Origin of the sequence: Paractinoplanes atraurantiacus (assembly GCF_900215205.1) — a bacterium.
Lineage (GTDB): Bacteria > Actinomycetota > Actinomycetes > Mycobacteriales > Micromonosporaceae > Actinoplanes > Actinoplanes atraurantiacus.
Window position 1 is genome coordinate 113,562 of sequence record NZ_OBDY01000026.1, and the last position, 43,602, is coordinate 157,163.

The following is a 43,602-nucleotide window of genomic DNA, read 5'->3' on the forward strand; positions in this document are numbered from 1 at the left end:
GGAGCCCGGGTACGACGCGGCCGCGCCGAACGGCTACCAGGTGCGGCGACTGCTGACCGACCACTTCCTGGTCTGCACCCGCGCCCCGTTCCCGGATCCGGAGCAGGGCAAGGACTACCTGCGTACCGTCAAGCTCTATCCGCTGGCCGAGGCCGGCGATCCGCCGCCGAACGACTTCACCGATACCTCCGGCCGGCAGTTGATCGCCAACCCGTGCGAGGTCGACGGCACCTTCGGCGTCTGGGAGGCCCTGAAGCGGGCGCTCGACCTCGATCCGCTCCTGTACGACCTCGACACCCGCTCCGAGATCAACACCGAGCAGTTCAAGCCGGTGCTCACCTCGCTGCGCGACGACCTGACCCCGAACGAGAACGGCGACATCGTCCTCGATTTCGGACCTTCACGCCCGGCACAAGCCGGCGTGCCGTGGTTGCGGACCGATCCCGGCGCTCAGTGGTTCGCCTACTTCCGCGTCTACGGCCCGGCCGAGGCGGCCTTCGACGGCTCCTGGAAGCCCTCCGACTTCCACAAGACGGACTGACCGCCGTAACACCCGGGCAATCAATCCTATAAAACCGGTAGGTATTATAGGTTTCATGCTTCCGATCACCGAGCGCCCCGGCCTGCGGCACGAGGCCGAGACCTTCCGGCTCCAGCTCGAGAACAGCGCGATCCGCAGCCGGATGGTCGCCCGCGGCGACCACGTGCCCGACATCCCGCTGGTCGAGGCCGACCTCGGCCCGATCCACCTCGACCGGCTGCGGCACACCGGCCCGGTCGTGCTGGTCTTCTTCCGGCACGCGAGCTCACCGGCGTGCGACGCCGCCCTGCGGCTCTACCAGTACACGCTGGCCCCGGCGCTCTCCACGCTGGACGCGCATCTGGTCGCGGTCAGCCCGCAGGCCCCGGACCGGCTGGAGGCGCTCAAGCGGCGCCACGACCTGAGCTACCTGGTCGCGTCGGATCCGCGGCACACGCTCATCGACGCCCTGAACATCGGCTTCGCCAGCTGGGAGGCCGAGCCGGTGCTGGGCACGGGCCGCTCGGTGCTGCCGTTCGCCACGGTCGTGGTCGCCGACCGCACCGGCCGCGTCCACCTGGCCGACGTCCGCGCCGACTGGACCTCGATCACCGCACCGGGAACCATCATCCGAGCGGTCCGGTCCCTCTGAACAGTGCCGCCAGGGCCGCGTCCGAGGCGGCCAGGGCATCCCGGTCGAAGGTGCTGCCGGCGGCGACGAGCTCGGCCGCGCCCGTACGGTCGAAAAGCTCCGCGAGCCGGCTTTCGACCTGCTGAGGCGTACCGGCGACGGCCGCCGCGACGGCCTGTTCGAGATACTGCTGCTGACGCGGGGTGCGGTCGGCGGTCTTGGCGACGGCCACCGGTTCCAGGGGTGGGAACACTCCGGTGGTACGGCTCCGGGCCATCGCCCACGCCTCCGGAAGAAGCAGATCGGCGGCTTCGGCGGCGGTGTCCGCGACCAGCACGTCAAGGCTGATCGCCACCCACGGCCGTTCCTGCCGAGCCGAAGGCCGGAACTCGCGCCGGTAGCGGTCCAGCGCCTCCAGCCCGTCACCGCGCAGAATCGGGCCACCCACGATCACCGGCAGCCCGAGCGCCGCCGCGATCTCCAGCCCGCTGCCGGTGGCCAGCACGTACATCGGCACCACACCGGCCGGCCGCGGGTGCAGCCCGATCTCCGAGGTCCCGTCCAGAAACCCGCGCAGCTCCCCCAGGTCGGCGGCGAAGTCCCGCTCGACCTGCCGCAGTGCGCGGCGCACAGGAGCGGTGAACCCCGGCGACCGCCCCAGCCCCAGATCAACGCGCCCCGGCGCAAAGGCCGACAACGTGGCGAACTGCTCGGCCACCACAAGCGGCTGGTGATGAGGCAACATGACCCCAGCCGACCCGACCCGGATCCGGCCCGTCACACCGGCCACGGTGGCCAGCACGACGGCCGGCGCCGACCCCGCGATCCCCGGCACCCCATGATGCTCGGCAACCCAGAACCGCCCGTACCCCAGCCGCTCAGCCCGCACCGCCCGCGCAACAGTCCCACGAAGCGCTTCCGCCTCGGTTTCCCCAGCGCGCGTACGGGACCGGTCGAGGAGCGAAACCTGAAGCCGCGAGTCGATCACCAAAGTTGCAGCGCGCGAGGGCGAGAGCTTGTTCCCCAGGTACTTTGCCCGGCGTGGAGGAGTCCGCGATCGATGTCGTGCGCGGAGGGCCTCGACGAGATTCGGGCCGACCTGCGGCAGACGGCCGGGGTGAGCACACGCAAGCTGCGGCGGGAGTTGGCGGCGTTCGAGGCGGTGCTGGCCGATCCGCCCGCGGAGCCGGGGGCGCTCGCGCGGATGGTCGCATGGGAGGGTAACTGGGTGCTCGACGACCCGTCGGACGCCGCGGCCGCCCGCTTCCTGGGTGAGCTGGCGCAGATGTTGCGCGAGGTCCTGGACGAGGCCGGCTAAGGGAGGTCGATCTCGACGGGGAAAGGCGCGGTCACCTTCACGACGCCGGTGAAAACCTCGCCGTCGCGGTAGCGGCCGGTGGCGGGGTCGAGAACGTAGGTGTAGACGAGAGGTGCGCCGGTGGCGGCCTGCTCGACGCGCCAGTAGAACTGGATGCCGGCCTTCGCGTACTGGTCGGCCTTGACGATCCGGTCTGTCGTCTCCGAGCCCGGCGAGACCACCTCGGCCACCAGAAGCACATGCTCAGGACGGGTCGGAGTGACGTCGATGGTGTCTGCCCGGTACACCGTCACATCCGGGCGCCGGTTATTCAGCGGCACGTCATGGAGCCGGACGTCGAAGTCCGTGTCAGCGTTCCAGTCCGGTCCCGCAGCAACATCCAAGGCGTTCGCCAGGAGCCGGGCCAGGCGGTTGTGCCGCTTGGAGGCGCTCGGACTCACGAGAACCATCCCATCCACGATCTCGATGCCCGCACATTGCTCTTCTGTCCAGGTCGCGTACTGCTCGGCCGTGACTTGCTCGTGCATCCAGGCTGGCGCGACCATCTCGACAGTCATACACACCTCCGGAACGCGGTCGAACACCAGCTTCAAAATACCGTGGCGCGGCGATCAAACAGGCTGCCCCGCACCTGCGGGTTGCCGGGCGCGGCGGAACGGTAGTTCCGAGATGATGACGGCGAGGACGATGAGGGCGCCGCCGGCCAGGGAAGTCATGGTCAGTCGCTCGTCCGCCAACCGGCCGATCAGGACGGCGCAGACCGGCTCGCCGGCGTAAATGACCGTTGCTCTCGTGGGTGGGACGGAGCGCTGGGCCCAGTTCATCGTGACCTGGACGACGGCGCTGGCCAGCTCGAGGCCGCCGACGATCGCGGCCACGGTCCACGACGGCGCGGGGAGGGGGCCGCCTGCCCGCGGCCGTACGGCGAAGCAGAGAACAGCGCACACCGCCAACTGCACACCGTGGCCCGGCGGGCGTCCACCGTGCCGGCCAGCGTGACCACCTCGCCCACGCCCAGACGGATGCGCCGACACCCCGGGCCCACTGAACGGCCTCTTGATCACGGGCATCGCGTATGAACAATTCCTTCAGACCCTCTGCATACCGTCCTCGGTGCATCATTCCCGGTAATTCAGGAGGATCTGTGAACCCGTTCACCAGGCGCGCGACAACCGCGGCGGCCGGATTTGCCATGGCCGTAACCGGATCGCTCTTCGCGGTCGCCTCGCCCGCCTCGGCGGCCTATGCCTGCCCGGCGCAGCAGGTCTGCTTCTACGAGAACTACAACCGAGAGGGCTCGCCGGCCACGCTGGCCGGCCTGGCCCAGGGTGGCGGCGGCGTGCGGGTCTTCTCGGACCACAAGTTCCACAACGGCGTGAACCTGAACGACAAGGCGTCGTCAGTCCACAACAACACGAACCAGTGGATCCGGGTCTACGAGAACACCAACTACTCCGGGCGGGGGCAGTACGTCGAGCCCGGCGCGTGGAGCAACTTCACCGGCGGCGACGTCCGCAACGACAAGGCCTCCTCGGCCCAGTTCGTGGAGGAGCCCTGCTTCCCGGGTCAGTGGTGCTGAGGTTCTAGCACTAACTGAGGTTGGTTATAGGGTTGGGGTGTGACGACTCCGGAAGACCTGCGTGACCTCGACGCCGTGGCCAGCCTGGCCGATCCGGTGCGGCGGCGGGCGTACGAAACGGTCGCCGCGGCCGGCGGCGGGGCGGTCGGGCGGGACGAGGTCGCCCAGGCGCTCGGAGCGGGGCGCACCCTGGCCGCGTTCCACCTGGACAAGCTGGTGGCGGCCGGGCTTCTCGAGGTCTCGTACGCCCGGCGCTCGGGCCGCACCGGTCCCGGCGCCGGGCGTCCCGCGAAGCTGTATCGGCTCGCCGAGGGCGAGCACGCGGTCAGTGTGCCGCCGCGGGCCTATCGCGCCGCCGCCGAGTTGCTCGCCGAGGCCTTGGAGCAGAGCGGGGCCGAGGAGGCCTTGTACGAGGTCGCGCGGCGGCACGGGTCCGGCGGGCCGGCCCGCTCCGATGTCAGCGAGCTGCTGACCGAGCACGGCTACGCGCCGGCGGCGGAGGGCCCGGAGCGCATCGTTCTGCGCAACTGCCCGTTCCATCGGCTGGCCGAGCAGTTCCCGCCGCTGATCTGCGGGATGAACCTGGCAATGGTCGACGGCCTGCTGACCGGGTCGGGGCTGGAGGGCGAGTGGGCGGCCCGGATGGACGCCGCCCCCGGCCGGTGCTGCGTGACCATCTCTAAAAAGTAATCCCGTTGACTTTAGACTCACTGCCTGATGAGGTAGGGGCATGGACGCCTTTCACCTGGCCCAGATCAACTCCGCCCGGCTTCGCGCCCCACTGACCGACCCTTCGATGGCCGAGTTCGTCGAGGGCCTCACCCTGATGAACCAGCTCGCCGACCGCTCACCCGGCTTCGTGTGGCGCCTCGAGGGCGAGAACGGCGACGGCACCATCGCCCGGCCCGACGACCCGAGCCGCATCTACACGCTTTCGGTCTGGGAAACCCCGGAGCATTTGCGGGCGTACGCCTATCAGTCCGAACACCTCGACTATCTGCGCCGCCGCCGAGAGTGGTTCCATCCCAACGGCACCGAGGCCGCCCTGGTCCTGTGGTGGATCCCGGCCGGCACGATCCCGACCATGCGCCAGGGCATCTCCCGGCTGGGCCGGCTGCGGGCCGGCGGCCCCACCCCGGACGCGTTCACCTTCCGTCAGATGTTCCCCGCGCCGGAGCCCGCGGCGCGGTGAGCACCATGCGGATCGCGCTCTCCAGCACGTCCGCGTTGACCGGCTTCTCCAGGTAGGGCGCCTGAGGCTGCACCAGGCCCATGGCCAGCGCGATGTTGCGCGGCACGCCCGTCGCGAAGATCACCTTGATGTGCGGATGGGCGGCGGTGACCCGGCGGGCCAGGTTGCCGTTGAGATCGCCGGGCAGGGACAGGTCGGCCACCAGCACGTCGATGTCGCCGTGCTCCTGACACAGCGCGACGGCCGTGTCCCCTTCGCCGGCGGCCAGCACACGGAAGCCACGGGCTTGCAGCATGTGCGCCATCGCGGCAAGCACATCCGGATCGTCGTCGACGACCAGAACTCCCGGTTTGTACCCCGACATACCTTCACGCTAGCCGGAGAGCGCCCACCGGCGTACGGAAAAGGCCCCGCCGGGCGACGCCGCCCGGACCGTCAGCAGATCACGTCGAGAAGGAGCAGCCGAGATCCGTCCGACCGTCGCCACCCACTGGGCACACAGCCCACCTCCCCGCCGGCCGGCGGCTCCCGCGGCGAACGTCCGCAGACGCGGCCCGACCCTCCGCAACCAGGCCTCACGGCCAGCAGCACCCGAATACCATTCGAGCAGCCGCTCACCGGCCCGCGCCCATCCCCTCGGCGCCGGCCGGCGCGAGCTCACCGCACTTCTCCCACCGCCGCCCCCGGTCGCCCCGAAGCTCACGACTGGTGACGCGGGTCCGTGTCCGGCCGAGCGCGCTCGGCCGGCACCAACTCCGCCATCGCCGGGCCAAAACCCTCTGAGCGGTGATGGAGCTGAGGTAATCGAGGATGTTCGACTGCCAAGGGCCGGGTCACCCACCGGGGCGACCCGGCCTCACCGGTCGAACTCGCCGGCGCGGACGCCGTCGAGGAAGTCCTTCCAGCCAGCGGTTCCGAAGTGGAGCGTCTCCTGCTGAGGATCTTTCGAGTCTCGCAGGTACACCTGGTCGGCGGTGGTCGCGACGAGAACGCAGTTGTCGCCGCCGCTTCGTGTGCTCTTATGCCACGACAACGCGGCGTGAGTCTCGTCGGACATCTGCACTCCATCCGGTCAGGCTATGCCGGCGGGCGCCAGGCCCCGCTCAACAAGCCTTACGCCAAGGCGCCTGCCGCTGACTATAAGTGACATAGACGCCCAGCACTACCCAGGCGTCGCTCGGCGGCCTGGCCTGACCCACTTCTGGCACTTCGTCGCCCCCGGGGCGCCTCCTTCTCGCGGTATGCCCGACGTGTCGTCCTCAACTGGTCAAATAGTGATCCCGAACCCGCCTTCGCGGTAGATGCTCAACACCGCGTTGATCGCGTCCGCCGCTTTGTGGGGCGGGGTAGCCGCTCTTTCCATATCCTGGAAATGCCGGAGATATGGTTCTGTTCGTTCGGGATTTTCATAATAAAGTAGGCTTCCCTCAGCGTTTTCGAGGTAAAGCAGATTGTCGTCCGAGGGCTCGTCGAACTCGAGCACCGCGAACTGCCCTCCCATCGCTCGGTACGCGCCCGATCTGAAGGGCATGAACTGCACCGTCACGTTCGGGTGCTTGATGACGTCGAGCATGTCCTCCATTTGGCGGATCATCACCGAGGCGTGAGTGGCCCCGTGGCCCGACTCAGCGCGCGTTATGCGCGAGCAACTGGAATTCCTTGTCGCGAGGTCGGCGATGCCAAACGTGACCTTGCAAGTTCTGCGCGGTGGGAGCTTTCACGCTGCTCTCCTTCTCCGACGGACCCGTTGAAGACCTTGCCCATGTCGAGACCCCGCTGGGCTTGATCTGGCACAAGGATGATGGCGCGGCTCGCTGCAAAGCGCTTTTGCGGATCTCAGCGAGATCGCAGCTGCGGAAGCCGCCACAACAATCGCCCGACGACTCATAGGCATGACGAACCTCTCCGCTCCGGCCACGGCCTGGTCTAGTCTGGTCTGCCGCCATTAGGGCTGTCGGCCGGCTGGAGACGCTCGATCGCTTCCCGCTGCTGCATTTAGGCGTCAACGCAGTGACTGTCCTGGAGCTGGACCATGGGCGCGGCTACGAAACTGGCTGTGCTGTGAACGAAAGCGCGTCGTGGAGGGACCAACAAAGCAAGAGAGTCCCTCACGAAGAAGGAGCGCGCTATGCATCGTCAACTTCATCGGCTCGGGTGGGCCCTGCTGTTCGGGCTCGTCATCGGTCTGGTCAACGCCGTTCCCGGGGCGGCGGCGCCGTCGGCTGTTCGCTGCGAAGGGGCCGTCGTGCGCAGTGTCGACGTCGCTCGGCCGGGGGCGCTGCCTCGCCTCTGCGTGGCTGTGGGTGGGGTCGTGCGGCTGGTGAACATCGGGCCGGGATCGCTCTCCGCGCAGCCGGCGGGGGCGGTCGACTGCTTCTATGCGGGCGGCACCTACCAGTGCCGGCTGATCCGGGCCGGCACTGTGCGCTTCGTTCTGGCGCCCGAAGGGCGGCAGCTGACCGTCACGGTGCCGGCGGCCGTGCCGGGGCAGCCCTCGACGGCTTGTGCGCCGGCCGGGTCGGTGGTCGACCTCGACACCAACGACGAGCTGGGGTGGTGGGCGCCCTGCCTGCGACTCGGCGCGACCCTGCGGATCGTCAACCTGGGGCCCGGCCTGCTCGCCCGGGCGCCGGCCGATGCGGTGAGCTGCTACTACGAGGCCGGGATTCACACGTGCCAGTTCCGGCTGGCGGCCAGTGTCACGTTCACGGCCACCCGCGACACGGCCACCCGCACGGTGACGGCGGTGGCCGTTCGGTAGAGCGGCGGGTGTCTATGGTCGAACCATGACCGGCCCGCGGCAGCTGGGCGCCTACCGCGTCGAGAGGTTGCTCGGTGCCGGGTCGTTCGCGACCGTCTGGCTCGGCTACGACCCGGCACTGGACGCCCATGTCGCCATCAAGGTGCTGGCCGACAACTGGAGCCACGACCTGCGCGTCCGGGAACGCTTCGAGCAGGAGGCGCGGATGCTGTGGCGGCTGGCCGACGACCGGGTGGTCCGGGTGCACGCGGTGGGCGTGCTTCCGGACGGCCGCCCGTACTCGGTCATGGATTTCGCCGAAGGCGGCAGCCTGCGTGACCGTCTCGCCCGGGGTGACCTGCCGCCGGGCGAGGCCCTCCGGGTGCTGCGGGAGATCGCGGAGGGCGTGGCGGTGTTGCACCGCCACCGGATCGTGCACCGCGATCTGACGCCGGGCAACATCCTGTTCCGGGGCGACCGGGTCCTGATCGCCGACCTCGGCCTGGCCAAGGCGCTCGCGGCGGCCTCGGGGCTGACCGCCCGGGCCGGGACCCCCGGTTACATGGCGCCCGAGCAGGAGAGCCCGTCGGCCGTCGTGGACACCACGGCCGACGTGTACGCCCTGGGGCAGCTCGGACGGCGGCTGCGGGTGCCGGCCCGGCTGGCGCCGGTGCTGCGGCGGGCGACGGCGCGGGATCCGGGCCGTCGCTATCGGGACGCCGCGGCTTTCGGAGCGGCGATTGACCAGGTTGTACGAACCAGAGCCGCACCCGGTCCGATCCGGCGCGCGGGATGTCTGGCGGCGGCGGGCGCGGTGCTGGTGGCCGTGCCGTCGGCCGGGGTGCTTCCCGAAGGGCCACGGACCGCCGCCGACCGCACGGGACAGGTCACGGTCACCCTGCCGGAGGGGTGGCGCGGTCTGGGGTCGGGGTGGGCCGGCCGCTTCGACGCCGAAGGACGCCCGGCGCCCGCGCTCGTGGTCTCCCCCGATCCTGAGGCCTGGCCCACGGATCCGGCCATGCCGGGCGCGTTCGTCGGCCTGACCCGGGGCATGGCGGCGGTCACCGCGCCCGATTTCGTCGCCGGCCGCCCGCACGCGCGCTGCACGCCGTCACCGCCGCGCCGCAGCCGGCAGGGCGGCATCGACTGGGTGGTGGCCCGATTCACCTGCGCCACCGGAAAGCACGTGATCATCGAGGCGGCGGGGCCGGCCGCCGGCACTTTGGTGTACGTGCAACTCGCGCCCCCGGCCGGGGCCGCCGACCGCGACGTCGACGCGTTCCTCGCCGGGGTGAGAGTCACCGGATCACGACGGTGACGTCGTGGGCGTCGTCCGCCTGCGGGATCGTCACCACGACCGTGCCGGTGCGCACGAAGCGGATCTCGACGATGCCCGCCTCGTAGTTCTGGTCGACCAGGTCCGGCGAGTCCGTGGTGACCTCGCCGGGCCCGATGTCCTCGATGCGCAGCACCGCTCCGACGGAGAGGCACAGCGCCGGCACGAGGGCGAGCTCGTCGGTGGTCAGGTCGATGGTGTGAACGACCGCGCCCTCGCAGGAGGACGAGGACAGCGGAGGTGTCGTCGCCGGCCGAGGGCTCGGGGTTCGGGTGGTCCGCGGCACGGGCGGCGGCTGGGAGCTGGCGCGCCGGGGCGACGCCGAGGACGAAGTGACCGCCGATGCCGGACTCGGTGGTGTGCTTCGCGGCCCGGCGCTCGCGGAAGGAGAGACGGCGACGACTGCGGTCCGGGTGGGAGCCGCGGCTTCGACCGGCAGCGGCGACACCGCCGGCTCAGCCGAACACCCGGCCACGGCCACAGCCAGCGAAACCAGGCACCCGGCCACGACCACGACCGGCGAAGCCAAGCGCCCCACCTCAGCCACCGAAGCCAGACGCACCGCCACAGCCAGCGAAGCCCGACTCCTCGCCACGGCCGGCCATGACGGGCGGCTCATCTCGGCTCGTGCTCCGCGGCCAGCTGGTGCCGCAGCGCCGTCCGGGCCTGGTGGATGCGGGATTTCACCGTGCCCTCCGGCACGTCGGTCAGCACCGCTATGTGCTGATAGCTCACCTCGCACACGTCTCGCAGGACGACCGCCTCGGCGAGCTCCGGCCGCAGCGTTCGCAGCGCCTCCAGCAGGTCGATCCGGGTGCCGGCGACCACGCTGGTCCGGCGCGGGTCGGGGCGCTCGGGCAGCGGCGCCCCGCCCGACTCGGCCAGGAAACGGCCGCGCAGGCTCTGATACGTCGACCGGGCCTGGTTCGCCGTCAGCCGGTAGAGCCACGTGCGGAACGACGAGCGGCCCTCGAACCGGCCGATCGACCGGCTCAGCGCCAGCATCGTGTCCTGGCACGCGTCCTCGGCGTCGTCGCGGTGCGGAAGGAAGCGGGCGCAGACGCGCAGCACATCGGGCCGCACCAGGAAGAGCAGCCGGTCGAGGGCCGCGGCGTCACCGGCGGCCGCCGCCCGGGCCAGCTCCTCGACCTCGGCGGATCCACTGTCCACAGCATCACCGTACGACGCCCGCGCTACCGACGACCCTGGCCAGGAAAGCGCTTGCCCGCATCGATGGATATTGATTTGATGACGGCATGTCACTTGACCGGAGAACGCTGTTGCGGGCCGCTCTCGGCGGGGCCGTCGCCTCCGCGTACCAGATGAGCCCGGCCGAGGCCACCGGCCGGCGGCGGACCGTCTTCGTCGCCGGGGACTCGACCGCCGCCACCTATGCCACGGCCGACGTGCCGCGGGCCGGATGGGGACAGGCGCTTCACGTGTTCCTGCGGCCGGAGATGACGGTGGAGAACGCGGCACTTTCGGGGGCGAGCTCGAAGAGCTTCGCCGACCTGGGACGGCTCGACCGGATCCTGGCCGCGATCGGGCCGGGTGACGTGCTGCTGGTCTCGTTCGCGCACAACGACGAGAAGACCGAGGACCCCGCCCGCTACACCGAGCCGTGGACGACCTTTCAGGACTACCTACGGCTCTATCTGGACGGCGCCCGCGCCCGCAAGGCGCGCCCGATCCTGGTGACGCCGGTGGAGCGGCGGCGGTTCCGGGCCGACGGGACGCCGTACCTGTCGCACGGCGAGTATCCGGACTCGATGCGGGCTCTGGCCGAGGCCACCCGCACGCCGCTCATCGATCTGACCGCGTCCTCGTTCGCGCTGTGGAGCGCGCTCGGGCCGGAGGCGACCAAGGACCACTTCCTGTGGCTCGACCCGGGCGAAGAGCCGAACTACCCGGACGGCGCCGCCGACAACACGCATTTCCAGGCGCACGGGGCGATCGAGGTGGCCCGGCTGGTGGCCGCCGGCGTCCCTGGGCGCGACCGGTGCGCCCTGCGCGACCCCGACATCCCGGACGACGTGCTCACCTGGCCGCCCACCCGGCCGGCCGAGAGCTGAGGCGCTCCCGGCCGGCGGATCGGAACGTCAGGCGCGGGTCCACTTCTGGTTGGCGGTGCCGCCGCAGTCCCACAGCTGGAGCTGGGCGCCGTTGTTCGGGTTGACGTCCTTGATGTCGACGCACCGGTTGGCCGAGACGTTCACCAGGTCGCCCGCGGCCGACAGGGTGAACCGCTGCACCGGGTTGCCGTTGCAGGTGACCAGCTGGATCGGCGTGCCGTTGGCCAGGGCGCCGCCGGCCGGGTCCATGCACTTGCCCATCGCGCGCATGGTGCCGTCGCTGTTGGCCGTCCACTGCTGGGCGGCTGAGCCGTTGCAGTCCCACATCTGCAGGCGGGCCCCGTCGGCCGGGTTGGCGTTGGGGATGTCGACGCAGCGGCCGTTCAGGTTCGACTTGAGCGCCTTGCCGCCGCCGCTCGGCGGCGGGGTGGTGGTCGAGGTGCTGACGTGCACGTAGTCGATCAGCATCTTGCTCTCGTTGGGCAGGCCGGCCGGGTTGCCCTGGCCGAAGTTACCGCCGATGGCGAGGTTGAGGATGATGAAGAACGGGTGGTCGAACACCCAGTTCACGTTGCCCTTGGCCGCGCGCAGCGAGTCGGGGGTGGCCCGGAAGTACTCCTGGCCGTCGACCGTCCACACGATCAGGTTCGGGGACCAGTCCACCGCGTACGTGTGGAAGGCCTGATACCAGGGCGAGCCGGCGACCAGGGTGCCGCCGAACGAGCTGCCGCCGGAGTAGCCGGGGCCGTGGAGCGTGCCGAACAGCCGGTTGGGGTCCCGGCCGACGACCTCCATGATGTCGATCTCGCCGTCGGTCGGCCAGTTGCCGCCACCGAGCATCCAGAAGGCGGGCCAGAGGCCGGAGCCGTTGGGGACCTGGATGCGGGCCTCGACGTGCCCGTACTGCTGGGTGAACTTGCCGGCGGTCTGGATGCGGCCGGAGGTGAACTGGCAGGTGCCGTTCCAGCAGTCGTTGTGCCCGCCGCTGCCCTTGCGGGCCGTGATGACCAGGTGGCCCTGGCCGTCCATGGCGACGTTGCTGGTGCCGCTGGTGTAGTACTGCAGCTCCTGGTTGCCCCAGCCGTTGCCGCCCACGTCGAAGTTCCACTTCGAGGAGTCGACGCCGGTGCCGGCCGCGCCGTTGAAGTCCTCGTTCCAGACCACGGCCGCCTCGGCCGTGTCGCTGCGGGAGCCGACGGCCAGGCCGCCGCTCAGGGCCACCACGACGGCGGCCGCCGCGATGAAAAACCGTGACTTGCGCATAGGGGATTCCTCGGGGGAGAGGGGGTTAATGTGTAACAGTCTTAAAAATTGCCCCCGAGCAGTCAAGCGGACAGCGAGGTTCCGGGACTTCCGGGCACGATGGTTGTCAACCTGCGCTGTGTCCACCCGACCCAGAAGTCACCGAGGTCGTTGGCCAGCCAGTGCGGCGCCGCGCTCACCGGATCCCACAGGAAAACCCCTGAGTTCCCGTCCCGGGGTACGCAGATGCGAGCCCCCGTGCCGTCGTCACCGATCGCGACGAGTTCCCGCCGGGCCGGCAGCGCGTCCTGCCATTCCCGTTCGTTGCGGGAGATCAGATCGGCCAGTGGCCACAGGAAGAACCGCTGCCCGTCCTGCTCGAGGAAGCCGTCGCTGACCTCGTACAACTTGCGCAGTTCGAGGGTGAGGCTCTCGCACGCGTCCAGCTGTTCGGCGGGCACACCCGGCTGGGCCAGATAGGCGTCGGTCGCGCGAACCAGATCGCGCCAATCAACGAGGACCATTCCGGGATGATTCCACTCAGGAAGCCCCGTTCCGGCGATCTTAAGGTCACAAACCAGTCTCAAACCGGTCATTTCGTACGTCGTCAGGCGGCGCCGCCCAGATAGCCGGTCCAACCGCCCCGAGGAGCCCGGCCGACCGGCAGGGCGCGCAGCCGCTGGAGGACGGCGTCGTTCTGCGCCTCCAGCCAGGCCACGAGCTGGCGGAAGGACACGAAGCGGACGTTCGGGTGCTGGGCCATGGCGCGGGCGGCCTCGGTGACGGCGTCCATGTAGATGCCGCGGTTCCAGTTCTCGAAGTGGTTGCCGATGATCAGCGGCGCCCGGTTGCCGTCGTAGGCCCGCCGGAACCCGGCCAGGTAGGCGTCGCGGGCCTGCGCCTTCCAGGCCGCGTGCCGCGCCGGGTCGCCGTGCGGGGTCCGCGACTGGTTGAACATGATGTTGTAGTCCATCGAGATGACCTCGAAGCTGTGCCCCGGGAACGGGATGCCCTGCATGGGCAGCTGCCAGAGGCCGTTCTTCCACTGCTTGGGCCAGACCTGGGTGCCCGTGCCGGAGCTGTCGTACTTCCACTTCTGGACCCGCGAGGCCTTGAGCAGGTTCTTCTGCCCTTCCAGACAGGGCGTACGGCCACCGGTCAGCTCTTTGCCGTAGTCGAACGGCAGCGGCGGGATGTCGGTGAACCCCGTGTTGGTGCGCCAACTCCGTACGAAGGAAAGGGCTTGATCTATCTCGCTGTCCCAGTCGGACGGCGACCACCGTTCGACGCCGCCGGGACCGCAGAAGTGACCGTTGAAATGGGTGCCGATCTCGTTGCCGGCGAGCCACGCCGGGCCGAGCTGGCCGATCGTCCCGTGCACCGACTTGTCGGAGAACCAGCCCAGGGCGGAAGCGCCGGCCGGATGCCGCGGCGGGCGGTAGAGCATGCGCTTGGACTTCGGCAGCGTGTAGAGGCCGGTCAGGAAGAAGGTCATGTTGCCGTTGAGCTCGCGCGCGAGCTCCCGGAACCGGGTGAACAGATCGGCCCGTCCGGAGCCGTCCCAGGAGAACACGACGAACTGCGGCGGCTCCTCACCGGGCCCGAGCGCCCGGGCGACCGGCTGATGCGGCTGCGGCCCGGTGTCGCTGGTGCTGCCGTCCCCGATCAGCCGGACCCGGGGCGGCGTCGATGAGGTCGCCGGCCGCGCCGACGGGACCGCGGATGCCGACGCCGAGGCGGCCGGGGCCGAGTGCCGGGCCGGACCGCAGCCGGCCAATGTTCCGGCCGCCGCTGCCGCGAGCAGCACTCCTCTTCTGCTGACCATCAGTGTTTCTCCGTTGCGAGTGATCTTCGGTATCGATCACGCTAGGCAAACGGCGACGGTCTCGAATCCCCGGAAAGTGCCACCCATCTCAGAGCCGGCGGAGCAGCCCGACCAGCAACACGGCGCAGCCGGCGAGGCAGAGGACGGTCCGGGCGTGGTTGGCCGGGTTCCACTGGTCCAGAAACCGCGACCAGGCAATCGTCTCCGCGTTCAGGCGGTTGTTGAGCGGCACGTTGACCACGACCGTGACGCCGAGCGCGCCGACGAAGGTCAGGACGGAGCCGGTCAGCAGCCACCCGGAGCCGGCCTGAGACCAGGTGCCCAGCGCCCGCACGGCCACCAGCACACACAGCACCGCCGTGCCGAAGAGCGCAATCATGAGAGGCGGCCGCTGCGCGGTCACATTGAGCGACCGCATGGCGGCCGCCCCCGCCTGGTCCGGAAGCCGTCGCAGCCCGCTCATCACGAACCCCGAGAACGCGAAGAACACACCGGCCATGAGCCCGCTACCGACAACAGCGCCCGCACCGACAACATCCCAGAAGCGATTCATACCTCCATGCCACCGCACCCCGGCGCCACATTCCATGCCGCAGCCGCTCCACCCCATAAGCGAGAGTCCAGACACGGCCTGACGCCTCTGCTCTTCGCCCGGCACGGACAACCCACCGACAACGCCGCCGGTGTCTTCGGCAACCGCGCGCCGGGTGCGGGGCTCAGCGAGATCGGCGCAGCCGTGATGTCCAGCGGCGTTGGTCGAGGAAGTGCGACCACCGTTAACGCCGCGCTCACCTACGCCACAAACGACGCCTCGGACCGGCCCCGATCACCGATCAACTCGGCCTGGCCGCAAGCCGATCCGCCGCTACGAACACCAAAGACCAGGCGACCTGCCGCACGTCGATGTCAAGAAACTCGGCAACGTGCCCGACGGCGGCGGTTGGCGCTACCTCGGCCGCCAGCAAGGCAGAAAGAACCGGGCCGCCACCACCTGGGCACGGCGGCCTTCGCCGGGACCCTCCGCGGTGCCGAGGCGGCGGCGGTCGACAGCAGCACCGCTCGTCGCGCCGTCAAGACCGCCGTAGTGCTCGCGGAAGCCGTCGGCGCGCCGTGCAGGTGGGTGGTAGAGGCGGATCTCGCCGCGCGGATGGACGAAGGCGAGGCTGGCAAGCCGTAATCCTCGGAACGTTGGCGCGGACGGACGGTGGTCGCGGTGGGCCCACGGCGGGATCACGATCGAGGGGAAAGGACACGATCCGATACCAACCCCGGATATTGATCTTCGTAAGTGGTTAGGGTCTCGCCAACGGTGACCAGCCCGTCACCGCGTTTGCCCGTACCCACAGGACGAGGTGAATACGATGCGTGCATCGGGGATGCAGGCTTTCAGGCTTCGGACGGTCATCGCCGCCGGGGTCGTCGCGGCGCTGGCGATCGGCGGGGCCGGCTGCGCGAAAAGCGACCGTGACAGCGGTGGCGACGAGGACAAGGCCGCGACCGGCGGCACGTTCATCTTCGCGGGGGCCGGTGATCCGAAGAACTTCGATCCGATCTTCAACGACGACGGTGAGTCGTTCCGGCCGATCCGGCAGATCTACGACACGCTCGTCACCCATAAGCCGGGCACCGCGGAGCTGACCGGTGGTCTGGCCGAGAGCTGGTCCAACGACCCCACCGGCAAGGTGTGGACCTTCAAGCTGCGCCAGGGCGTCAAGTTCCACGACGGCTCCGCTCTGGACGCCGCCGCCGTCTGCGCGAACTTCGACCGCTGGTTCAACATGAAGGGCGAGGCCGCCCAGTCCCAGATGATCTACTACGCCGACGTGTTCGGCGGGTTCGCCGGCAGCCCGGACGCCGTCTACGACAACTGCAAGGCGCAGGACGCCGGCACCGCGGTCGTGACGATGAAGAAGTACAAGGGCGCCTTCCCGGGTGCGTTCGCGCTGACCGCCTTCTCGATCGCCAGCCCGACCGCCATGAAGCAGTACGACGCCGACAAGGTGACCCAGAACGGCGACTCGTTCGCCTACAGCGCCTTCGCCAACGAGCATCCGACCGGCACCGGCGCGTTCACCTACGGCGGCTGGAACAAGGCGACCGGCGAGATCACGCTGAACAAGAACCCCGACTACTGGGGCGAGAAGGCCAAGGTCGACAAGATGATCATCAAGGTCATCAAGGACGAGAACACCCGTAAGCAGGAGCTGCGGGCGGGCACCGTCCAGGCGATCGACTTCCCGGCGCCGGCCGACCGCAAGGCGCTGGCCGACGAGGGCTACAAGGTGCTCAACCGGCCCGCCTTCAACATCCTCTACCTGGGCATCAACCAGAAGAACCCCAAGCTGAGAGATTTGCGCGTACGCCAGGCGATCGCCTACGCCCTGAACCGCGCCCAGCTGGTGCAGACGAAGGGACCGGGCGGTTCCACGGTGGCCGACGAGTTCCTGCCGAGCACGGTCATGGGCTACGCCCCGGACGTGCAGAAGTACGACTACAACCTGGACAAGGCCAAGCAGCTGCTGTCCGAGGCCGGCGCGACCGGGCTGACGCTGAACTTCTACTACCCCACTGAGGTCTCCCGCCCGTACATGCCGAACCCGCAGGAGATCTTCACCGTCCTCGCCAATGACCTGCAAGCCGCCGGGATCAAGATCAACGGCGTGCCCCGGCCGTGGAACGGCGGTTTCAAGGACGACGTGCAGCAGTTCGGCAAGCAGGACCTGCACATTCTCGGCTGGACCGGCGACTACAACGACCCGGGCAACTTCGTCGGCACGTTCTTCGGCCGGGAGAAGGAAGAGTTCGGCGACGGCGCGATGACCGACATGTTCACGGCCATCGGCAAGGCCGACGCGACCGTCGAGCCGAACGCCAAGAAGGCGGCCTGGGAGCAGGTCAACCGCGACATCGCCAGCAAGTGGCTGCCGGCCGTCCCGATCTGGCACGGCCCGCCCGCCCTGGTCACCACGAAGAACGTCGAAGGCCTGGTGCCGAGCCCGCTCACCGCGGAACAGTTCAACACCGTCTCGATCACCAAGTAGGCCGCGCGGCCCGGGCCGGAGACGGCCCGGGCCGACCGACGCTAATCGGAGAACGATGCTCAGAGTCGTCTCGCGCCGCCTGATCCAACTGTTCATCACCCTGCTCGCCCTGATGACCTTGATCTTCTTCTGGCTGCGCAGCCTTCCCGGCGGGCCGGTCGACGCCCTGCTGGGCGAGCGGGCCACCCCCGAGACCCGGGCGCGGCTGATCAAGGCCCTCGGCTACGACGAGCCGATCTGGGTTCAGTACGGCCACTTCCTCAAAAACGTGGTGACCGGCAACTTCGGCAACTCCATCCGCACCGGCGAGCCGGTGATGGACGTGATCAGCCGCTCGTTCCCGGCCACGGTCGAGTTGGCCGTCGCGGCCATCATCATCGCGATCGGCCTGGGCGTCCCGCTGGGCTATCTCGCGGCCCGCCATCGGGGGCGGGCGCTCGACAACGCCACCATCATCCTCACCCTGGTCGGCATCTCGATCCCGATCTTCTTCCTGGGCTACCTGCTCAAGGATTGGCTGACCCAGAGCGTGCACCTCTTCCCGCCGTCCGGCCGGATCTCCACCGGCATGGACAACACCGACGTGACCGGCTTGTTCGTTCTGGACGGGCTGCTGACCCGGGAGTTCGACGCCTCGGCGGACGCGCTATGGCATCTGGTGCTGCCCGCCCTCACGCTGGCCACGATCCCGCTGGCCATCATCATCCGGATCACGAGAGCGAGCGTGTTGGACGTCCTGGACGCGGACTACATCCGTACGGCCGAAGCCAAAGGTCTCAGAAATCCGACCGTCCGCAAGCGTCATGTGCTGCGCAACGCGATGCTGCCGGTGGTCACCATCATCGGTTTGCAGACGGGCGCGCTGCTGGCCGGCGCCGTGCTGACCGAGAAGGTCTACAACTGGGGCGGGCTGGGCACGCTGATCACCGACTCGATCAGCGGGAGCCGCGACTACCCCGTGCTGCAAGCCCTGATCCTGCTCGCCGCGGTCGTGTTCATCGTGGTCAACCTGCTGGTCGACCTGTCCTACGCGATCATCGACCCGAGGGTGCGTGTGCGATGAGCCAGCTGGCCGAGCACAAACGCCGGCGGATCGACGAGCTGACCGCTCGGACGGCCGAGGGCGGTGGGGTCAGCCTGTTCCGCGACGCCGGCCGCCGGCTGCTGCGCAACCCGACCGCGATCGTCGGCGCCACGATCATCCTGCTGTTCCTGGTCATCGCGATCTTCGCGCCGCTGGTGGCGCCGCACGACCCGGTGCAGCGGTTCCCCGAGCTGACCAAGGACCTGACCGTCGACAACATTCCGGGCCCGACCGCCGGGCACCCGTTCGGCAGCGACCCTCTCGGCCGCGACTTCATGTCCCGGATGATCTACGGCGCCCGGCAGACGATGTTCGTGGGCGTGCTGGCCACGTTGATCGGCCTGCTGTTCGGTGTGCTGTTCGGCGCCGTCGCGGGGGCCGCCGGCGGCTGGATCGACGTGGTGATCATGCGGTTCACCGACGTCATGCTGGCCCTGCCCAGCCTGCTGCTGGCGATCACCCTGGTCGCCCTCGCCCGCCAGTCCACGCAGTGGACGGTGATCGTCGCGGTGGCGATCGTGAACGTGCCCATCTTCGCCCGGCTGTTACGCGGGTCGATGCTGGCCCAGCGGGAAAGCGATCATGTGCTGGCCGCCCGCGCCCTGGGCGTGAAGCGGCGCGACATCGTCACCCGGCACATGCTGCCGAACTCGCTCACCGCGGTCATCGTGCAGGCCACGCTCACGTTCGCGGTGGCCATCCTGGACGCGGCCGCGCTGTCGTTCCTCGGCCTCGGCGACCCGGACATCAACCGGGCCGAGTGGGGACTGATGCTGGGCGTGGACGGTGTCCGCTATTTCGAGGTACGCCCCGAGCTCGCCTACTTCCCGGCCCTGGCCATCATCCTCGTGGCCCTCGGCTTCACGCTGCTCGGCGAGGGCATGCGCGAGGCGCTCGACCCGAAGAACCGGCGGTGATCGGCATGCCCCTGCTCGACGTGCGCGACCTCTCGGTGGTCTTCCAGCGCGACAACAAGCCGTTCACCGCGGTGGACGGCGTCAGCTTCACGGTCGAGCCGGGCCAGGCGGTCGGCCTGGTCGGCGAGTCCGGCTGCGGCAAGTCGGTGACCAGCCTGGCCATCATGGGTCTGCTCCCCCGGCGTGGCAACAAGGTCACCGGCGAGGTGCTGTTCGACGACACCGATCTGCTCAAGCTGCGCCCGCAGGAGCTGCGGGACCGGCGCGGCCGCGACATCGGCATGATCTTCCAGGACCCGCTGTCCTCGCTCAACCCGGTGATCCCTCTCGGACTCCAGGTGGCCGAGGTGCTCGAACGTCACCAGGGCAAGAAGCGGCAGGAGGCGCTGCGGGAGGCCCGGAAGCTGCTCGACGCGGTCGGCATCCCCGACCCGACGCGGCGGCTCAAGGAGTTCCCGCACCAGCTCTCCGGCGGCATGCGGCAGCGGGCGCTGATCGCCATCGCGCTCGCCTGCAAGCCGCGCCTGCTGATCGCCGACGAGCCGACCACGGCCCTCGACGTGACCATCCAGGCGCAGATCCTCACCCTGCTCAAGGAGTTGGTCGAGGGTTCCGGCACGGCCCTGATCATGATCACCCACGACCTGGGCGTGGTGGCCGGGCTCTGCGACACGGTCAACGTGCTGTACGCGGGCAAGGTGGTCGAGCGGGCGGCCCGGCACGACCTCTTCGGGGCGCCGCGACACCCGTACACCCATGGTCTTCTGCAGTCCGTTCCTCGCCTCGACGTCGAGCGCGGCGGGCGGCTGCACCAGATCAGGGGCTCGGTGAACGACAACATCCCCTGGTCGGAGGGCTGCGCGTTCGCACCGCGCTGCGACCGGGTGATCGACGCCTGCATCGGCGAGACGGTGCCGCTCGAGCCGGCCTTCCGCGGCGGCGCGCTGCGCTGCACGAACCCCGTACCGCAGGAGGTGCCGGCGTGAGCTCCCTGGTCGAGATCGACGACCTCAAGGTCCACTTTCCGATCAAAAGCGGACTGCTGCTCAACCGTACGGTCGGATACGTCTACGCCGTCGACGGCGTCTCCCTGACGATCGAGCGGGGCGAGACGTACGGCCTGGTCGGCGAGTCCGGCTGCGGCAAGTCGACGCTGGGCCGCGGCCTGCTCCGCCTCGTCGAGCCGACGAACGGGAAAATCACCTTCGACGGTACGGATGTCCGCGCGCTCGAGGGCGAGCAGATGCGCCGGTTCCGCCGGCGCATGCAGATGGTCTTCCAGGACCCGATGTCCAGCCTCGACCCGCGCCAGTCGGTGGAGTCGCTGCTCGTCGAGGGCCTCAAGGCGCACGGTCTGGCCAAGGACAAGGCCGCCATGCGGACGAGGCTGAGGTCCACCCTCGACTCCGTCGGGCTGCCGGCGTCGGCCCTGAACAAATATCCGCACGAGTTCTCCGGCGGCCAGCGCCAGCGCATCGGCATCGCCCGCGCCCTGGTGCTGGGCCCCGAGCTCATCGTGGCCGACGAGCCGGTGTCCGCCCTCGACGTGTCGATCCAGGCCCAGGTGGTCAACCTGCTCGGCGACCTGCAGGAGTCGCTCGGCCTGACCTACCTGGTCATCGCCCACGACCTGGCCGTGGTCCGGCACATCTCCGACACGATCGGCGTGATGTACCTGGGCTCGCTGGTCGAGGAGGCGGACGGCGACCAGTTGTACGGCCGCCCGCTCCACCCGTACACCCGGGCCCTGCTCTCGGCCGTGCCCATCCCCGACCCGTACGTGGAGGATCAGCGCGAGCGCATCCTGCTGGCCGGCGACCTCCCGTCCCCGGCCAACCCGCCGAGCGGATGCCGTTTCCGCACCCGCTGCCCGTGGTCACAGACCCGCTGCGCCGCGGAACGCCCGGACCTGCGCGTCTTCGACGACTCGGGCCAGCGCGTGGCCTGCCACTTCGCCGAGGAGATCCTGGCCGGCACCCTGAAGCCCCACGAGGTCCGAGCCGAGATCGTCCGCCCGGGCGCCGACGCTGCCCCCGGCGTGGGCCCCGAGCTGATCCCGACCCGCACCGACGTGCCGGCGCCGTAGCCAGGCTCCGCTGCTGGTCCTGCCCCTGTCCGGGGAGGCCGCCCAGTACAACTGGACCCACTGGCTCCCGTATCGCCACGCTTGACCATGACGCACTGTGCAGGCATGGTGGCGCAAGGCAGCCGCAGCGTGGCAGAATCAGGCATGTCAATATAAGATCCACTGTCTTGCCGCATGCCGCTGGCTCGGCCGGCGACCTGACCTGCGCAGTCGACCCTTACGCCGCCGAACTCAACGTCGTGGTCGAAGGCCGTGGCGAGGTCGCATGGCAACCTCCGTGGGCGGGGAGATGCAGTGACGGAAGCGGTCTGGGACAACGTCGTATGGCGCAAGAGCACACGTAGTACCGGCAACAACGCATGTGTCGAAGTGGCATTCCTTGGCGACAGGGTCGCAGTCCGCGACTCGAAAACCCCGGACAGTCCCGTGCTGATCTTCTCTGCGGCCGAATGGCGCTCCTTCATTGAGTGGATCACCAAGGATAGCGAAGGTGTCGCGTGACGCTTCCCCTCAGCTCATCTCTGCGATGATCGAACCGAGGAAGTCGGCTGTTGCCGACCGCCCCAAAGCGAGTTCCTCCATCCGGTAGAACTCCTCCTTATACTCGGCGATGACGTTCTCGTCCTCGCGAGGCGAGACGCTCGCGGCCCGGTTGTCAAGGAACAGCAACTCGTCGTCCTCCGGGTCAGCGAACTCCAGCATCGTGAAGCCGAGCCGCATGCCGAAGTGGAAGCCTTGGGTGAACGGCATGATCTGTATGCTGATCCCGGGACGCTCGTTCAATTCCTGAAGTCGCTTCAGTTGGCGAGCCATGATCTTGCCGTCTCGGGGCTTCGCGCCCACCCATCTGCGGACGACGGCCTCGTCCAGGATGAAGAACATCTCCGGTGGGCTGTCGCGTTCTAAGATTGCCTGCCGCAGCATCCGCGCTTCAACTTGGCGCTCGATGTCGCGGTCAGTGGTCTCGGTAGATGCGTACGCCTCGTTAACGGCGCGGGCGTACTCCTCCGTTTGGAGAAGCCCGGGAACGACGAGGGGCTCGCTCTGACGTAGTAGCGAGGCGGATTCCTCGTAGCTCAGGTAGGCCCTGAACTCTCGGCCGAGCACGTCTCGGTATTGACTCCAGCCTTGCTGTCGGCTAGCTCGCGCCATGTCTGTGAGGGACTTGACCAGTTCGGGATCACTTACTTGGTAGTGGTCGAGCAGGGCTCGCAGGTCTGTTTGCTGAACGCCGACCTGTCCGTTTTCTATCCTCAGCAGCTTCGAAGGTGACCAGCCGAGATCATCAGCGACCTCTCGCTGGGTCAGACCCCTTTCTGATCGCGCCCGGCGAAGCTCGATCCTCAAGCGACGTCGCTGCACAGTGGGATCGAGATACTGCTCCATAGTCGGCGATCTCCTGGGTTTGGGTGCTGATCATTCGGCTGACCGCGCGGCGGAAGCCGTGACCAGCGTGGCGGGTTGCAGGTAGGTAGTAGCACATAGTGGATATCAAAGCGCTCGTAGCACATGTTTGACGCAAGCCATACCGGTACGACAGGGAGTAATATTGCTACTAGCTACCTGTCACTAGCAAGTGGGCGTATCCCGACTGCGACCACCCATCGGAGACTACCCGTCTTTCGGTATGGGCACCCGCAACTCGGGCCGTCGTGTCCGTGTCTTACCCGCTCATGGGGCGAGTTTCGAGGTGTCCAGCTTCGAAGAACCGGAGTCAGCGTGCGTAGGACGCCACCACCGAACCGAGAGACGGCGGCTCAGGGAGACCAGTCCTTATCCGCCACATCGGGATCTCCGCGTGTAGCTTCCGGCCGCCGTTACTGGTTCGCGCCGTGGCGCAAAAGGGGCATTCCAACTTCCGCGATTTACGTTCAAGACGCAGGGTTACCGCTCGGCAGCGCGAGCGAGCGGAAACCTGAGGCCCCGGTTTGCTCACTTGTCGGCGACCGGGCGGCGAAGCCGCCTTCCTGGCCTCCATTGCTGGCACTGCCGCCCGTGGCGGGCCCGTCGCCCTCACCGGACCGCGGCCCGGCGTGGCTCCTCGCCTTGTTGGACTTCGTCGAGCGGGCAGCGGGTCGTGCCACGTCGCTGCGCGAACACGTAACGATCGTCCTCGTCTACACGGCATCGTTCTTGTTGATCGCAGGTGTTGTAGTGACCGGAGCTGTGGTGGTCCTCATCAAAATGATGTCGATAGGGTCGTGGCCGGGAATGACGACGATCGCCGTTGTCATTGCCGCCTCCGGCGGCACAGTCTTCGCCCGACGCACGATGAAGGACGCTGCAGCTCCTCGATCGAACGCGACAGCAGGAGTGTCAAGGAGCGACTCAGATGCCGCTGGCCCATCTCCTGATGACGTCAGCGGGAGCTGAGCCGGCGGGTAACGAGCCGGGTCACCGCAGGCTGGCTCGCCCAGCTCCCGATACACGTGGTAACCATCGCTCCAACGCTGATGAACGCGATCAGGAAGACGCGAGCCTCTTCGGCGAAGAGTCTCTGTGCCAAGAACGCGAAAGACATAAGAGAAGTGGCCGCGAGGATCGAGGAGGTCATCAGACCCGCCAGCAGGACCGCAAAGTGCTGCAGGGACTCGCCTGACTTACGGCCTGGGTGCCGCCGTGACACGCGAAGCGGCTTGGGCGCCGCCGAGCTCGAAGAGGCAGGCGCTCCCATGGGTCCTGCCAGGCCGACGCGCGAGAGCGGCGCTGCCCTATCTTTCACCACTGCACCACCCCCTCCGCACCGTTGATTTAACTAGCGTTGGCGCTGAACAGCCATGCGTTGCCCTCTGTTTCCCTCCATCGTGCCGAATGCCGCCACGGCAGCTTGCTTCAGATCACCTGATCAGCTTCACCGATGCGGAGATCGGCCGGCACGAAGGGGCCAGCGGCCCAGCTTCGGCGGGTGATCACCTTGGCTCCCTGGCCGACCCAGCGCTCGCGCCACTCCTTCTCGGTCTCGAGCACGTCCCGGCCCCGCGGCCGGATCGGGTCGCGTCGGCCGCCGTCCCCGCCGTTGTTGCCCCACGTGCGCGCCTCACCGGACGTCCACATTGACCAGCCTGAGTCGGTTAACCTGTCTCAGCGCCTCCGATCGCTGAGGGGACTCACATGACAGCCGCCCTTCTACCCCGCCCGGCCCCTGGCCCGCGCGTTGCCGTGCTCGGGCGCCGGGCGATCGCCGTCGCGGTCATCGCCGCCGTGCTGGGCGGGCTCAGCGGTCTGGCCCTCGGGTCCTGGCTGGCCTGGCGCGCCGTGCCCTCGAAGACGCCCGGCGAGGCCACGGCGATCAGCCTGGCCCGCACGGTTCTGCCCGGCCCGTTCGAGGAACGGGTGGAGTACTACGGTCGCAGCACGTTCTGGAACCCGTACAGCAAGAACACCCTGTTCGGCGGCACCGGCGTCCGCGCCGGCCGGGCCGGCGTGACCGGCACGGTGCCGCCGGACACCGACGTCGCGGCCGCCGTGCAGCAACAGATGCGCGCGCACGGCTGGCACGATGTCAGCGTCACGGGGTCGGCGGCGACCGCCGAGGTGACCGGCACCCGGGACGGACATCTCGCCGCCGTGCAGATCCCCTCGGGCGCCTACGACCCTCCGGGCCTGCGACTCGAGCTGATGTGGGCCGAGCCGCCCGGCCACGTCCGCGACACCGTCATCGGCGGCCTGGCCGGCGCCCTGTCGGGCGCGCTGCTCGGGTTGTTCACCGCGAAGCGGATACGCCGCTACGGGCCGCGCCGGCAGCGGGCGTACTCGTGGCTCTGCGTGGCCACGCTGCTGTTGCTGGCCCCGGCCGGCCTGGGCAACATCCCGACCTCGACCGGCTCCCTGCTCGCCAACACCCACCGCAACGGCACAGGCCCGTCGGTCTATTGGGGCGGCTTCGTCATTTGGGGTGCCGAGCCCCTGGCCCTGCTGTCCGTGATCCCGATCCTGGCCATCCTCGCCCTCTGCTTCTGGCCCCGGGGTCAGGCGGTCAGGTAGAAGCAGCGGTCCGGGTGGACCGGCGCCACCTCGAATCCGAGGGAGCGATGCAGGTGGTAGCCGTCCTGCGTGGGGAAGACGACGGCTTGGACGGCGCCCTGGGCGGCCGCGGCCGCGAGCCTGACCCGGGTGAGCGCGGTCCCGATCCCGCGGCGGCGCCAGCCTGCGGCGACGCAACACTGGACCAGCAGCACCGCGTCGTCGAAGTGGAATGACGTGGCGGCCCCGACCGCGGCGCCCTGGTGGTGGGCGGTCCAGTGCCGGCCGAGGCGGGCCGCGATCTGCACGCGCCGGTCGAGTTCGCCGGCCTCGTCCCACCAGCCGTCCTCGGCGTACACCCGCTGGTTCCGGCGAAGCTCGTCGAGGTCGTTCGCTTCACTGATCTGCCACTGCCCCGAGGGTGGCTCCTCGGTCCGGCTCAGCCGGCGGCCCATGTTGGTCCCGGTGCGCTCGGGTACGAGTCCGCGGTCGATCAGCCGGGCGGTCACGTCCGGATCCGGGGGCCCGGTGACGAGCACCGAGGCGGGCACGGACCTCTCGCGCAGCCAGTCGAGCAGGACGTCCAGCTCACCGGGAGAGCCGACGGCGCCGTTGTCCGAGTTGGAGTCCAGGCCCGTCGCCACCGCGAAGCCGTCCCCGGCCCTGACCTGAGCGAAGCCGGCGGCGGCCAAGCCGCGCAACCACGCCACCTCCGCCCGCAGGGCCAGCTCGGAGATGTCCATGAGCGCAGGTTAATGCAAATCCTGCAACTCCTTGTTTCGGCATCGACCGCTATCTATCGTCCACAGGTAAGCGCTTTCCTATCGTGGGAGGTGGCGCGACGGCACCCAGTCGACGATGGAGATGAGACAGGAATGAAACGATCAGTCGCGCTACGGTGTACGGCCGTCGGCGCCACCGCGATCACGGCCGCCGGCATCATGGTGACGCTGGCCGCCTCACCGGCCGCGGCCGCCGACAACCTGAGCCTGGGCGCCGGCGCCGACGGCTCCAGCAAGGCCAGCGGCACCAGCTACGGCAACGTCAAGGACGGCAACACCGGCACCTACTGGTCGCCGAACGGCTCGACCGGTTACGTCTCGGTCAAGTGGGGCAGCGCCACGACCGTCTCCTCGGCCGTCATCCGGCACGCCTCGGGCGGCGGCACGATCAGCGCCTGGCGGGTGCTCAACGCCGACACCGGGGCCGTCCTGACCAGCGGCAGCGGCACCCCGGGGACAATCTCGTTCGCCTCGACGTCGCTGAAGAAGCTGACCCTCGACATCACCAGCGCGTCCGGCGCGCCGCGGATCGCCGAGTTCGAGACGTACGGCAGTGGCGGCGGCACGACACCGACCACCCCGCCCACCACCACCCCGCCGACCACGCCGCCCAGCAACCCCGGCACGCCGACCGGTTCCTGGCCGTCCTCGGCCGGCTCGGTCAGCATCTCGGGCACGGTCAACGTCTCCGGCACCTTCGACGGCGGCATGAAGACGTACTGCTGCATCGGTGACGGCTCGCAGAGCGAGTCCCAGGACCCGATGTTCAAGATCGCCAACGGGGGCACGCTGCAGAACGTCATCATCGGCTCCCCGGCCGGCGACGGCGTGCACTGCGAGGGCACCTGCACCATCCGCAACGTGTGGTGGAACGACATCGGCGAGGACGCGGCCACCTTCAAGGGCACCGGCGGCGGCACCAGTTACGTCATCGGCGGCGGCGCGCGGTCCGGCAGCGACAAGACGTTCCAGCACAACGGCAACGGCACGGTGAGCATCTCCGGCTTCTACCTGAGCGGCTCGGGCAAGCTCTACCGCGCCTGCGGCAACTGCTCCAGCTCGTACCAGCGCCACGTCAAGATCGACAACGTGCTGCTGAACGACATCGACATGGTCGCCGGCATCAACAGCAACTGGGGCGACACGGCCACCATCACCCGCGTCACCCTGCGCAACAGCTCCAGCGCCACGGTCTGCGGCAAATACCAGGGCGTGGCCAAGGGCAGCGAGCCGAAATACCTCGGCGAGGGCTGGAACGACGCCAACTGCAAGGTCAACCGCAGCGACATCACGTACGGCTAGACATACCTCGCGAGCGTTGTGGCGACCTCGGCCCGCATCGGGTCGGGGTTCGCCCAGCTCCAGTTCGGGTGGGCGCGGTTGGTCATCAGCGACACGACCAGCTTGCGCCGCGGGTCGACCAGCAGCGAGGTGCCGGTGAATCCGGTGTGGCCGAACGTCGCCGGCGACGACAGCGAGCCCATGAACCACGGCTGGCGCAGGACCACCCCGAGACCGTGGTCGGACGGGCGGCCCGGCCGCTCCGGGTCGACCGCGGGCAGGCCGGCGTTCTGGTTGGTGAGCATCTGCTTGACGATGGCCGCCGACAGCAGGCGCTTGCCGCCGTAGACGCCACCGGCCAGCAGCATCTGACCGGTCAGGGCGACGTCGCGAGCGGTGCCGAACAACCCGGCGCTGCCGATCACCCCGCCCATCTGGGCCGCGATGTCGTCGTGCACGACACCGCGGAGCAGACCACGAGACGTACGGGCGTCGGTCGCGACCAGCCGCGCCGCCTGCTCGGCCGCGGACAGCCACTTGCGCGGGTTGAAGCCCATGGAGCGCAGGCCCATCGGCGTGGTGATGCCGTTCTTGACGGCCACGTCGAGGGTGGTGCCGGTGACCTTCTCGACGATCTGGCCGGCCACCATCAGCCCGGCGCTCGAATAGCGGAACGTCTTACCCGGCACGGCCCCGCTGACCAGCGGCGTGGCCAGCACCTTGGCCCGCTGGGCGGCGGGGGTCAGCCCTTTCACGCCGGTGACGCCGACGGGCAGCCCGCTCGTGTGCGCGAGCAGCATCCGTACGGTCACCTTGGCCTTGTTCGTCCCGGTGAATCCGGGCAGGTAGCGGCTGACCGGCGCGTTCAGATCGACCTTGCCCTTGTCGACCTGCTGGAGCAGGGCGATCGCCACGTACACCTTGGTCAGCGAGGCCAGGTCGTAGATGGAGTCGGCCCGCATGGCGACGCGCTTGGCCGCAGGAAGCTCGACCGGCCCGGCGCCGTAGCGCAGCGCGTGCCCGACGGCGATGGTCGCCGTGGTCGAGTTGTTCACCATCACGACCAGCGTCGCCCCGGCGTAGGTCGGATGCTTCGGGTTGGCCGGCGTCGGCTTCAAATACTTGTTGAGTACGGCCGTGAGCGGCGCGACATACGCGGGTGCGGCCGCCGCGGCGGCGACTCCCCCACCCGCACCACCGCTGTCCTGTCCTTTGACCCAGTCGTTCTTGTCCCGCCCGCACCCGGCGACGGCGGCGGTGAGCGCGGCGGCTCCAGCACCCAGGACATGGCGGCGGCTCAACGACATGGCCGAGATCATGCCAAGGCCCCACCGGGAGGGCAATCGGTGATCGCCCGTCTTGACAGACGTCACCGCTTCGTTTATCAGGTCCCGGCTGCGTAATGTGCCTGCCGGGGGACGTCACATGTCCGGCCTCGTGCGACGGTCGTCGTTCGCCTCCGCCGACGACGCCGAGATCACCGACTTCATTCGGCAGATGTACGCCGACAACAGCTCACGGTTCGCGCCGATCCACGACGGCGATCACGTTCGCCATGCACCGCTTCGACGTGACCACCGTGCGGCTGCCCAGCGACCGGGTGACCAGGGTGGCCGAGGACATGACCGGCATGCACGCGGCCGAGCTCCGGTTCCACAGCATCACGCCGGCCGCGCCGCGCCGCCTATGGCGTGCTGCCGGGCGAGACCTTGCGGGGCTGCGCTTCGCCCGCCGTCCCAGGCCGCAGCGTGTTGATCCTCGCCTGGGCCTCTTCGGCGAACAGGCGGGCCTGCGCGGCCAGATCGGAGTGCTTCTGCGCGTCGAGGTCCATCCGCGCGGCTTTGGCGCGGGCGCGCGCCGCGGCGCTTCGTTCCGCGGCTCACCTGTTCGCTCAGCGGCCTGGTTTCGGCGCGGACTCAGACGCGGTATTCATCGGCGTTTGTAAATAAAGGACGCGTCAAGGCGCCACCCCCAGGATCCGGCTCATGCATCAACAAGCTTACGAAAGTCAATGCGTGGCCGAGGAGAGCCGGCACGGCGCGGCCACGACACCCATCCGCCATCCCCGGCTGACGCTGTTCGCGCTCGCGCTGGGCACCTTCGCCATCGGCACCGGCGAGTTCGGCAGCAACGGCATCATCCAGCTGTTCTCGGCCGACCTCGGCGTGTCGATCCCGGTGGCGACATACGCCATCACCGCGTACGCGTTCGGGGTGATGATCGGCTCGCCCGCCATCACCCTGCTGGCCGCCCGGGTCAACCGGCGCACCCTGCTGCTGGGCCTGGTCGTGCTGTTCCTGCTCGGGAACGGGCTGTCCGCGGTCGCGCCGACCGTCGAACTGCTCGTCGCCTTCCGGTTCGTCGCCGGCAGCGTGCAGGGCGCGTTCTTCGGCGCCGGCGCCGTCGTGGCCGCCTACGTGTACGGGCCGGGGCGCGGCGGCAAGGCCTTCGCCACCGTGATGGGCGGGCTCACCGTCGCCACCATCGTCGGGTCCCCGCTGGGCACCTTCATCGGCCAGCAGGCCGGCTGGCGGGCCATGTACTGGACCGTGGCCGGCCTCGGGCTGGTGGCCGGGGTGGCCCTGGTGGCCTGGCTGCCCCGCACCGAAGCCCTGCACGGCGGCTCGATCGCCGGTGAGCTCGGCGCGCTGCGCCGCGGGAACGTCTGGCTCATGGTGGCGGTGGCGTCGCTCGGCATCTCCAGCATCTTCGCCGTGTACACCTTCATCGGCCCGTTCATCACCGACGCCGTACGCCGCGACGCGTCGCTGATCCCGATCGCGCTGGCCGTCTTCGGCCTGGGCATGGCCGCCGGCAACTACCTGGGCGGCCGCACCGCCGACCGCCACCCGGACCGGGCCTTGATCCTGGGTTACGGCGCCGTGCTCGTGCTGCTCGTGGTGATCGGCGTCGCCGGAAGCACCCTGACGGTCCTGCTGCCCTGCCTGTTCGGCGTCGGGGCCACGATGATGTACGCCATCCCGGCCATCCAGGTGCGGCTCACCGGTTTCGCCCCGGACGCGCCGACCTTGATGGGCGCCCTCAACCTGGCCGCCCTGAACCTGGCCAACTCGCTGGGCGCGATCGGCGGCGCCATCACGCTCGGCGCCGGCTGGGGCACCCTCTCCACGGTATGGGCCGGCTTGCTGCTGACCACCGCGGGGCTGGCCCTCTACCTGACCACCGTCGCGAGATCGTCAACGGCGTGAACGCCGCGCTGGGCACCGTGACCGCGGGGCTGAGCCTGCCCTGAAGCGGCGGATGCTCGGCCGAGCCGGCTTCGACCTGCTCCGTGAACGCGTTCTCCAGGCCTGATGCCACGAAGGGCTTCAACCATCGCTGGCGTGCACTGCCGGCGGCTCCCTATGGTCCTCGAGTGAGGATCACTCTACGAGCTCTGACAGACAAGGACATCGAGGCGCACAACGCCGGTGAGGACGAGCTCACCGTTCGATGGCTGAACGGCGCCACCAGCACCGCCGAGACGACGGCCGCCCACTTCACCAAGCTCCGCCCCCAACGCTCGCGCACGGCGCGGCAAGCGAGGCTTCCGCGTGTGCCTCGATAACCGCCTCGCCGGATCAGCTACGCCGTCCACCCGTGGGCCCGCGGGCGCGGAGTCGCAGGTGAAGCCGTACGCCTCATTCTCGAACACATTCGCGAGAACCGGATCGGCAGACGCGCCGCCATCCGAGTCGACCCCGGCGACGCTGCGGCTCTATGTGCATGACTTGTAGACACCCGGCCGGGCTCCGCGCCATGCGACACCTGGAACAGTGATCGAGGCGGTCGGTCTCAGGTGCCCTGCCGACGTGGCCGCCGAGGGCGCCGGCGCGGTCTCCTCGGTGGAGGCCGCGCCGGCGCGCTGTTGACATCAGCGGGCTGTCTCGCGGGCCGCCTTTTCGATGAAGGCCGCGGTTGTGCCGGGGTGTGAGACGAACACCAGGTGGGAGGCGCCCCGGACGGTCTGGGTCTTCGCGTGTGAGCGGTCGGCCATGAAGCGCTGGGCGGCGGGCGGGATGATGCGGTCGGCGCCGGCTATCAGGTTGTAGGACGCGATGGTGTGCCAGGCCGGGGTGCCGGCGGCGGGCTCGCCCAGCGCGGCGCCGGTGGCCGGGCGCTGGGTGATGGCGTAGACCGCGGCGTCGCGGGCGGGCACGTCGGCCGCGAAGTTGGCGTGGTAGAGCGCCGGGTTGATGTAGAGGTCGGCCTGGCCGCCGGGCAGCGGCACCGGCTTCAGCGACTGGCCGACCGTGCTGCCGGGGAAACGGTTGGCCAGCGCCTCGGCCGACTCGCCGGCCTCCGGCACGAAGGCGGCCAGGTAGACCAGCGCCTTCACGTCCGGGTCGCCGGTGGCCGCACGGGAGATCACCGCGCCGCCGTACGAGTGGCCGACCAGCACGATCGGCCCGTCGATGCTCGCCAGCAGCGCCTTCACCTGCGCCGCGTCGGAGGAAAGCCCGCGCAGCGGGGTCGCCGCGGCGACCACGGGATAGCCGTCCGCGAGCAGGCGCCGGGTCACCGCGGTGAACCTGCTGCTGTCGGCGAACGCGCCGTGCACCAGCACGACCGTCGGTTTGGGGGCGGCGCCGGACACCGGGAACAGGCTCGACGCGGCGACGACGGCGGCCGTCAACAGGGATTTCAGCATGATTCTCCTCAGGTGATCGTCAGGTCTGCGGTGGGCAGGGTCTGGCAGGCGAGCCGCCAGCCCTGGTCGAGCTCCGCGGCCGAGAACATGCCGCGGTCGTCGGTCTCGTAGGTGCCGGAGACGATCCGGACCCGGCAGGTGCCGCAGATGCCTTCGTCGCAGTCCTGCGGGATCGGGACGGCGGCGGCGTTGGCCGCGGCGAGCAGGGTCTGGCCGGGGCGGCAGGGGAACGAGGTGCCGGCCGTCCGGATCGTGTAGGCCGGCGCTCCGGCCGCGAGCGCGACGGCGTGCGCCCGTTCCTGGCGGGTCTTGCGGCTGCGGTCGGAGACAAAGGCTTCGGTGTGTACGCGGTCACGGGGCACGCCGAGGTCGGCCAGCGCGCCCAGCAGGTCCCGCATCATCGGCGCCGGCCCGCACAGGTGGACGCGGGCCACGCCGGCGACGTGGGGCCGCAGCGCTTCGATGTCGATGCGGCCGCGGCCGCCGGTCTCGGTGAGGTACAGCTCCGTGCGCAGGCCGGGCAGCCGGGCCGCCAACTCCTTCAGCTCCCGCTCGAACGGCACCTCGGCCTTGCTCCGGGCACCCAGCAGCAGGGTGATCGGTCCGGTGTGACAGTCGTCGGCGGCCGCGATCAGCACGCTGATCAGCGGGGTGATTCCGATGCCGCCGGCGATCAGCAGCAGCGGGCCGTCCCGGTCGGCCCAGGTGAACTCGCCGTGCGGTCCGGACACGCGCAGCGCCAGCCCGCCGGTCAGGTCGTCGTGCAGGAACGTCGATCCGAGGCCGTTCGGCTCCTTCTTCACCCCGATCTCCAGGTAGGCGGTGGTGCCGGGTCCGCTGGCGATCGAGTAGGACCGCTCGATCGGCTCCATTCCCACCGGGAGGTCGACCTTCAGGTACTGGCCGGCCTCGAACGTGAACGGCAGGGCGCCGCCGCCGAGCGGTTCGAGCCGGATCTTCCGTACGGACGAAGTCAGCTCCTCGACGCCCGCCACCCGCAGGAATCCGCGCCATGGCCCCGTTCGCGCCGGCTTCGCACTCTGGATCGTGCGCCACATCGTGGAGAGCTGCGACGGCTTCAGCACCGCGTTGGCGGCCATGATGCCGCCGGCCAGGGCCGCGTTCACTCCCGGGCCCCAGGCGTCCTGCCCGGCCACGACAAGACCTTTGATGGGGGTACGGCATCCGGCCAGCCCCGACCGCAGCCGGGCCGGCGTGGCCGGCAGGCCGTAGAACGAGCCGCGGACACTGTGCTGATAGGTCTCGTACGTCAATGGGGTGGCCAATTCGGCGTACACAATGGCGTCCTTGATCCCCGGCCATTGGCGGTCGAGCCGGTCGATCAGCCGGCGTGTCACCTCCGCCTTGAACGCGTGGTAGCTCTCGGGCCGGTTCGTCTCGGTCGTGCCGCGCCACTCGTCGACGATTGCCGGGTCGACGAGCTCCAGCACCTCGATGGTGTGGAAGCGGGCGGCCGGGTTGTTCAGGGACGCGAACGAGACGTACAGCGTGCCGTCGTGCTCGTCCAGGCCGGGCATGAACCAGTGGTTCTCGCCGCGGGGGCCGAACTCGGCCGGCGACCGGTCGAGCCCGAGGAACAGCATCAGTGCCGACGGCTCGCCGGACAGTCCCTCCAGCTCCCGGTTCCATTCGGGCCGGGAATGCGAGGCGAGCAGGGCGTACGTGTTGCGCACCCCGCCCGCCGAGACGACCGTCCTCGTCCGCACCCGGTAACGGCGGCCGGTGGCGCGTTCGACGACGTCCACACCGGACACCCGGCCCCGCTCGACGGCGATACGCCGTACGTCCTGATTGAGGCGCACCTCGACGCCGTGCCGGACGAGGCCCTCCAGGGCGATGTCGCCGATCTCCTTCGGCCCGCCGACCGGATGCGAGGTGCCCTCGAGGAAGAAGGTCAGCGGCACCGAGGCGTGATAGCCGAACGCGCTCGACGTGGGCGGCTGCCCGTAGAGGCCCCAGCGCGCGGCGACGACCGCGCGCAGCCGCGGATCGGTGAAATCGTGGCACACCTGCTCCCACAGCGTGCGGTACGTCGCCGGGAACAGCCGCCGGATGACCGGGTACCCGATCGCCCGTACCGGCGCCGGGAACGACGAGAACAGGTTCCGGGTGATCAGCCCGGTCAGGGCCCGGCGCATCGTACGGAAGAAACGGTCGATCGCTTCGGCCTCGCCCGGAAACTCCGATTTGAGGTGAGCGCGGAACCGCTCCCCCGACGCCGGGACGCCGAAGTCGAAGTCCGGAAAGTGGAGCACGTCGTACTCGTCGGGAAGGGGGGTCAGTTGCACCCGCCCGTCGGTGAGAAAGTCCAGGAACGGGCCGGCGTCAGCGCTCATGTAGTGCAAACCGGTGCCGAACAGGAATCGGCCCTCCCGGGAGAATTCGTGCGTCATTCCCCCGGCCATGTAGTGCTGCTCCAGGATCAGCACCCGTTCGCCGCCGAACTGCGCGATCGCCCGGGCCGCGGCCAGCCCGCCGACGCCCGATCCGATGACGACGACGTCGTATTGCTCTTCCGTCATGGGCGAAGCTAAAAATGCGGGACTTGACGAAAACTGAATGGCACGTACGTCAGGTAGATTCCGCAGCTGTGCTGTGGCTGCAACTTCTCGGTCCGTTGCGTGTGTGGCGCGACGGCGCCGAACTGGACGCCGGCCCTCCGCAGCAGGCCCATCTGCTGGCCCTGCTGCTGGCCCAGGCCGGCCGCCCGGTGGGCACGAGCGAGCTGATCGACCTGCTCTGGGGCGACGAGGTGCCGGCCAGCGCTCTCAACGTCATTCAGAAGTACGTCGGCGCGTTGCGGCGCCTGCTGGAGCCCACCGTGCCGGCCCGCGAGAACGGCACGTTCCTGCACCGCCGCGGCAACGCCTACCTGTTCGTGGCCGACCCCGGCGTGCTCGACCTCGCCGCCTTCCGCCGGCTCGTCGACGCCGCCCGGGCCGAGGCCTCGGAGCCGGCCGCGCTCGACCACTACGCCGAGGCGCTCGCCCTCTGGCACGGCCCGGCCGGCGGCGGCGTCTCCGGCCGGACCGGCTCGGCCACCGTCTTCGCCGCCCTCGACAACGAGTTCTACGAAGCCTGCGCGGCCGCGGGCGAGCTGGCCGTCACGCTGGGCCGGCCCGGGCGGGTGCTCACCGCGCTCCACCTGGCGGCGTCGATGGCCCCGTTCCACGAGCCCGTGCAGGCCGCCCTCATCCGCACCCTGGGCGCCGCCGGGCGCCAGGCCGAGGCGCTGGCCGCCTACCGCGCGGTCCGCGAGCGCCTCGCCGACGAGCTCGGCGTCGACCCGGGCACGGCGCTGGTCGAAGCCCAGCAGCGGGTCCTGGCGCAGTCCACATCCCCGGTCGACGTGCCCCCGATCCCGCCACCCACCGCGGGCCTGGTCGGGCGCGCCGACGAGCTGGCCGTGCTGCGGCAGGCCGTGGACAGCGCCGCCGCGGGCGCCACGGCCATCACCATCGTCGAGGGCGAGCCGGGAGCCGGGAAGACCCGTCTCCTCCAGGAGGCGGCCGCGCTGGCCGCCGGGCACGGTGCGCTCGTGGTCTGGGGTTCCTGTCTGGAGGGTGACGGCACGCCGGCGATGTGGCCGTGGGAGCAGGCGCTCGGCGCGATCGTCGGTGACCTGCCCGCCCCGGCCCGGGAGAAGTGGCTGGCCGGGGAGCTCGGCCTGCTCCTCGGCCCCGGCACCGACCGGGCCCGGGCGCTGCCCGACGGCAACGCCCAGTTCCGGCTCTTCGAGCAGGTGGCCGAGCTGGTCGGCCAGGCCGCGGAGCACCGGCCGGCGCTGCTGATCCTCGACGACCTCCAGTGGGCCGACGCCGCCTCGCTCCGGCTGTTCGGCCACCTGGCCGGCCGGCTGCCGGCCGGCGCGGCGATCATCGGCGCGCTGCGCAACCGGGCGCCCGTGGTCGCCCTCGACCTCGCCCAGGTGCTGGCCGCGGCCGGCCGGCGGCCCGGTCACCGCCGGATCCGGCTCGGCCCGCTCGGCCTCAGCGACGTGACCGCCCTCGTGCGCAACGAGTCGGGCCACGATCCCGGTGCGGACGTGGCCCGGGCCATCCACGACCGTACGGCCGGAAATCCGTTCTTCGTCCGTGAGGTCTCCCGGCTCCTCAGCGAATCCGGCGGTGCGGTGTCAGTACCGGCCACCGTCCGCGATGTCGTCCGGGACCGCATGGCCGGGCTCGACGACCGCGCCCGGCAGCTGCTGCACGTGGCCGCGGTCATCGGCCGCGACGTCGACCTGCGGCTGCTGTCGAGTGCGGCCGGGGTGGGCATCGCGGACTGCCTGCGCAGCCTGGAACCGTTGCAGGCGCTCGGATTGCTCGACCCGGGGCCCGAGGACCCGTCCGCGCTGCGCTTCGCGCACGACCTGGTCCGCGAGTCGGTGTCCGAGACGACGACCCGGCAGGAGATCATCGGGCTGCACCTGGCGGTCGCGGACGCGCTCGAACGGATCCACTCCGGCGACGAGGACGTGGCCGAGCGCTTCGCCTTTCACCTGTGGAGCGCCGGCCCGCTGGCCGAGCCGGACCGCACGGCCGGGGCGCTGATCCGGGCCGGGCGCCGGGCGGCGTACAAGCTGGCGTTCGAGTCGGCCAACCGGCAGCTGCGGTCCGCCGTGCAGATCACCCGGGCCGCCGGGCTGATGGAGCTGGAGCTGTCCGCCCTCACCCTGCTCGCCATCGTCGTCCGGCGCCACGCCGACTACGACGCGTCCATGTTCGACCTGCTGGACCGGGCCGAATATCTGGCGCGGGCCCTGGACCGGGACGCGGAGGCGGCCGACTTCCTCTTCATCCGGGTGATGGGCGCCTTCACGGCGCTGGAGGAGAACCGGGGGACGCTGGCCGAGCGGATGCACGAGCTGGCCGAGGCGTCGTCCGATCCGGCCGTGCGGCGCTACGGGCGCAGCACGTGGGGCCTGCACCAGTGGGACATCGGCAACGTCGGCGAGGCGTACCGGATCCTGACCGGTGAGGATCCGGCCGGTCCCGAGGTGACGACGCCGATGCGCCGGGACGGCCGCATTCCCGGTGAGGGGCCGGGGTGGCGGGCGGTGATGACGGCGCTGCACGGTGACGTGGCGGCGGCGCTCGCGTACGTCGACACCTGGGACACACCGAACGATCCGTACGCGGCCTCGGTGTGGGTCTACTACACGGCCATGATCGCTTCGATGGACGGTGACCCGGCCCGGGCCCGCGCCGCCGGGGAGCGGTGGTTCGCGGCCGGGCTCGACCGGCTCGGATCGCAGCTGGAGCACTACATCCAGCAGTACTGGTGCTGGGCGCGCGCCCTCACCGGGGACTCTCCGGTCGCCGCCGCTGAGGACGCCGAAAGACTCCTCACGGCGAGCCTGCTCGATCCGCCGCAGTGGGGCATCGCCTATCAGTACGGGCTGATCGCCGAGATGTGGCTGGCCGCCGGTCGGCCGGATGAGGCGGCCCGTGCGCTCGACCGGGCCGGCCAGGCCGTGTGGGATCACGGTCAGCGCTACGCCGAGGGCCTCCTCCTGCTGCTCCGGGCTCGCCTGTCGCGGGCGCGTGGTGAACCGGTGGCCGCGGTCCGGGCCGCCGCCGAGCTGGCCCGGTCGCGTGCCGCCGCGAGCGAATCCTTTCTGTTCGCCCGGCGCGCCGAACGTTTCCTCGACGAGCTGGAGGCCGACGCGTGACCGATTTCGACATCAACGCGAGGGCCGGCGCATGATCGAACTGAGTACCCTTTCGCTGGGGCTGAACGCGCCGAAGGGCTTCGTCCAGGCCAGTTTCGCGCCGCCGCCCGGGGCGATCCGGCTGCTGGGCGGCGTTCCCGCGCTCGAAGCCTTGCCGGCGGAGGCGGTCGCCCGGGTGTCCGCCGAGCTGTGGCAGGACCCGCAGGCCGTGGCGGCCGCCCTGCAATACTCGCCGGCGCACGGATTTCCGGCGCTGCGGGAGTGGATCGCGCGGCGCGAGGGCGTCGACCCGGGCCGGGTCGTGGTGACCAACGGCGGCATGCACGGTCTCACCCTGGCCGTGCTGACCGTCGTCGAGCGCGGCGCCACGGTCGCCGTGGACGACCCGGTCTTTCCCGGTTTTCTGTGGGCGCTGGAGGTCGCGACGACGCGAATCCTGCCGGTGCCGGTCGTGGCCGACGGCTTCGACGTCGAGCACCTCGCCGCGCGGCTCCGGGCCGGCGACCGGATCGCCGCCGCCTACACGGTTGCCGACTTCCACAACCCGGCCCAGGTCAGCCTCTCCGCGGAGAAACGGCGGGCCCTGGTCGAGCTCGCGGAGCGGTACGGCTTCTCTGTGATCGTCGACAACCCGTACCGGGAACTGCGTTTCGCCGGTGAAGATCTTGATGTTGCGGCCTTCAACTCCTCGGATCGGGCGATCCACGTCAACACCTTCACCAAGACCCTCGGGCCGGGCTGGCGGGTGGGCTGGATGGTGCTGCCCGAGCATCTCGTGGAGCCGGTCATCCGGCTGCGCAACCGCCTGGACGTGCACACCTCCTCGGTGACCCAGGCGATCGTCGAGCGCTTCGTCACCGCCGGCCTGTACGACCAGGTCGTCCGCGACGCCACCGCGCTGTACCGGGAACGGGCCGGCGCGCTGGTCGGCGCGCTGCACGAGCACCTGCCGGGCTTCTTCGACATCCAGGCGCCCGAGGGCGGGCTCTTCCTCTGGCCCCGGCTCGCCGGCGACGGCCTCGACCCGGCCGAGCTGTTCCGTGAGGCGGCGGCCAACGGGGTCGTCTACCAGCAGGGCGAATACTTCGCGGCCGGCACCGACCAGCGTTCGGCCGCGCGACATCTGCGTTTCTCCTACAGCGACCGCACTCCGGCGGAACTTCGCGAGGCCGTACGACGACTGGCGGTGGCCTGGAGATGACCGTTTCCCGCCTGCCGTTGCGGGCCCTGGTGCCGTTCGCCGCCGGCTCCATCGGCATGGGCATCTGGGTCACCGTGCCCGGCATCTTCCTGCTCTACTTCCTGACCGACGTGCTGGCCGTGCCGCCGCTCGCCGCCGGCCTGACGCTGCTCCTGCCGAACATCATCGACGTCGTCCTGCACCCATGGGTCGGCCGGCTCTCCGACACCGACCGCGCCCGCACCGGCCACCGGCTGCGCCTGATGGCCGCCGGCTGCCTGGTGGTGGTCGCCTTCGTGGCGCTGTTCGCGGTGCCGTCCGGCCTGCGCGGCACCCCCGCCGCGATCTGGGTCGGCGTGGTGCTCGTCGCCGGCAACCTGCTCTACGCCTGCTACCAGGTCTCCTATCTGGCCACACCGGCCGACCTCGGCATCAGCTATCACGACCGGACCCGCCTGATGGGCTACCGCAACGTGGTGATCACGGTGGGAGTGCTGGTCGCCGGTGTTCTCGCGCCGCTGCTGGCGGGCGCCGTCGACTACGCCGGGATGTCGCTGGTGTTCGGGGCGGTCATGCTGGCGGCGATGCTGGCCGGCATCGGCGGCGTCACCCGCCTCAACCGGGCCGCGCCGGGCCACCCGGCCGTGCCCGGTCACCGCGGCGGGTTGCTGGTGGCGTTGCGGGACCGGCATTTCCGGGCGCTGACCGCGTCCTATCTGACCGTGGCGGTCACGATGAACCTGGTGCTGGCCGCGATGCCGTACTTCGCGAAATACGAGCTGGGCCGGGCCGGCGCCACCTCGCTGCTGATCGGCGCGTTCATGGCGCCGGCGGTGCTCACCACACCGCTGTGGGTGCTGGTGGCCCGCCGCTTCGGCAAACAACGCGGCCTGCTCGCCGCGCAGGCCGCCTTCGTGGCCGGCTCGCTGGTGCTGGCCTTCGGCGCCGCGGCCGGCCTGCCGGTGGTCATCGGGGCCGTGGTGGTGCTGGGTGTCGCCTTCGCCGCGATGCAGCTGATGCCCCTGTCGATGGTGCCCGACGTGATCGCCGCGGCCGGCCCCGGCGGCGCGGCCAGCGCGGGCAGCTACACCGGCGTGTGGACCACCGCCGAGGCCACCGGCGGCGCGGTCGGGCCGTACCTCTTCTCGGCCCTGCTGGCCGCGGGCGGCTTCGTGGCGAGCGGCGCCGGCGAGGAGGTCGCGCAGTCCCCCGCCGCCCTGGACGCGGTCCGGTACGGCTTCACGCTCGTACCGGCCGCGCTCATGACCGTCGCGATCCTGCTGCAACGGCGGTACACCCTGGATCGGAGCGCCCGCGCCCAGGCGGTCAGCGCGCCGCGTGCAGACGCAACGTCCGCTGGGCCGCCCAGATGTGAATGACCAGGCCGATCCCCCAGCCCACGATGGACCACAGCGGCCAGAAGAACTTGTCCGGCGTGGCGTAATACCAGATGAAGACCTGGCCGACGTTGGCCAGGACGTACCAGATGATGTGGGACCACAGGCCCCATCGGATGGCGGTGTCGCTCTGCCCCGTCATGACCGGGCGGCCTTCTCGATGAGGGCGACGGTCGTGTCCGGATGCGAGACGAAAACCATGTGGGAGGCGCCCACGACCAGCTGGGTCGTGGCGCCCGACCGCTCGGCCATGAACTCCTGCGCCGCAGCCGGGATGATCTTGTCGGAGCCGCTGATCAGGTTGTAGCTGGGGATGGTGTGCCAGGCCTGCGGGGCCGAGGCCGGCTCGCCCAGCGCCGCCCCGGCGGCCGGCCGCTGGGTGATCGCGAAGAGCGCGGCGTCCTCGGCCGGAAGGTCGGCCGCGAAGTTCGGGTGGAACACCCGCGGGTCGATGTACAGGTCGACCTGCCCGCCGCCCAGCGGCACCGGCTTGAGCGACTTGTCGATCGTGCTGCCGGGGAACTTCCCCACCAGCGACTGCGCGCTCTCGCCGGCCTCAGGCACGAACGCGGCGAGATAGACGAGCGCTTTCACCTGCGTGTTGCCGGTCGCCGCGGTCGAGATCACGGCCCCGCCGTACGAGTGACCGACGAGCACGATCGGCCCGTCGATGGACGCCAGCAGGGCCGCGAGCGCGGCCGCGTCCGACGTCAGCCCTCGCAGCGGGTTCGCCGCGGCGACCACCGGATAGCCGTCGCCGGCCAGCCGCCGGACGATCGCCTGGAAGCCGCTGCTGTCGGCGAAGGCGCCGTGCACCAGTACAACTGTTGGATTGTCAGTAGTCATGGGCCGGAAGTTAGGGCCGGGCACTGAACGGCGACTGAACGCGCTCAGCCGTACAAATCATCCTCGGCCACGACCGGTGCGGTGTCCTCGTGGGGCCGCCCGACCCGGGCCGCCGAGCCGAACATGGCGCCGCGCGCCGGATGCACAGGAGCGAAGGCGGCGAACCCCCGCTTCTGCGGGATGTCGTCGTACACCGCCTCCATGCCGCCGCGGATCAGGTACGTCTCGTGCCAGAAGCCGGTGCCGCCGCTGTCCCGCAGGAAGTTCCGCCACCAGAGACGATGCGGTTCGGAGCGCGCCCACGCCAGCAGCGAGGGCAGATCACGCCAGTACTGCCGGATCCCCACATGCATCGGGAACAGCGACCACAGCAACGGCTCATGCCGCAGCAGCCCCGCGGGCCGGGCGTCGGCCGACTTTCCGATCTGCGGGCCGTAGCCCATCAACGTCCGCAGACCGTAGAGCCGGTTGACGCGCATCCCCAGATAAACAACGGTCAGGTCAGGATAGGACGACAGATCAACGGTCTGCCGATTCACGCGGGTCGCCATCGCCAGGCCTCCTCTCGAAGAGATTTCCCGCCACGGTGGCCCCCATGACTGACCATGCACTGGACGGTCCGCCGCGTCTATGCTCGCGACTTCGCCGCATCGTCACCGGAGTCCGACATGTCCAGCACATCGCTCGAGAAGACAACCGTGGCCCGGTGGATCACCGAGGTGTTCACGCCGGGAGTTCTGGTCGCCGGCCTGCTCCTGCTGGTGGCGTGGCACTCGTCGGACACCGCGCTCCAGGCGGTGGCCTACGGGCTCGTCGCGACGGCCGCGGCGAGCGTGCTGCCGGTGCTCTACATCCTGCGCGGCGTGCGGAAGGGGAAGCTCAGCGACAAGCACGTCGTGGTGCACTCCCAGCGTCGCGTGCCGCTGCTGGTCATCCTGCTCTCGACCGCGCTCGGCACCGCCGCCCTCGCCCTGGCCGGGGCGCCGCGGGAGCTGCTCGCCCTCATCGCCTCGATGGTGGCCGCCCTGCTCGTCGCCGTGCCGGTCACCGTCTTCGCGCGGTGGGGCATCTCCCTGCACGCGCTGGTCGCGGCCGGCGCGGTGGCCGCCCTGACCGTCATCTACGGGCCCGCGGTGACGCCGGCCTGGCTTCTCGTCGTCGCGGTCGGCTGGGCTCGGGTCCGGCTGAAGGAGCACACCCTGGCCCAGGTGCTCGCGGGCGCTGCCGTCGGCGCCGCCGCGACCGGCATCCTTTTCCCGCTGCTGTCATAACCGCGCAGGCCGAGGGCGCGGCCCGGTGCGACCGACTTCCTCTGCTGTTATGAGCCGCGCATGCCCGGGCGCCACGCGCCGGATGCACGGGAGCGAAGACGGCGAAGCCCCGCTTCTGCGGAGTGTCGGCGCTCTGACCACACAGGACGCCTACTTGGAGACGACCGAATAGGCCTGCTCGCGTCGCATTTTCCTGACCACCTGCCGTGCGATTACAACACTCATCGAGAAAAGGAACCCGAAATAAAGCAGTATTCGCCTGATGTGAGATTACTGATGGGCAGCAGTAATATGCGCGCGACCAGATCGGTGACATCCGGAGAAAGTCGCGTGAGCCATCGATTGCCACCAGCTGTCGGATAGTTTGCTACCAAAAGCCCGAGCCTGCCGGTCCGGAACCAAAATAACGCCACGACGGCCTTGCGCCCCAGAGCTCCGAATCCGCGCGCACCGTCGTCGTAAGCGGTGTTGAAAAAGCCGGCCAACCCTCGCGCCCGGCATCCGAAAAGACCGAGATTGATGCGGAGAATGAGAACCAAAGTGGGTATGGGGCTGAACGGGATGAGGCACAGGATCGTGACGCCAGCAATCGCGCCAGGGTGAATATGCCCGGTCGAGACTTCTTGGGTTCTTGCGGTGGTTGCAACACCTGACGGGTTGGGGTCAGGGTGGGTCAGTCATCAGGGGAGCGGGAGTGGCGTCGGCCGACGACAGCTCGTCAGGATCGTTATCTTCGGCTGATGGGGCAAGGGTGGAGTAACGGGCAGGCGTGTCGGGAGGTCGGTATCTCCCCGGCGACGGGTCGGCGGTGGCGTCATGGATACACCATTCATGCCGGCGGCCGGGTTTATACGTATCCGCCTTTGACCGCTACGCCGGGACCGGTCGCGGCGCGGTTCTTGTCCGAGCAGGAACGGCTGATGATCGCGGATCTGCTGCGTGAGGGTCAATCG

General features: G+C 69.9%; 49 protein-coding genes and 2 pseudogenes (1 of these 51 cut by a window edge). 29 read left to right on the plus strand and 22 right to left on the minus strand.

The features are described from left to right. Together CRP55_RS39370 and CRP55_RS39375 are read left to right on the plus strand one after the other, a co-directional pair. Positions 1 to 541: the 3' portion of a DUF1214 domain-containing protein gene (locus CRP55_RS39370; RefSeq protein ID WP_218854821.1), read on the plus strand. Its footprint begins 8 nt before the window's first position; 541 of the gene's 549 nt are visible here — the last part of the coding sequence; its start codon lies beyond the left edge, outside the window; the stop codon is at positions 539 to 541. A 55-nt stretch (positions 542 to 596) separates the two neighbouring features. Next, positions 597 to 1,172 carry a redoxin domain-containing protein gene (locus CRP55_RS39375; RefSeq protein ID WP_097327083.1) on the plus strand — a complete coding sequence of 192 codons (576 nt, stop codon included), beginning with the start codon at positions 597 to 599 and terminating at the stop codon, positions 1,170 to 1,172. On the opposite strand, the gene CRP55_RS39380 is transcribed toward CRP55_RS39375, so the two are convergent. Beyond that, complete coding sequence (locus CRP55_RS39380; RefSeq protein ID WP_245923665.1) at positions 1,147 to 2,139, minus strand: MsnO8 family LLM class oxidoreductase; 993 nt, start codon at positions 2,137 to 2,139, stop codon at positions 1,147 to 1,149. The genes CRP55_RS39375 and CRP55_RS39380 overlap by 26 nt on opposite strands. A 72-nt stretch (positions 2,140 to 2,211) precedes the next feature. On the opposite strand from CRP55_RS39380, the gene CRP55_RS39385 reads away from it, so the two are divergent. Next, a complete protein-coding gene (locus CRP55_RS39385) occupies positions 2,212 to 2,469 on the plus strand; it encodes a hypothetical protein (protein ID WP_097327085.1) in 258 nt (85 codons plus the stop codon). Here the strand turns inward: CRP55_RS39385 and CRP55_RS39390 are convergent. Further along, positions 2,466 to 3,053: a Uma2 family endonuclease gene (locus CRP55_RS39390; protein ID WP_245923658.1), complete on the minus strand. Its 588-nt coding sequence runs from the start codon at positions 3,051 to 3,053 to the stop codon at positions 2,466 to 2,468. The two genes, CRP55_RS39385 and CRP55_RS39390, sit on opposite strands and share 4 nt — an antisense overlap. Before the next feature lie 27 nt (positions 3,054 to 3,080). Then, the gene (locus CRP55_RS39395) at positions 3,081 to 3,416 is read right to left on the minus strand and encodes an EamA family transporter (protein WP_218854822.1); all 336 of its coding nucleotides are present in this window, start codon (positions 3,414 to 3,416) and stop codon (positions 3,081 to 3,083) included. A 245-nt stretch (positions 3,417 to 3,661) separates the two neighbouring features. Here CRP55_RS39395 and CRP55_RS39400 point away from each other — a divergent pair, with 245 nt between their 5' ends. Genes CRP55_RS39400 through CRP55_RS39410 form a run of 3 tightly spaced genes read left to right on the plus strand, consistent with a single transcriptional unit; the run spans position 3,662 to position 5,240 of the window. After that, complete coding sequence (locus CRP55_RS39400) at positions 3,662 to 4,048, plus strand: peptidase inhibitor family I36 protein (RefSeq protein WP_179855523.1); 387 nt, start codon at positions 3,662 to 3,664, stop codon at positions 4,046 to 4,048. A 39-nt stretch (positions 4,049 to 4,087) separates the two neighbouring features. Continuing rightward, a complete protein-coding gene (locus CRP55_RS39405; RefSeq protein ID WP_097327087.1) occupies positions 4,088 to 4,738 on the plus strand; it encodes a helix-turn-helix transcriptional regulator in 651 nt (216 codons plus the stop codon). A 40-nt stretch (positions 4,739 to 4,778) separates the two neighbouring features. Beyond that, positions 4,779 to 5,240, plus strand: coding sequence for a DUF3291 domain-containing protein (locus CRP55_RS39410; RefSeq protein ID WP_097327088.1), 462 nt, complete (start codon positions 4,779 to 4,781; stop codon positions 5,238 to 5,240). Here CRP55_RS39410 and CRP55_RS39415 read toward each other — a convergent pair. From CRP55_RS39415 to CRP55_RS39425, 3 genes are all read right to left on the minus strand, one after another. After that, positions 5,194 to 5,604, minus strand: a complete 411-nt coding sequence (locus tag CRP55_RS39415; protein ID WP_097327089.1) for a response regulator — start codon at positions 5,602 to 5,604, stop codon at positions 5,194 to 5,196. The genes CRP55_RS39410 and CRP55_RS39415 overlap by 47 nt on opposite strands. A 492-nt stretch (positions 5,605 to 6,096) precedes the next feature. Continuing rightward, positions 6,097 to 6,297 (minus strand): DUF397 domain-containing protein, encoded by a 201-nt coding sequence (locus CRP55_RS39420; protein WP_097327090.1) that lies wholly within the window; start codon positions 6,295 to 6,297, stop codon positions 6,097 to 6,099. Between the two features lie 210 nt (positions 6,298 to 6,507). Continuing rightward, the gene (locus CRP55_RS39425; protein ID WP_281260846.1) at positions 6,508 to 6,834 is read right to left on the minus strand and encodes a Scr1 family TA system antitoxin-like transcriptional regulator; all 327 of its coding nucleotides are present in this window, start codon (positions 6,832 to 6,834) and stop codon (positions 6,508 to 6,510) included. Positions 6,835 to 6,877: 43 nt separating this feature from the next. Here CRP55_RS39425 and CRP55_RS56365 point away from each other — a divergent pair, with 43 nt between their 5' ends. The 3 genes from CRP55_RS56365 to CRP55_RS39435 all read left to right on the plus strand — a co-directional run bounded on the left by CRP55_RS56365 (position 6,878) and on the right by CRP55_RS39435 (position 9,298). Beyond that, on the plus strand, positions 6,878 to 6,991 hold the full coding sequence (locus CRP55_RS56365) for a hypothetical protein (protein ID WP_369076912.1): 114 nt from the start codon (positions 6,878 to 6,880) through the stop codon (positions 6,989 to 6,991). A gap of 377 nt (positions 6,992 to 7,368) precedes the next feature. After that, the gene (locus CRP55_RS39430; RefSeq protein ID WP_097327092.1) at positions 7,369 to 8,001 is read left to right on the plus strand and encodes a hypothetical protein; all 633 of its coding nucleotides are present in this window, start codon (positions 7,369 to 7,371) and stop codon (positions 7,999 to 8,001) included. A gap of 25 nt (positions 8,002 to 8,026) precedes the next feature. Then, complete coding sequence (locus tag CRP55_RS39435; protein ID WP_097327093.1) at positions 8,027 to 9,298, plus strand: serine/threonine-protein kinase; 1,272 nt, start codon at positions 8,027 to 8,029, stop codon at positions 9,296 to 9,298. On the opposite strand, the gene CRP55_RS55260 is transcribed toward CRP55_RS39435, so the two are convergent. Both CRP55_RS55260 and CRP55_RS39445 read right to left on the minus strand, forming a co-directional pair. Continuing rightward, positions 9,279 to 9,602 carry a hypothetical protein gene (locus CRP55_RS55260; protein WP_245923659.1) on the minus strand — a complete coding sequence of 108 codons (324 nt, stop codon included), beginning with the start codon at positions 9,600 to 9,602 and terminating at the stop codon, positions 9,279 to 9,281. The two genes, CRP55_RS39435 and CRP55_RS55260, sit on opposite strands and share 20 nt — an antisense overlap. Before the next feature lie 329 nt (positions 9,603 to 9,931). Continuing rightward, on the minus strand, positions 9,932 to 10,486 hold the full coding sequence (locus tag CRP55_RS39445; protein WP_097327094.1) for an RNA polymerase sigma factor: 555 nt from the start codon (positions 10,484 to 10,486) through the stop codon (positions 9,932 to 9,934). Between the two features lie 86 nt (positions 10,487 to 10,572). Here CRP55_RS39445 and CRP55_RS39450 point away from each other — a divergent pair, with 86 nt between their 5' ends. Continuing rightward, positions 10,573 to 11,388 carry a rhamnogalacturonan acetylesterase gene (locus CRP55_RS39450; RefSeq protein WP_097327095.1) on the plus strand — a complete coding sequence of 272 codons (816 nt, stop codon included), beginning with the start codon at positions 10,573 to 10,575 and terminating at the stop codon, positions 11,386 to 11,388. A 27-nt stretch (positions 11,389 to 11,415) separates the two neighbouring features. On the opposite strand, the gene CRP55_RS39455 is transcribed toward CRP55_RS39450, so the two are convergent. The 4 genes from CRP55_RS39455 to CRP55_RS39470 form a co-directional block, all read right to left on the minus strand. Then, positions 11,416 to 12,651: a glycoside hydrolase family 16 protein gene (locus tag CRP55_RS39455; protein WP_097327096.1), complete on the minus strand. Its 1,236-nt coding sequence runs from the start codon at positions 12,649 to 12,651 to the stop codon at positions 11,416 to 11,418. Positions 12,652 to 12,713: 62 nt separating this feature from the next. Next, entirely contained in the window at positions 12,714 to 13,154 is a 441-nt protein-coding gene (locus tag CRP55_RS39460) for an SMI1/KNR4 family protein (protein ID WP_097327097.1), read from the minus strand. A gap of 83 nt (positions 13,155 to 13,237) precedes the next feature. Beyond that, positions 13,238 to 14,455 (minus strand): polysaccharide deacetylase family protein, encoded by a 1,218-nt coding sequence (locus CRP55_RS39465; RefSeq protein ID WP_097327098.1) that lies wholly within the window; start codon positions 14,453 to 14,455, stop codon positions 13,238 to 13,240. An 88-nt stretch (positions 14,456 to 14,543) separates the two neighbouring features. After that, entirely contained in the window at positions 14,544 to 15,008 is a 465-nt protein-coding gene (locus CRP55_RS39470) for an anthrone oxygenase family protein (protein WP_097327099.1), read from the minus strand. 298 nt (positions 15,009 to 15,306) lie between these two features. Here CRP55_RS39470 and CRP55_RS39475 point away from each other — a divergent pair. The 7 genes and pseudogenes from CRP55_RS39475 to CRP55_RS39505 form a co-directional block, all read left to right on the plus strand. Next, positions 15,307 to 15,444, plus strand: a pseudogene (locus tag CRP55_RS39475) (IS481 family transposase); the annotation flags it as partial. 372 nt (positions 15,445 to 15,816) lie between these two features. Then, positions 15,817 to 17,496: an ABC transporter substrate-binding protein gene (locus tag CRP55_RS39480; RefSeq protein WP_245923660.1), complete on the plus strand. Its 1,680-nt coding sequence runs from the start codon at positions 15,817 to 15,819 to the stop codon at positions 17,494 to 17,496. Positions 17,497 to 17,551: 55 nt separating this feature from the next. Continuing rightward, the gene (locus CRP55_RS39485; RefSeq protein WP_097327101.1) at positions 17,552 to 18,559 is read left to right on the plus strand and encodes an ABC transporter permease; all 1,008 of its coding nucleotides are present in this window, start codon (positions 17,552 to 17,554) and stop codon (positions 18,557 to 18,559) included. Next, positions 18,556 to 19,497, plus strand: coding sequence for an ABC transporter permease (locus CRP55_RS39490; RefSeq protein ID WP_097327102.1), 942 nt, complete (start codon positions 18,556 to 18,558; stop codon positions 19,495 to 19,497). The genes CRP55_RS39485 and CRP55_RS39490 overlap by 4 nt, the downstream gene beginning before the upstream one ends. 5 nt (positions 19,498 to 19,502) lie before the next feature. Then, positions 19,503 to 20,483: an ABC transporter ATP-binding protein gene (locus CRP55_RS39495; protein ID WP_097327135.1), complete on the plus strand. Its 981-nt coding sequence runs from the start codon at positions 19,503 to 19,505 to the stop codon at positions 20,481 to 20,483. Continuing rightward, on the plus strand, positions 20,480 to 21,583 hold the full coding sequence (locus CRP55_RS39500; protein ID WP_179855524.1) for an ABC transporter ATP-binding protein: 1,104 nt from the start codon (positions 20,480 to 20,482) through the stop codon (positions 21,581 to 21,583). Before CRP55_RS39495 ends, CRP55_RS39500 begins: the two co-directional genes overlap by 4 nt. A 294-nt stretch (positions 21,584 to 21,877) precedes the next feature. Further along, the gene (locus CRP55_RS39505) at positions 21,878 to 22,084 is read left to right on the plus strand and encodes a DUF397 domain-containing protein (RefSeq protein ID WP_097327103.1); all 207 of its coding nucleotides are present in this window, start codon (positions 21,878 to 21,880) and stop codon (positions 22,082 to 22,084) included. Between the two features lie 9 nt (positions 22,085 to 22,093). Here the strand turns inward: CRP55_RS39505 and CRP55_RS39510 are convergent, their stop codons facing one another. Continuing rightward, positions 22,094 to 22,969: a helix-turn-helix domain-containing protein gene (locus CRP55_RS39510; RefSeq protein WP_097327104.1), complete on the minus strand. Its 876-nt coding sequence runs from the start codon at positions 22,967 to 22,969 to the stop codon at positions 22,094 to 22,096. A gap of 663 nt (positions 22,970 to 23,632) precedes the next feature. On the opposite strand from CRP55_RS39510, the gene CRP55_RS53540 reads away from it, so the two are divergent. Beyond that, a complete protein-coding gene (locus CRP55_RS53540) occupies positions 23,633 to 23,956 on the plus strand; it encodes a hypothetical protein (protein WP_179855525.1) in 324 nt (107 codons plus the stop codon). 459 nt (positions 23,957 to 24,415) lie between these two features. Here CRP55_RS53540 and CRP55_RS55875 read toward each other — a convergent pair whose 3' ends face one another. Further along, a complete protein-coding gene (locus CRP55_RS55875) occupies positions 24,416 to 24,550 on the minus strand; it encodes a hypothetical protein (protein ID WP_281260845.1) in 135 nt (44 codons plus the stop codon). A 144-nt stretch (positions 24,551 to 24,694) separates the two neighbouring features. Between CRP55_RS55875 and CRP55_RS39525 the strand changes: the two genes are divergently transcribed. Then, a complete protein-coding gene (locus CRP55_RS39525; RefSeq protein ID WP_143235239.1) occupies positions 24,695 to 25,567 on the plus strand; it encodes a hypothetical protein in 873 nt (290 codons plus the stop codon). Here CRP55_RS39525 and CRP55_RS39530 read toward each other — a convergent pair. Continuing rightward, positions 25,552 to 26,289 (minus strand): GNAT family N-acetyltransferase, encoded by a 738-nt coding sequence (locus CRP55_RS39530; protein WP_097327108.1) that lies wholly within the window; start codon positions 26,287 to 26,289, stop codon positions 25,552 to 25,554. The genes CRP55_RS39525 and CRP55_RS39530 overlap by 16 nt on opposite strands. 132 nt (positions 26,290 to 26,421) lie before the next feature. Here CRP55_RS39530 and CRP55_RS39535 point away from each other — a divergent pair, with 132 nt between their 5' ends. Further along, positions 26,422 to 27,630, plus strand: coding sequence for a pectate lyase (locus CRP55_RS39535; protein WP_097327109.1), 1,209 nt, complete (start codon positions 26,422 to 26,424; stop codon positions 27,628 to 27,630). Here the strand turns inward: CRP55_RS39535 and CRP55_RS39540 are convergent. After that, positions 27,627 to 28,916 carry a serine hydrolase domain-containing protein gene (locus tag CRP55_RS39540; RefSeq protein WP_097327137.1) on the minus strand — a complete coding sequence of 430 codons (1,290 nt, stop codon included), beginning with the start codon at positions 28,914 to 28,916 and terminating at the stop codon, positions 27,627 to 27,629. The two genes, CRP55_RS39535 and CRP55_RS39540, sit on opposite strands and share 4 nt — an antisense overlap. 248 nt (positions 28,917 to 29,164) lie before the next feature. Between CRP55_RS39540 and CRP55_RS52470 the strand changes: the two genes are divergently transcribed. The 4 genes from CRP55_RS52470 to CRP55_RS56370 all read left to right on the plus strand — a co-directional run bounded on the left by CRP55_RS52470 (position 29,165) and on the right by CRP55_RS56370 (position 31,339). Beyond that, positions 29,165 to 29,554 (plus strand): hypothetical protein, encoded by a 390-nt coding sequence (locus tag CRP55_RS52470; protein ID WP_143235240.1) that lies wholly within the window; start codon positions 29,165 to 29,167, stop codon positions 29,552 to 29,554. A 40-nt stretch (positions 29,555 to 29,594) separates the two neighbouring features. Continuing rightward, a complete protein-coding gene (locus CRP55_RS39545) occupies positions 29,595 to 30,818 on the plus strand; it encodes an MFS transporter (protein WP_097327110.1) in 1,224 nt (407 codons plus the stop codon). A gap of 167 nt (positions 30,819 to 30,985) precedes the next feature. Beyond that, entirely contained in the window at positions 30,986 to 31,177 is a 192-nt protein-coding gene (locus CRP55_RS39550; RefSeq protein WP_097327111.1) for a hypothetical protein, read from the plus strand. A 12-nt stretch (positions 31,178 to 31,189) separates the two neighbouring features. Further along, on the plus strand, positions 31,190 to 31,339 hold the full coding sequence (locus CRP55_RS56370) for a GNAT family N-acetyltransferase (protein WP_143235249.1): 150 nt from the start codon (positions 31,190 to 31,192) through the stop codon (positions 31,337 to 31,339). A 144-nt stretch (positions 31,340 to 31,483) separates the two neighbouring features. On the opposite strand, the gene CRP55_RS39555 is transcribed toward CRP55_RS56370, so the two are convergent. Both CRP55_RS39555 and CRP55_RS39560 read right to left on the minus strand, forming a co-directional pair. Next, entirely contained in the window at positions 31,484 to 32,260 is a 777-nt protein-coding gene (locus CRP55_RS39555) for an alpha/beta fold hydrolase (RefSeq protein WP_097327112.1), read from the minus strand. Positions 32,261 to 32,268: 8 nt separating this feature from the next. After that, complete coding sequence (locus CRP55_RS39560; RefSeq protein WP_097327113.1) at positions 32,269 to 34,803, minus strand: 2Fe-2S iron-sulfur cluster-binding protein; 2,535 nt, start codon at positions 34,801 to 34,803, stop codon at positions 32,269 to 32,271. 23 nt (positions 34,804 to 34,826) lie between these two features. Here CRP55_RS39560 and CRP55_RS39565 point away from each other — a divergent pair, with 23 nt between their 5' ends. From CRP55_RS39565 to CRP55_RS39575, 3 genes are read left to right on the plus strand one after another with little or no spacing between them, the layout of a single operon-like run. Then, on the plus strand, positions 34,827 to 37,955 hold the full coding sequence (locus CRP55_RS39565) for an ATP-binding protein (protein WP_245923661.1): 3,129 nt from the start codon (positions 34,827 to 34,829) through the stop codon (positions 37,953 to 37,955). 31 nt (positions 37,956 to 37,986) lie between these two features. After that, a complete protein-coding gene (locus tag CRP55_RS39570) occupies positions 37,987 to 39,156 on the plus strand; it encodes an aminotransferase-like domain-containing protein (protein ID WP_097327115.1) in 1,170 nt (389 codons plus the stop codon). Beyond that, on the plus strand, positions 39,153 to 40,514 hold the full coding sequence (locus tag CRP55_RS39575; protein ID WP_097327116.1) for an MFS transporter: 1,362 nt from the start codon (positions 39,153 to 39,155) through the stop codon (positions 40,512 to 40,514). The genes CRP55_RS39570 and CRP55_RS39575 overlap by 4 nt, the downstream gene beginning before the upstream one ends. Here CRP55_RS39575 and CRP55_RS39580 read toward each other — a convergent pair. From CRP55_RS39580 to CRP55_RS39590, 3 genes are read right to left on the minus strand one after another with little or no spacing between them, the layout of a single operon-like run. Beyond that, complete coding sequence (locus CRP55_RS39580) at positions 40,462 to 40,674, minus strand: 2TM domain-containing protein (RefSeq protein WP_097327117.1); 213 nt, start codon at positions 40,672 to 40,674, stop codon at positions 40,462 to 40,464. The genes CRP55_RS39575 and CRP55_RS39580 overlap by 53 nt on opposite strands. Continuing rightward, on the minus strand, positions 40,671 to 41,378 hold the full coding sequence (locus tag CRP55_RS39585; protein WP_097327118.1) for an alpha/beta hydrolase: 708 nt from the start codon (positions 41,376 to 41,378) through the stop codon (positions 40,671 to 40,673). Before CRP55_RS39585 ends, CRP55_RS39580 begins: the two co-directional genes overlap by 4 nt. Positions 41,379 to 41,422: 44 nt before the next feature. Then, entirely contained in the window at positions 41,423 to 41,929 is a 507-nt protein-coding gene (locus tag CRP55_RS39590) for a monooxygenase family protein (protein WP_097327119.1), read from the minus strand. A 117-nt stretch (positions 41,930 to 42,046) separates the two neighbouring features. On the opposite strand from CRP55_RS39590, the gene CRP55_RS39595 reads away from it, so the two are divergent. Further along, positions 42,047 to 42,649, plus strand: coding sequence for a phosphatase PAP2 family protein (locus tag CRP55_RS39595; RefSeq protein WP_097327138.1), 603 nt, complete (start codon positions 42,047 to 42,049; stop codon positions 42,647 to 42,649). Between the two features lie 221 nt (positions 42,650 to 42,870). Here the strand turns inward: CRP55_RS39595 and CRP55_RS52480 are convergent, their stop codons facing one another. Next, positions 42,871 to 43,188, minus strand: coding sequence for a hypothetical protein (locus tag CRP55_RS52480; RefSeq protein ID WP_143235242.1), 318 nt, complete (start codon positions 43,186 to 43,188; stop codon positions 42,871 to 42,873). A 201-nt stretch (positions 43,189 to 43,389) separates the two neighbouring features. On the opposite strand from CRP55_RS52480, the pseudogene CRP55_RS56375 reads away from it, so the two are divergent. Further along, positions 43,390 to 43,602 (plus strand): annotated as a pseudogene (locus tag CRP55_RS56375) (helix-turn-helix domain-containing protein); the annotation flags it as partial.

Coding starts and splice junctions, on each gene's coding strand:
- CRP55_RS39375 (WP_097327083.1), top strand. CDS start 597: ATGCTTCCGATCACCGAGCGCCCCGGCCTGCGGCACGAGGCCGAGACC.
- CRP55_RS39385 (WP_097327085.1), top strand. CDS start 2,212: ATGTCGTGCGCGGAGGGCCTCGACGAGATTCGGGCCGACCTGCGGCAG.
- CRP55_RS39400 (WP_179855523.1), top strand. CDS start 3,662: ATGGCCGTAACCGGATCGCTCTTCGCGGTCGCCTCGCCCGCCTCGGCG.
- CRP55_RS39410 (WP_097327088.1), top strand. CDS start 4,779: ATGGACGCCTTTCACCTGGCCCAGATCAACTCCGCCCGGCTTCGCGCC.
- CRP55_RS39415 (WP_097327089.1), bottom strand. CDS start 5,604: ATGTCGGGGTACAAACCGGGAGTTCTGGTCGTCGACGACGATCCGGAT.
- CRP55_RS39420 (WP_097327090.1), bottom strand. CDS start 6,297: ATGTCCGACGAGACTCACGCCGCGTTGTCGTGGCATAAGAGCACACGA.
- CRP55_RS39425 (WP_281260846.1), bottom strand. CDS start 6,834: ATGATCCGCCAAATGGAGGACATGCTCGACGTCATCAAGCACCCGAAC.
- CRP55_RS56365 (WP_369076912.1), top strand. CDS start 6,878: ATGCGCGAGCAACTGGAATTCCTTGTCGCGAGGTCGGCGATGCCAAAC.
- CRP55_RS39430 (WP_097327092.1), top strand. CDS start 7,369: ATGCATCGTCAACTTCATCGGCTCGGGTGGGCCCTGCTGTTCGGGCTC.
- CRP55_RS39435 (WP_097327093.1), top strand. CDS start 8,027: ATGACCGGCCCGCGGCAGCTGGGCGCCTACCGCGTCGAGAGGTTGCTC.
- CRP55_RS39450 (WP_097327095.1), top strand. CDS start 10,573: ATGTCACTTGACCGGAGAACGCTGTTGCGGGCCGCTCTCGGCGGGGCC.
- CRP55_RS39455 (WP_097327096.1), bottom strand. CDS start 12,651: ATGCGCAAGTCACGGTTTTTCATCGCGGCGGCCGCCGTCGTGGTGGCC.
- CRP55_RS39460 (WP_097327097.1), bottom strand. CDS start 13,154: ATGGTCCTCGTTGATTGGCGCGATCTGGTTCGCGCGACCGACGCCTAT.
- CRP55_RS39465 (WP_097327098.1), bottom strand. CDS start 14,455: ATGGTCAGCAGAAGAGGAGTGCTGCTCGCGGCAGCGGCGGCCGGAACA.
- CRP55_RS39470 (WP_097327099.1), bottom strand. CDS start 15,008: ATGAATCGCTTCTGGGATGTTGTCGGTGCGGGCGCTGTTGTCGGTAGC.
- CRP55_RS39480 (WP_245923660.1), top strand. CDS start 15,817: ATGCGTGCATCGGGGATGCAGGCTTTCAGGCTTCGGACGGTCATCGCC.
- CRP55_RS39485 (WP_097327101.1), top strand. CDS start 17,552: ATGCTCAGAGTCGTCTCGCGCCGCCTGATCCAACTGTTCATCACCCTG.
- CRP55_RS39490 (WP_097327102.1), top strand. CDS start 18,556: ATGAGCCAGCTGGCCGAGCACAAACGCCGGCGGATCGACGAGCTGACC.
- CRP55_RS39495 (WP_097327135.1), top strand. CDS start 19,503: ATGCCCCTGCTCGACGTGCGCGACCTCTCGGTGGTCTTCCAGCGCGAC.
- CRP55_RS39510 (WP_097327104.1), bottom strand. CDS start 22,969: ATGGAGCAGTATCTCGATCCCACTGTGCAGCGACGTCGCTTGAGGATC.
- CRP55_RS39525 (WP_143235239.1), top strand. CDS start 24,695: ATGACAGCCGCCCTTCTACCCCGCCCGGCCCCTGGCCCGCGCGTTGCC.
- CRP55_RS39530 (WP_097327108.1), bottom strand. CDS start 26,289: ATGGACATCTCCGAGCTGGCCCTGCGGGCGGAGGTGGCGTGGTTGCGC.
- CRP55_RS39535 (WP_097327109.1), top strand. CDS start 26,422: ATGAAACGATCAGTCGCGCTACGGTGTACGGCCGTCGGCGCCACCGCG.
- CRP55_RS39540 (WP_097327137.1), bottom strand. CDS start 28,916: ATGTCGTTGAGCCGCCGCCATGTCCTGGGTGCTGGAGCCGCCGCGCTC.
- CRP55_RS52470 (WP_143235240.1), top strand. CDS start 29,165: ATGCACCGCTTCGACGTGACCACCGTGCGGCTGCCCAGCGACCGGGTG.
- CRP55_RS39545 (WP_097327110.1), top strand. CDS start 29,595: ATGCATCAACAAGCTTACGAAAGTCAATGCGTGGCCGAGGAGAGCCGG.
- CRP55_RS39555 (WP_097327112.1), bottom strand. CDS start 32,260: ATGCTGAAATCCCTGTTGACGGCCGCCGTCGTCGCCGCGTCGAGCCTG.
- CRP55_RS39560 (WP_097327113.1), bottom strand. CDS start 34,803: ATGACGGAAGAGCAATACGACGTCGTCGTCATCGGATCGGGCGTCGGC.
- CRP55_RS39570 (WP_097327115.1), top strand. CDS start 37,987: ATGATCGAACTGAGTACCCTTTCGCTGGGGCTGAACGCGCCGAAGGGC.
- CRP55_RS39575 (WP_097327116.1), top strand. CDS start 39,153: ATGACCGTTTCCCGCCTGCCGTTGCGGGCCCTGGTGCCGTTCGCCGCC.
- CRP55_RS39580 (WP_097327117.1), bottom strand. CDS start 40,674: ATGACGGGGCAGAGCGACACCGCCATCCGATGGGGCCTGTGGTCCCAC.
- CRP55_RS39585 (WP_097327118.1), bottom strand. CDS start 41,378: ATGACTACTGACAATCCAACAGTTGTACTGGTGCACGGCGCCTTCGCC.
- CRP55_RS39590 (WP_097327119.1), bottom strand. CDS start 41,929: ATGGCGACCCGCGTGAATCGGCAGACCGTTGATCTGTCGTCCTATCCT.
- CRP55_RS39595 (WP_097327138.1), top strand. CDS start 42,047: ATGTCCAGCACATCGCTCGAGAAGACAACCGTGGCCCGGTGGATCACC.